58 protein-coding genes, 1 tRNA gene and 1 pseudogene (2 of these 60 cut by a window edge) are annotated in these 57,671 nt (G+C 36.3%); 30 read left to right on the forward strand and 30 right to left on the reverse strand.

Features of this window, described 5'->3' with window-relative positions; translation table 11 throughout:
• Together FW754_RS11210 and FW754_RS11215 are read right to left on the reverse strand one after the other, a co-directional pair.
• A protein-coding gene (locus FW754_RS11210; RefSeq protein WP_409510476.1) for an Rrf2 family transcriptional regulator crosses the window boundary here: on the reverse strand, positions 1-183 show its 5' end (the start). 294 nt of this gene lie to the left of the window's left edge; only the first 183 of its 477 coding nucleotides appear in the window; it begins with the start codon at positions 181-183; the stop codon falls past the left edge of the window.
• Between the two features lie 139 nt (positions 184-322).
• Positions 323-973 (reverse strand): hypothetical protein, encoded by a 651-nt coding sequence (locus tag FW754_RS11215; RefSeq protein WP_446324680.1) that lies wholly within the window; start codon positions 971-973, stop codon positions 323-325.
• A 212-nt stretch (positions 974-1,185) separates the two neighbouring features.
• On the opposite strand from FW754_RS11215, the gene FW754_RS11220 reads away from it, so the two are divergent.
• From FW754_RS11220 to FW754_RS11230, 3 genes are all read left to right on the forward strand, one after another.
• Positions 1,186-1,674 (forward strand): phasin family protein, encoded by a 489-nt coding sequence (locus tag FW754_RS11220; protein WP_409510474.1) that lies wholly within the window; start codon positions 1,186-1,188, stop codon positions 1,672-1,674.
• Between the two features lie 159 nt (positions 1,675-1,833).
• On the forward strand, positions 1,834-2,106 hold the full coding sequence (locus tag FW754_RS11225) for an HU family DNA-binding protein (RefSeq protein WP_409510473.1): 273 nt from the start codon (positions 1,834-1,836) through the stop codon (positions 2,104-2,106).
• A 131-nt stretch (positions 2,107-2,237) separates the two neighbouring features.
• On the forward strand, positions 2,238-4,106 hold the full coding sequence (locus FW754_RS11230; protein ID WP_446324681.1) for a SurA N-terminal domain-containing protein: 1,869 nt from the start codon (positions 2,238-2,240) through the stop codon (positions 4,104-4,106).
• An 81-nt stretch (positions 4,107-4,187) separates the two neighbouring features.
• On the opposite strand, the gene FW754_RS11235 is transcribed toward FW754_RS11230, so the two are convergent.
• The gene (locus FW754_RS11235; RefSeq protein ID WP_409510471.1) at positions 4,188-5,126 is read right to left on the reverse strand and encodes an AraC family transcriptional regulator; all 939 of its coding nucleotides are present in this window, start codon (positions 5,124-5,126) and stop codon (positions 4,188-4,190) included.
• 215 nt (positions 5,127-5,341) lie between these two features.
• Between FW754_RS11235 and FW754_RS11240 the strand changes: the two genes are divergently transcribed.
• A complete protein-coding gene (locus FW754_RS11240; RefSeq protein WP_446324682.1) occupies positions 5,342-6,562 on the forward strand; it encodes an alkane 1-monooxygenase in 1,221 nt (406 codons plus the stop codon).
• A 362-nt stretch (positions 6,563-6,924) separates the two neighbouring features.
• Here the strand turns inward: FW754_RS11240 and FW754_RS11245 are convergent, their stop codons facing one another.
• The 12 genes from FW754_RS11245 to FW754_RS11300 form a co-directional block, all read right to left on the reverse strand.
• Positions 6,925-7,125, reverse strand: coding sequence for a hypothetical protein (locus FW754_RS11245; protein ID WP_446324683.1), 201 nt, complete (start codon positions 7,123-7,125; stop codon positions 6,925-6,927).
• Between the two features lie 225 nt (positions 7,126-7,350).
• Positions 7,351-7,842, reverse strand: a complete 492-nt coding sequence (locus tag FW754_RS11250) for a GNAT family N-acetyltransferase (protein ID WP_446324684.1) — start codon at positions 7,840-7,842, stop codon at positions 7,351-7,353.
• Positions 7,843-7,935: 93 nt separating this feature from the next.
• A complete protein-coding gene (locus FW754_RS11255) occupies positions 7,936-9,135 on the reverse strand; it encodes an acyl-CoA dehydrogenase family protein (RefSeq protein ID WP_409510467.1) in 1,200 nt (399 codons plus the stop codon).
• Between the two features lie 37 nt (positions 9,136-9,172).
• Positions 9,173-10,468 carry an acyl-CoA dehydrogenase family protein gene (locus FW754_RS11260; RefSeq protein ID WP_446324685.1) on the reverse strand — a complete coding sequence of 432 codons (1,296 nt, stop codon included), beginning with the start codon at positions 10,466-10,468 and terminating at the stop codon, positions 9,173-9,175.
• 243 nt (positions 10,469-10,711) lie between these two features.
• Positions 10,712-12,097, reverse strand: a complete 1,386-nt coding sequence (locus FW754_RS11265; protein WP_409510465.1) for an ABC1 kinase family protein — start codon at positions 12,095-12,097, stop codon at positions 10,712-10,714.
• A gap of 207 nt (positions 12,098-12,304) precedes the next feature.
• Complete coding sequence (locus FW754_RS11270; RefSeq protein ID WP_409510464.1) at positions 12,305-12,610, reverse strand: hypothetical protein; 306 nt, start codon at positions 12,608-12,610, stop codon at positions 12,305-12,307.
• A 176-nt stretch (positions 12,611-12,786) separates the two neighbouring features.
• Positions 12,787-13,446 (reverse strand): methionine ABC transporter permease, encoded by a 660-nt coding sequence (locus FW754_RS11275; RefSeq protein WP_446324686.1) that lies wholly within the window; start codon positions 13,444-13,446, stop codon positions 12,787-12,789.
• Entirely contained in the window at positions 13,439-14,497 is a 1,059-nt protein-coding gene (locus FW754_RS11280; protein ID WP_446324687.1) for a methionine ABC transporter ATP-binding protein, read from the reverse strand. The genes FW754_RS11275 and FW754_RS11280 overlap by 8 nt, the downstream gene beginning before the upstream one ends.
• Before the next feature lie 37 nt (positions 14,498-14,534).
• The gene (locus FW754_RS11285; RefSeq protein WP_446324688.1) at positions 14,535-15,365 is read right to left on the reverse strand and encodes a MetQ/NlpA family ABC transporter substrate-binding protein; all 831 of its coding nucleotides are present in this window, start codon (positions 15,363-15,365) and stop codon (positions 14,535-14,537) included.
• 87 nt (positions 15,366-15,452) lie between these two features.
• Positions 15,453-16,892 (reverse strand): LLM class flavin-dependent oxidoreductase, encoded by a 1,440-nt coding sequence (locus FW754_RS11290; RefSeq protein WP_446324689.1) that lies wholly within the window; start codon positions 16,890-16,892, stop codon positions 15,453-15,455.
• Entirely contained in the window at positions 16,892-18,115 is a 1,224-nt protein-coding gene (locus FW754_RS11295; protein ID WP_419346762.1) for an SfnB family sulfur acquisition oxidoreductase, read from the reverse strand. Before FW754_RS11295 ends, FW754_RS11290 begins: the two co-directional genes overlap by 1 nt.
• A gap of 11 nt (positions 18,116-18,126) precedes the next feature.
• Positions 18,127-19,329 (reverse strand): SfnB family sulfur acquisition oxidoreductase, encoded by a 1,203-nt coding sequence (locus FW754_RS11300; protein WP_446324690.1) that lies wholly within the window; start codon positions 19,327-19,329, stop codon positions 18,127-18,129.
• A gap of 378 nt (positions 19,330-19,707) precedes the next feature.
• Here FW754_RS11300 and FW754_RS11305 point away from each other — a divergent pair, with 378 nt between their 5' ends.
• Entirely contained in the window at positions 19,708-20,472 is a 765-nt protein-coding gene (locus FW754_RS11305) for a glutathione S-transferase family protein (protein ID WP_446324691.1), read from the forward strand.
• Between the two features lie 142 nt (positions 20,473-20,614).
• Positions 20,615-21,088: an Lrp/AsnC family transcriptional regulator gene (locus FW754_RS11310; protein ID WP_419346768.1), complete on the forward strand. Its 474-nt coding sequence runs from the start codon at positions 20,615-20,617 to the stop codon at positions 21,086-21,088.
• 94 nt (positions 21,089-21,182) lie between these two features.
• Here FW754_RS11310 and FW754_RS11315 read toward each other — a convergent pair whose 3' ends face one another.
• From FW754_RS11315 to FW754_RS11330, 4 genes are all read right to left on the reverse strand, one after another.
• Positions 21,183-21,932, reverse strand: coding sequence for a YebC/PmpR family DNA-binding transcriptional regulator (locus tag FW754_RS11315; protein ID WP_409510456.1), 750 nt, complete (start codon positions 21,930-21,932; stop codon positions 21,183-21,185).
• A gap of 107 nt (positions 21,933-22,039) precedes the next feature.
• Complete coding sequence (locus FW754_RS11320; RefSeq protein WP_409510455.1) at positions 22,040-22,603, reverse strand: 1-acyl-sn-glycerol-3-phosphate acyltransferase; 564 nt, start codon at positions 22,601-22,603, stop codon at positions 22,040-22,042.
• A 741-nt stretch (positions 22,604-23,344) separates the two neighbouring features.
• Entirely contained in the window at positions 23,345-23,707 is a 363-nt protein-coding gene (locus FW754_RS11325) for a hypothetical protein (RefSeq protein ID WP_409510454.1), read from the reverse strand.
• A gap of 685 nt (positions 23,708-24,392) precedes the next feature.
• Positions 24,393-24,746 carry a hypothetical protein gene (locus FW754_RS11330; protein ID WP_409510453.1) on the reverse strand — a complete coding sequence of 118 codons (354 nt, stop codon included), beginning with the start codon at positions 24,744-24,746 and terminating at the stop codon, positions 24,393-24,395.
• A 249-nt stretch (positions 24,747-24,995) separates the two neighbouring features.
• On the opposite strand from FW754_RS11330, the gene FW754_RS11335 reads away from it, so the two are divergent.
• From FW754_RS11335 to FW754_RS11350, 4 genes are all read left to right on the forward strand, one after another.
• Positions 24,996-25,454 (forward strand): DUF2147 domain-containing protein, encoded by a 459-nt coding sequence (locus FW754_RS11335; protein ID WP_446324692.1) that lies wholly within the window; start codon positions 24,996-24,998, stop codon positions 25,452-25,454.
• Between the two features lie 528 nt (positions 25,455-25,982).
• Positions 25,983-26,339, forward strand: coding sequence for a roadblock/LC7 domain-containing protein (locus tag FW754_RS11340; RefSeq protein WP_409510451.1), 357 nt, complete (start codon positions 25,983-25,985; stop codon positions 26,337-26,339).
• Positions 26,340-26,518: 179 nt separating this feature from the next.
• Positions 26,519-26,836 (forward strand): DUF1889 family protein, encoded by a 318-nt coding sequence (locus FW754_RS11345; RefSeq protein WP_409510450.1) that lies wholly within the window; start codon positions 26,519-26,521, stop codon positions 26,834-26,836.
• 295 nt (positions 26,837-27,131) lie between these two features.
• Positions 27,132-27,257, forward strand: coding sequence for a hypothetical protein (locus tag FW754_RS11350; protein WP_409510449.1), 126 nt, complete (start codon positions 27,132-27,134; stop codon positions 27,255-27,257).
• Between the two features lie 311 nt (positions 27,258-27,568).
• Here FW754_RS11350 and FW754_RS11355 read toward each other — a convergent pair.
• Positions 27,569-27,645 (reverse strand) — tRNA-Ile (locus FW754_RS11355).
• A gap of 159 nt (positions 27,646-27,804) precedes the next feature.
• On the opposite strand from FW754_RS11355, the gene FW754_RS11360 reads away from it, so the two are divergent.
• The 3 genes from FW754_RS11360 to FW754_RS11370 all read left to right on the forward strand — a co-directional run bounded on the left by FW754_RS11360 (position 27,805) and on the right by FW754_RS11370 (position 30,510).
• Entirely contained in the window at positions 27,805-28,596 is a 792-nt protein-coding gene (locus tag FW754_RS11360) for an Arm DNA-binding domain-containing protein (RefSeq protein ID WP_446324693.1), read from the forward strand.
• On the forward strand, positions 28,544-29,059 hold the full coding sequence (locus tag FW754_RS11365) for a tyrosine-type recombinase/integrase (RefSeq protein WP_446324694.1): 516 nt from the start codon (positions 28,544-28,546) through the stop codon (positions 29,057-29,059). The genes FW754_RS11360 and FW754_RS11365 overlap by 53 nt, the downstream gene beginning before the upstream one ends.
• A 782-nt stretch (positions 29,060-29,841) precedes the next feature.
• Entirely contained in the window at positions 29,842-30,510 is a 669-nt protein-coding gene (locus FW754_RS11370; protein ID WP_419346817.1) for an epoxyqueuosine reductase QueH, read from the forward strand.
• Here FW754_RS11370 and FW754_RS11375 read toward each other — a convergent pair.
• Positions 30,507-31,898, reverse strand: a complete 1,392-nt coding sequence (locus FW754_RS11375) for a methylenetetrahydrofolate reductase C-terminal domain-containing protein (protein ID WP_446324695.1) — start codon at positions 31,896-31,898, stop codon at positions 30,507-30,509. The two genes, FW754_RS11370 and FW754_RS11375, sit on opposite strands and share 4 nt — an antisense overlap.
• A 745-nt stretch (positions 31,899-32,643) precedes the next feature.
• Here FW754_RS11375 and FW754_RS11380 point away from each other — a divergent pair.
• From FW754_RS11380 to FW754_RS11395, 4 genes and pseudogenes are all read left to right on the forward strand, one after another.
• Positions 32,644-32,988 carry a hypothetical protein gene (locus FW754_RS11380; RefSeq protein WP_446324696.1) on the forward strand — a complete coding sequence of 115 codons (345 nt, stop codon included), beginning with the start codon at positions 32,644-32,646 and terminating at the stop codon, positions 32,986-32,988.
• Positions 32,989-32,990: 2 nt separating this feature from the next.
• A complete protein-coding gene (locus FW754_RS11385) occupies positions 32,991-33,794 on the forward strand; it encodes a hypothetical protein (RefSeq protein ID WP_446324697.1) in 804 nt (267 codons plus the stop codon).
• A 439-nt stretch (positions 33,795-34,233) separates the two neighbouring features.
• Positions 34,234-34,586: pseudogene (locus tag FW754_RS11390) on the forward strand (hypothetical protein).
• A 208-nt stretch (positions 34,587-34,794) separates the two neighbouring features.
• Positions 34,795-35,148 carry a hypothetical protein gene (locus FW754_RS11395; RefSeq protein WP_446324698.1) on the forward strand — a complete coding sequence of 118 codons (354 nt, stop codon included), beginning with the start codon at positions 34,795-34,797 and terminating at the stop codon, positions 35,146-35,148.
• A 725-nt stretch (positions 35,149-35,873) separates the two neighbouring features.
• On the opposite strand, the gene FW754_RS11400 is transcribed toward FW754_RS11395, so the two are convergent.
• The gene (locus FW754_RS11400; protein ID WP_409510428.1) at positions 35,874-36,470 is read right to left on the reverse strand and encodes a carbonic anhydrase; all 597 of its coding nucleotides are present in this window, start codon (positions 36,468-36,470) and stop codon (positions 35,874-35,876) included.
• 587 nt (positions 36,471-37,057) lie between these two features.
• Between FW754_RS11400 and FW754_RS11405 the strand changes: the two genes are divergently transcribed.
• From FW754_RS11405 to FW754_RS11450, 10 genes are all read left to right on the forward strand, one after another.
• On the forward strand, positions 37,058-37,723 hold the full coding sequence (locus tag FW754_RS11405; protein WP_446324699.1) for a 2'-5' RNA ligase family protein: 666 nt from the start codon (positions 37,058-37,060) through the stop codon (positions 37,721-37,723).
• 33 nt (positions 37,724-37,756) lie between these two features.
• Positions 37,757-38,299: a bifunctional adenosylcobinamide kinase/adenosylcobinamide-phosphate guanylyltransferase gene (cobU, locus tag FW754_RS11410; protein WP_446324700.1), complete on the forward strand. Its 543-nt coding sequence runs from the start codon at positions 37,757-37,759 to the stop codon at positions 38,297-38,299.
• Positions 38,300-38,310: 11 nt separating this feature from the next.
• Complete coding sequence (gene cobT / locus FW754_RS11415) at positions 38,311-39,381, forward strand: nicotinate-nucleotide--dimethylbenzimidazole phosphoribosyltransferase (protein ID WP_446324701.1); 1,071 nt, start codon at positions 38,311-38,313, stop codon at positions 39,379-39,381.
• 34 nt (positions 39,382-39,415) lie between these two features.
• The gene (locus FW754_RS11420) at positions 39,416-40,060 is read left to right on the forward strand and encodes a histidine phosphatase family protein (protein WP_409510424.1); all 645 of its coding nucleotides are present in this window, start codon (positions 39,416-39,418) and stop codon (positions 40,058-40,060) included.
• Positions 40,057-40,797, forward strand: a complete 741-nt coding sequence (locus FW754_RS11425; RefSeq protein WP_446324702.1) for an adenosylcobinamide-GDP ribazoletransferase — start codon at positions 40,057-40,059, stop codon at positions 40,795-40,797. The genes FW754_RS11420 and FW754_RS11425 overlap by 4 nt, the downstream gene beginning before the upstream one ends.
• A 108-nt stretch (positions 40,798-40,905) precedes the next feature.
• A complete protein-coding gene (locus FW754_RS11430) occupies positions 40,906-41,193 on the forward strand; it encodes a hypothetical protein (protein ID WP_446324703.1) in 288 nt (95 codons plus the stop codon).
• 3 nt (positions 41,194-41,196) lie between these two features.
• Positions 41,197-41,940 (forward strand): zeta toxin, encoded by a 744-nt coding sequence (locus FW754_RS11435; protein ID WP_446324704.1) that lies wholly within the window; start codon positions 41,197-41,199, stop codon positions 41,938-41,940.
• A 126-nt stretch (positions 41,941-42,066) separates the two neighbouring features.
• On the forward strand, positions 42,067-42,486 hold the full coding sequence (locus tag FW754_RS11440) for a YeeE/YedE family protein (protein ID WP_446324705.1): 420 nt from the start codon (positions 42,067-42,069) through the stop codon (positions 42,484-42,486).
• On the forward strand, positions 42,483-42,896 hold the full coding sequence (locus FW754_RS11445; protein ID WP_446324706.1) for a DUF6691 family protein: 414 nt from the start codon (positions 42,483-42,485) through the stop codon (positions 42,894-42,896). The genes FW754_RS11440 and FW754_RS11445 overlap by 4 nt, the downstream gene beginning before the upstream one ends.
• On the forward strand, positions 42,893-43,759 hold the full coding sequence (locus FW754_RS11450) for an MBL fold metallo-hydrolase (protein WP_446324707.1): 867 nt from the start codon (positions 42,893-42,895) through the stop codon (positions 43,757-43,759). Before FW754_RS11445 ends, FW754_RS11450 begins: the two co-directional genes overlap by 4 nt.
• A 163-nt stretch (positions 43,760-43,922) precedes the next feature.
• On the opposite strand, the gene dsbG is transcribed toward FW754_RS11450, so the two are convergent.
• The 8 genes from dsbG to FW754_RS11490 form a co-directional block, all read right to left on the reverse strand.
• A complete protein-coding gene (gene dsbG, locus FW754_RS11455) occupies positions 43,923-44,672 on the reverse strand; it encodes a thiol:disulfide interchange protein DsbG (protein ID WP_419346895.1) in 750 nt (249 codons plus the stop codon).
• A gap of 10 nt (positions 44,673-44,682) precedes the next feature.
• Entirely contained in the window at positions 44,683-45,528 is an 846-nt protein-coding gene (locus tag FW754_RS11460; protein WP_446324708.1) for a prolipoprotein diacylglyceryl transferase family protein, read from the reverse strand.
• Entirely contained in the window at positions 45,525-47,522 is a 1,998-nt protein-coding gene (gene dsbD, locus FW754_RS11465) for a protein-disulfide reductase DsbD (RefSeq protein WP_446324709.1), read from the reverse strand. Before dsbD ends, FW754_RS11460 begins: the two co-directional genes overlap by 4 nt.
• A gap of 228 nt (positions 47,523-47,750) precedes the next feature.
• Positions 47,751-48,668, reverse strand: coding sequence for a hydroxymethylglutaryl-CoA lyase (locus FW754_RS11470; RefSeq protein ID WP_446324710.1), 918 nt, complete (start codon positions 48,666-48,668; stop codon positions 47,751-47,753).
• Positions 48,665-50,677, reverse strand: a complete 2,013-nt coding sequence (locus FW754_RS11475; RefSeq protein WP_446324711.1) for an ATP-binding protein — start codon at positions 50,675-50,677, stop codon at positions 48,665-48,667. The genes FW754_RS11470 and FW754_RS11475 overlap by 4 nt, the downstream gene beginning before the upstream one ends.
• Before the next feature lie 10 nt (positions 50,678-50,687).
• On the reverse strand, positions 50,688-51,491 hold the full coding sequence (locus tag FW754_RS11480) for an enoyl-CoA hydratase/isomerase family protein (RefSeq protein ID WP_446324725.1): 804 nt from the start codon (positions 51,489-51,491) through the stop codon (positions 50,688-50,690).
• Positions 51,492-51,516: 25 nt separating this feature from the next.
• Entirely contained in the window at positions 51,517-53,118 is a 1,602-nt protein-coding gene (locus FW754_RS11485) for a carboxyl transferase domain-containing protein (protein WP_409510413.1), read from the reverse strand.
• 66 nt (positions 53,119-53,184) lie between these two features.
• Positions 53,185-54,357, reverse strand: coding sequence for an isovaleryl-CoA dehydrogenase (locus FW754_RS11490; protein WP_446324712.1), 1,173 nt, complete (start codon positions 54,355-54,357; stop codon positions 53,185-53,187).
• A gap of 145 nt (positions 54,358-54,502) precedes the next feature.
• Between FW754_RS11490 and FW754_RS11495 the strand changes: the two genes are divergently transcribed.
• The 3 genes from FW754_RS11495 to FW754_RS11505 form a co-directional block, all read left to right on the forward strand.
• Positions 54,503-55,129 (forward strand): TetR/AcrR family transcriptional regulator, encoded by a 627-nt coding sequence (locus tag FW754_RS11495; protein WP_409510411.1) that lies wholly within the window; start codon positions 54,503-54,505, stop codon positions 55,127-55,129.
• 152 nt (positions 55,130-55,281) lie between these two features.
• Entirely contained in the window at positions 55,282-56,985 is a 1,704-nt protein-coding gene (locus FW754_RS11500) for an AMP-binding protein (RefSeq protein ID WP_446324713.1), read from the forward strand.
• A 264-nt stretch (positions 56,986-57,249) separates the two neighbouring features.
• On the forward strand, positions 57,250-57,671 hold the 5' portion of the coding sequence (locus FW754_RS11505; RefSeq protein WP_446324714.1) for a class I SAM-dependent methyltransferase. 283 nt of this gene lie beyond the right edge of the window; 422 of the gene's 705 nt are visible here — the first part of the coding sequence; the start codon lies at positions 57,250-57,252; the stop codon falls past the right edge of the window.

The raw sequence follows: 57,671 nt of genomic DNA on the forward strand, positions 1-57,671 counted from the left end.
TGCTCCACGAACGCTAGATACCAAGCCATGGCGCTTCAATTTTGCAAATAATTGCTCAAGATAAGCGACAGAAATAGTTTGGCGTGCTGCAATTTCTGCAAGCGTAATCGTTTGTTCAGTTGGCTGCAAAGCTAGGTCTAGAAGAGCAGTCACTGCGTAGCGACCGCGAGTGGTTAAGCGCATGATCCGATACACGTGTTTAGACTAGATGTATGAATTTTATGAATCCTGACTAAAATAGTCAAGTATTTTGAAGATAATTCCTACTAAATTTGTCAGGATTTATTGCTAAGTTGGGAAAATAGGTGAGGAAAATTTTTTATTAAAATAATTGCGACAAATTATACACAATTAACATAAAAAATAGAATGCCTATTACACAAAAAGCTGAATTAATCCTTTTTTGTCGTGCCTGTAATTTTTTTATGCGATTTTGATATTGCTTCACTTCAACTTGTAAAGTGTTAATTTTAGAGCGTTGTGTATCAATTTTTTCAAGTAAAGGTGCAATACGTTTGCTTGATGCTGTTGTAAGTTGATCATCATCTGGATTGGTGAGCCATTTTTTCCAATCAGACAATAGCTTTGGTGCAGTCAAATGAACCAGTAAGTCTTTAAACTCATCTTTTAAGAGTTGATCACCTTCTATGCGTAATTTTTTCATACTACGCTTGTTTGCAAAGGCAAAAATTTGAACTAAGTCCAATAACGTACTACTCACGGAGAGTTCAGGTGCTTGTTCAGGTTCTTTTAAGTCAAACAGAATCCCTTTGTCTGTAAATTGAACATAAAAATCAAAGTAGGGAATGTAGCTATTTATTTTTATGGTCGTTTGCTGATCTACAAATTTCTTTGCTTGTAAGCGAACAACACGATCGTGTTTGAGGACGAAAGAATATATTGTCTCTAAAACAATCATGACAACATTGAGCAACAAACGGCTTTGTCGGCTTTTCTGTTGCGATTCACTCATACGAATTTCCTATACAGATCTGGAGCATCCACTCTCATATTATTTAAAAAATTGTGATTTAATGTGAGTTGACCCACAATAAATGAAACAATAACTTTGCTTTGTAGAACAGTTTTGCAAAACGTTCAAGTATTTTATTTGTTATGATGCGTATATTTTATGAGATAGTTGACTGATTGATCACAGTCGTAATAAATGAAGGGGAATTTCGAATGGCGGAGCAGGATAGTAATGCGGAAAACATTGCTCAGGTAAAACAAGAACAAGAGGATGACCAAATTCAAGATCAGCCCAAACGTAGCAAAGGTTCAAGGAAGTCAGCACTCGATTTTAGAAAATATACCAAACAAATTTGGCTTGCAGGTTTAGGTGCATTTTCACGTGCGGAAGAAGAGGGTAATAAACTTTTTGATTCATTAGTCGAAGTTGGACAAGAGCTTGAATCTAGAACCGTAGATGCAACAGATCATGCGGTCAATAAGGTCGCAGATAAAACTCGAGAATCCGTTACAGAAACTAAGGATAAGGTCGAAAAATTACTAGATCAAGGGGTGAATCATTCGTTGAATCGTATTGGTTTGGTGACAGCTAAAGATTTACAGCATCTTGAATCATTGATTTTACAACTACATACTAAAGTTGACGATTTGGTTGAAGAAAATAGAAAATTGACAATGCAATTACAAAAAATAGAAAAATAACGAACAAAATACGATCTCATGGGGGTTTTGATGATTTTTTTTATAAAATGCGTTCAGGCAGTCTTGCTTTATCCCCCAAAGCATTGCTATAAAGACCGCATGGCCTTTTTAACTACAGCCTTAGATTTTAAACAAACGATATAAGAGGACGTAATCTTCATGAATAAATCAGAATTAATCGATGCGATTGCAGAGAAAGGGGGATTGTCTAAGTCTGATGCTGGGAAAGCATTGGATGCGACTATTGCTTCGATCGGTGAAGCGCTTAAAAATGGCGACACAGTAACTTTGGTTGGTTTTGGTACTTTTAGCGTTAAAGAACGTGCTGCACGTACTGGTCGTAATCCAAAAACTGGCGAAGAGCTTCAAATTAAAGCAAGTAAAGTTCCAAGCTTTAAAGCGGGTAAAGGCTTAAAAGATTCTGTTGCATAATTTGCTCAGAAATCTACAAACGCGCCATTTGGCGCGTTTTTTATGAATAATCCAAAATATTAATACATTGCGCATTCATTCATATTTGAATATCAGTTAGAATCCCTGTGAAATAAAATATTGGAATACTTATGGAATCGTTTCGTAAAGTCATAAGGGGTTGGTTGGGCAAAGTCTTGCTCATATTGTTTTTGACCCCGTTGGCGCTGGTTGGGATTGAGGGTTATTTCAGTGGTGGAAATAATGCAGATGTTGCCAAAACTGTAAATGGTCAGGCAATTTCAAAAAAAGATCTGGAAGCACAGACAAAAAGTTTTAAAGATCAATACCTCTCTATGGTTAATGGCGACGAATCTTTATTGAATCAAGCGTTTATTCAAGAGAGTGCTTTGGATAGTTTGGTTTCTCGTGCTTTACTGGTTCAGCAAGCTGAAAAACTGGGTATGAGTTTGAGTGATGCACAGCTTGAGCAGATGATTGCCCAACAACCAAGTTTTCAAGAAAATGGTAAATTTTCAAATACATTATATGGCAATTATTTGCGTTCTATTGGCATGACCAATCAAGGATTGCTTGATAATTTACGTCAAGATCATGCATTGAAAATGTTGATGGGAATGATCACTGATAGTGCGTTGGTGAGCAAATTAGATTTGCAACAGATTTCCAATTTACAGACTGAAAAACGTGATTTATTTCTTGCAAGTGTAAAACTAGACGATTACAAGAAAAATGTTAAAGTCAGTAATCAAGAAATAGCAGATTACTATAACAAACATCAAAGTAAGTTTAAGCAAACAGCTTCTGTTGATGTCGATTATGTTGTATTGACACCTGCTATGGTTGCAGGTCCAAATGCGGAAGTATCGGGTACAGAGCTTGAGCAGGCATATGCAGCTTTTGTTGAAAAAGCCAATAAAGATGTCAAGCGTGATGTACATCATATTTTAATTGGTACAGATACGCGCACCGTAGAAGAAGCACAAAAAATTGCAGCAGAGGTATACGCTAAAATTCAAGGTGGTATGACCTTTGCTCAAGCAGCTGCACAATATTCAGAAGATCCATCTTCAAAAAGCAAGGGTGGTTTACTTGAATCTTATGTTGAAGGCGCTTTTGGTGATGAGTTTGATAAAGCTGTAAATAGCGGAAAAAATGGTCAAGTATCTCAACCTGTAAAAACACAGTATGGTTATCATCTGATTGAGTCTACTTCGGCAAAAACAGAGATACCTACATTTGAGCAGAAAAAAGCTGAATTGACAGCAGAAGTTTTAAAAGCTAAATCTGCGAATGCGTATTCAGATACTGTAAATAGCTTAAATGAAATGATTGTGAGCAGCGATGCGCTTGATCCTGTGACACAAGAAATTAAAACAGCAAAAATTGAATCTGTTAAATCCGTTGCATTAAGCACACAGCACCCTGTGTTATCTGATCCTGCGGTAAAAGTGAAGTTGTTTAATGATGATGTGAAAAATGGTGATCGCAATGCATCAAGCAATATTCAGCTTACTAATGGTGATACTGTTTGGTTGAAAGTACGTAATTATCATCCAGCGGGTGTACAACCACTTGCTCAAGTAACAGCGCAAGTTAAAGCTAAGTTGATTGAACAAAAAGCATATGAAGCTGCAAAAGCTAAAATTGCAACAATGTTAGCTGAGTTTAAAACTCAACCTGCTGAGCAAGTACTTGCAAAGAATCATTTTAGTTTTGAACATGCTGGTGAGTTCATGCGCTCTCAAGGTTTAAAACGTGAAGTTGAACGTGCTGCATTTAGTGTTCCTGCACCGAAAGCAGGACAGTGGTCTGTGACGACTGCAAGTTTACCTGGTGAAATGGTTGTAGTTGCTGTTGCAAATGTCATCAAACCACCTGTAGATGCTTTAGCACCACAGCAAGCACAGGAGTTGACTAAACTGTATCAACAGTTACGTGGTCAGCAAATGCTTGATGATTATTCGCAATATTTAAAAAGTCATGCCAAAATTAAATAATTTTTGATTTTACATGCACAAAAAAAAGCGCTTCGGCGCTTTTTTTACGTTTCGGGTGAGTACATTTTAGAGTGGTTTTATTTAGCGCATGGATATTTGTGCATTTTGTCTATATTGGCTTGGAGTTAATTCAAACTGCTTTTTAAAGGCTTGGCTAAATGCTGTTTCAGAAGAGTAGCCAATTGTATGTGCAATTTGTTGAATTGAAAGTTGCCCTTTGATTAAGTGCTGGCTTGCGAGGCGCAAGCGATGTTGTTGTAAATAGGCAAGTGGTGTTTCTCCCACAATTTGATGAAACAGCCCTGCAAATTTGGAACGTGACATACAGCATTGTTCTGCCAAACTCTCAACAGTCCATGAGTGTTCTGGTTGTCCATGAATGGCAGCGAGTGCATTGGCAAGTTCAGGATGAACGAGTGCACTGAGCCAATTGTTTTCATGGTTGAGTTGCCCAATATAATCACGAACGCATTCAATCATCATAATACTCAGCAGATGATCCATGATTTTATTTTTACCTGCAAGTGTGCGTTGTGTATCGGATGCGACAAAATATAAACCAATACGTAGCCATTCAGGAGCTTGATCACTGAGTGCATTTTGAATATGAATAAAAGGGGGTAAAGCATTGACGAGCGGTTTTGCCATAATGGCATTGAGCTGACAACGCACAGATAAAATAAGCGTTTTGTTGTTTGATGGGCCTTCACCAAATTCAATGGCTTCTTGTTTTAAACCATCAAATAATGGAGCAATATTGAGAGTTTCAATCAAAAAACTGTCTTTTTGGTGGCGAACTTGATGTGCTAAACCTGCGGGAATGAGAAACATATCCCCAGTATTTAGGCTGACATGCGTACCATTGTTAAATTGTAGATGAGCTTCACCAAACAACACAATGTGCGCCATGAGTACAGGCTGTGCAGGACTATGAAATGCCCAATGTCCTGTGGCTTGCAAATATAGATATTCAGAATGATTTAAATGAATATCCTCAAAAATTTTACTTAGTGCATCCATGGGTTTCGTATCATTTTGGTCAAGCTTACTATTTAAAATTACATCTTCTATATGTAGTTAAACATATTTTTATCATTTTACATGTTCGATAAGGTCATTTGCCATGCAGAAAGTGACAAGGACTTCTACATAGCTTTTATGGACGCTTAGAACTGTTTTGATTATACGTTATCGTTAAATATAGAGATAAGAAAAAATCAAGGAAAGAAGCACATATGAACGCACCCGTGAAAATACCTGAGCAGCAAGTCAGTGAAATCGTGGTTAAGTCAGGATTTGCGCTAGATAAAAAACGTTATTTATGGGCAATTAGTCCATCTTTACCTGTCATTGGGATTGGAATTTTAGCAGGATACCAATTTGCACCACGGCCATTGAAAAAAGTTTTTGCTTTGGGTGGACCAATTGTTTTACATATCATTATACCTGCAATTGATACGCTAGTCGGCAAAGACAATAATAATCCATCGAATGAAGATATTAAGCTGTTAGAGCAAGATCCTTATTATGCACGTTTGGTGAAAACCTTTATTCCTTTGCAATATGTTGCCAATGTCTATGCTTGTTGGTTAGCAAGTCGTGAGAGTACCTCTTTACTTGATAAAATATTATTGGGTATTTCGATGGGAGCAATCAATGGTATCGCAATAAATACCGCACATGAGCTAAGTCATAAATCTGAGCGTATTGATCATCTATTGTCACATTTGGCTTTGGTGCCTTCGGGATATAACCATTTCCGCATTGAGCATCCTTACGGACATCATAAACGTGCAGCAACGCCAGAAGATCCTGCATCGTCTAAAATGGGAGAAACATTTTATGAATTTTTCCCTCGTACGGTAATTGGTTCTTTTAAGTCAGCAATTGAAATTGAAAAACAACGTTTAAAACGTAAAGGCTTATCTTTTTGGTCAAAAGACAATGAATTGTTGCAGGGTTGGGGCATGGCTGCAGGATTTCACGGTGCTATGCTGAAAGCTTTTGGAGGTAAAATTTTACCTTATCAACTCACACAAGCAATTTATAGTATAGGTTTGTTTGAAGTCATTAATTATATTGAACATTATGGTTTGTTACGTCAGAAAAATGAAAATGGTAAATATGAACGTACCATGCCTGAGCATAGTTGGAACAATAACAATATTGTGACCAATCTATTTTTGTATCAATTACAACGTCATTCCGATCATCATGCTTATCCGACTCGTCCATTTCAAGCACTGCGTCATTTTGATGAAGCACCTGAACTGCCAAGTGGTTATGCGAGTATGTTGTTGCCTGCATTGATTCCATCAGTGTGGTTCAAAATGATGGATAAACGTGTATTCGATCATTATAAAGGTGATTTAAATCAAGCTAATATCTATCCAAAACGCCGTGCAGCATTATTTAAAAAATTTGGTGTGATTGATCGTCTTTTAAATAAAGATTGATTTGAAATAGAGAAATTTTAGCTAAAAGGGAAGCTGATTCATTATCAGTTTCCCTTTATTGTTGATGTGTTTTTATCAGATTTTTAGGTGCATTTTCTATGATTAAATTTTCTGATTGGGAAAATTAATATAATTTTATTGAGTATATTCAGCTACCGTACCTTGTTGTTCGAGAATCATGAAGCAACATAAAGTTAGGTCAAAGATTGATAACAATGATGAGCAATAAGGGCGAGATGTTTGAGTTGCTCATCATCCATCAGTTCGGGGTGGGTAAAATCTCGAACATAGACTAAATCGGCTTCGAGCAATTGATTTACGGCACGATTGGGTTGATCGAGATAGCTAAAGGGTGAAATAGGTCATTGTTTAACGGCAGTAAAACAATATGGAACAAAACCTTGCGCTCGTAACTCAATTTCACCCCATGCTAGTTGATCTTTATATAAGGTCATGAAGGATATTTTAGTTTGAATGACCACTGCTTTTTTAAGTTTTTCCAGTCCTGATTTAAAAATCAAAAGTTCAGCACCTTGAATATCAATTTTTAAGTGGATCACCATCAATCGGATTGGTACCAATGTCAATAATTTCAGTCAGTCGCTTGGTTTGTAATAGTTTGGCTAATATATTCATATATTCGACAAAGATAATTTTTTAATTTTTATCATGTCATGCTGATCATTATTTTATTGTGTTACGCGTTCCTTTTCAGCTTACTTACTTTGATGGTTTTTAAGTGGCTGAAAAGGGTAAATGTAATGTAGTAATAGGAATATATTTGATAATTAGTGATTAAGTTCTTTTTTCATCCAAATTTCACAAGCATGGCTATGACCAGTGTGACCCATGGGCTGAGATAGGTGTTTGAAGCCTAATTTTTCATAAAGTTTTACAGCTTGCCATAAGTCTTTTGTCGTTTCCAAATAGCATGCATTGAAGCCGTGTTGTTGGGCGAAATCGAAGCCCAATTGTAAAATTCTCTTAGCAAAACCTAAACCACGGACTTCGGAAAGAAAATACATCTTCTGAATTTCTAAAATATCAGTCGCACCCGTGAGCGGTGATAGACCACCACCACCCAAAATTTCGCCGTGTTGATTTTCAACAATCCAATACATAGCGTTGGACTGAGTATAAACGGCATACAGATTATCAAGGATTGGGTCAGCAACAGCAAAGCCTGATTCAGCAGCAAGTCCAAATTCGGCTGATACTTGACGAATAATCTGGGCTAATGCGACATTATCGGTTGCTTGAATAGGGCGTAATGTATACATGTGAAATATGAAAATAAAAAAAGATGGACTTTTATAACAAAAATCCATCGATTAAGGTGAAATCTAGCGCTTTAATTCATTCAATAATTTATATTATTTCAGTTCACTTGATGATTTACCTAGCTCACGGCGGGCAATGATCAATTGCTGAATCTGCTGAGTGCCTTCAAAAATATCAAGAATTTTCGAGTCACGTGCCCATTTTTCCAATAATTCATCTTCGTTGTAGCCTACACTGGCTGCAAGTTCTACACATTTCAGTGTGATTTCATTACAGATTCGACCTGCTTTGGCTTTGGCAATGGATGCTTCTTTTGAGTTTGGTTTGCGATTGTCTGCCATCCACGTTGCGCGCATAGTGAGTAGGCGAGATGCTTCCCATTCTGCTTCCATACGGTAAATTTGTGCGGCGATATTGCTTGACTGTAAATATGGCGTTGCGTAATTGGCATCTATTTGGTCTTTAAAAATTTCCTTAATGCGTTCAAGAGATGCTTTTGCACAACCGACAGCCATGGCTGCAACTAAAGGGCGAGTATTGTCAAAGGTTTCCATAACCCCTGCAAAGCCTTTTGCTACATCAATTTCAGCATTGCCGAGTAAATTTACACCTGCAACACGGCAATCAATGAAACTAATTACGGCAGTATCTGATGCTTTAATGCCAAGCTTGTGCTCTAGGCGTTCAACCTTCATACCCGGTGTACCTTTTTTAACAACAAAGGATTTGATTGCGGCACGTCCAAGCTTTTTATCGAGTGTTGCCCAAACCACGACTGAATCGGCACGTTCACCTGAAGTCACAAATATTTTTTCACCATTTAAAATATAATCATCGCCATCTTTGGTGGCTGTGGTACGAATTGCAGCAGAGTCAGAACCACAACCTGGCTCAGTAATTGCCATTGCCGCCCAAGTACCTTTAAAGCGTTCAAGTTGTTCATCATTAGCAACGGCTGCAATAGCAGAATTCCCTAAACCTTGACGTGGCATTGAAAGAAGTAAGCCTGTATCGCCATAACACATTTCAATGACACCAAGTGCAGTTGACATATTCACGCCATTTTTATTACTTGAATCGGTATCACCACGTTTATTGACTGCTGCGCCAGCATTCATGCCATCACCACCATCATTCATACCATCAAGTAGTGAAGCGAGCATATCGAGTTCTTTGGGGTAGGCATGCTCAGCTTTATCATATTTTCGTGAAATTGGACGTAAAACATTCAGTGCTGTTTCATGTGCTTGATCCAAAAGCATTTGAAATTTTTTAGGATTCTGTAAATTCATGTGATTATTCCTTTCGTATTTCTATTATTCTTATGGATTAGGCATGTAATGCTGATTGTATAATCGCTGTTGCACGTAAGTCGCGATACCAACGCTCGACAGGGTGTTCTTTGGTAAAACCATGACCGCCTAGAAGTTGTACACCATCTGTACCAATTTTCATTGATTTTTCAGCGCACAGTAAGCGTGCTAGATACGCTTCACGGTGGAAAGGTTGACCTGCTTCAGCAAGGCTTGCTGCATTGAGAACGAGCATACGCATCGCATCAATTTCAATTGCCATATCGGCAATCATAAATGCCACACTTTGACGATGAGAAATAGGCTCACCAAAGGCTGTACGTTCATTGGCATATTTGACGCAATAGGTTTTCACGGTTTCACAGGTGCCAATTGCAAGTGCACACCACATTAAATTACCTAAATCTAAAAAAGCAGTGTAATTAAAATCATCATCACCCAAACGTACAGCAGGAGTATTGTCAAATTTTAAAGTGACGGTTTCCGCTGCTTTTAAACCCATTGCCGAAGATTTACGTACAGTAATGCTGTCATGGCGTTGAACAATAAAGACATCAGCTTGACCATTTAATTCAGCACTGACAATAAAAAGATCGGCTGTTTCACCTAAAATGACTAAAGTTTTTTCACCTGTAATGGTATAAGCACCGTTGCTTGCGGTCGCTCTAGTTTGAAGTTTGTAGGGATTAAATGCAGGTGTCGCCTCTTGAATGGCAAAACTTGCTTTAAGTTCTGGGTCATTAGCAAAAGCAGGCAGATAAGTCGACTGCACTTGTACAGAACCCCATTGGGTAATGGCGTTAATTGCACTAAAAGTTGAAAGTAAACCTGCTGTTAATGTGAAATCACCTGTGGCTAAGGTTTCAGCGATTAGAATATTGCTAAGAATGTTTTTTTCAGTTGCAACACCACCAAGTGCTTCAGGCAGAGCATAAAAGTTCAGTCCTAAATCAATACTATGTTGCCATAGTTCTTGTGGGAATGACTCATTGTGATCGGCATTGTGTGCTAAAGGATATAAAACTTCAGATGCAAACTGTTGCATGGCATCCACAGTCATTTGCTGTTCTTCTGTCAGACTGAGATCAAATAAACCTTTTTGTTGATTAGGAAGGCGCTGTTTTGTGACTTTAGCATCCGATTTAAATGCTTTTTGTGTTGCTGATAGTGTTTTAAAACCTGCTTTTGAGCCTTGATACAGTGATTTTTCGACAAATTTACGCAATTTAAGTTGATCAAGTAGATCGCTACCTGCAATTTTAGTCAATATATTTAAGCCCAACCCCTGAGCTTTATTTACCATGTTGGTCATTCCGTAGTGCCTGTTCTTGTATTGGTATGTTCAGTATCGTGCCACGCAAAAATATAAAAAACTATGTCGCATTTGACATGGGAGTTGACCTAAGATAAATGGTAGTAGGTGTGTGTTTTATTGATTTAAATATCTAATTTTTATTATTTATTTATTTACTTGTAAAGTGCTAAATTAAGTTAAATTGACCAAAATGACAAAAAATAAAGATTGTCATTTCGGTCTAAACAATATGAATGAATTTTATTTTTTAGCTTGGACAAATGGTGTAACCATTTTACGGACATTGGTCTTGGCTTCAATGACGGTCATAAAAGTATATGCACCAATAAATTTACGACTAATAAACATAAATTCTTTCGGTGGAATGCTGAAATAACGTGATGTCATTGATTTAGATGCACGTTGCATCACACGGCTATGTAGTTGGCTTTTTTTCCAATCATAACGATGATGTTCATCCATTACACCTGTAGGTAAATCAGGATTATTCAATGGTGTACTAAAAGCTTCAGTAGCAAGTAAAAATACTTTTGCCATATCAGGTTTTATGCTTTGAGGCATATTGTCAAAGAATTCATAACCTGACATTGAACTGACCATATCTTCAGCATTATGATGATAGCCCGCTTTAATCAGGTTGCGCGCAACAGAAAGTAATTGTGTATCAAACTGACGAATGGCACCAAAATCAAGCAAAATAATTTTATCTTGAATATCTGCACCATTACCTAAACGAACCAAATAGTTACCAAAGTTTGGATCGGTTTGCATTTCACCCCATTCAAATAGTTCACGAACGGCAATTTCAAGTGAGGCTTCACCCAATAAGTTACGGCGTTCTTGAGGTAAAGAGAGCATAACGGGACTATTAATGGGTACGCCACGTTCAAAGGTCATACACAAAATTTGATTAGTGCAATATTTATCAATGATGTGTGGCACGACGTAACGCGCATCATCTTTAAGGCGATCAGCAAAGCGTTGCGTGGTTGCTGCTTCGACCTGATAGTTGACTTCACGATGCATCATTTCACGGACTTCATCGAACCATTGATCAAATTCACGTGTTTGTGGCACCATGCGTGTCAGTTTCAGCATGTTTTTAAATAAACTCATATCTGAGTCAATGGCATCTGCCACACCCGGATATTGAACTTTAAGGACAATTTCTAAACCATCAGAATTACGTGTTGCGCGGTGTACTTGTGCGAGTGATGCTGTACCAATCGGTTCGTGATCGATAGTCAAATCGTTTAATTTTGAACCTAATTGAGCTTTCAATTGTTCATGAATAGCAGGCCATGCTAATGCAATCGTTTGATTATTCAGTGTATTAAGTGCTTGAGTGATTTCTTCAGGTAAAAAATGTTCGCCATATAGTGCCATCATTTGCCCGATTTTCACGATCGAGCCTTTGAGTTTACCGATTTCTGATACCAAATATTCGGCTTGTTCCTTCATAACTTTTTTACGCTTTCTCTCTTTTTCTTCTTCACTTGAGAAAATAGAACCTGCACTAGAAGCAGCCCAACGGCTTCCCGCGAGTAATGATGCTTTGGCAATAGATAAGCGACGATCCATAGAGGAGGTCTTTAACTCTTTAAGCTTATCGTTCTGATCTGACATGAAGATGAAATCCTTTGAGAGATGCGCACAGGTAAATTATAGTGAATCTTACCTGTTCTGAATGTATTAAACTAGTTTAATGAGATAGACATGATGCTTTACAATCCGCCTCATCATACGGCATTTTTTGAATATGACAATGCTACTACATATAAAAAATAGTTCATTTTAGTCAGGATTTTAGCCAATAAGTAATTACAAAAAAAATTACATATGATATTGAATTTTAATTGTTTCACGCTTCATTAACTGAGTTTTATTTAGCTGAATATATTGCGTCATCAGTTCTGTCACAGCAGGATGTTGAAATCCTGAAGCATAGCCTTTGACAATGATAATACTTGGCAGGCTAAAAAACAGATAGTGTGCATCTTCAAGCGTTGCAGGACTATAGATGCCTTGCTCGGTTAGTACATGTTGAAGAAATTGTTTTTCAATATGAACAATGTTGGAGTGTTGATCATTCCACCAATTTTGGCGCATTGCCAAGAGGTTATTATGTTTGTAGCTCATAGGAGAGATTTAAATGACTAATCAATACTTTAATATAGTGTGAATAATGAAAGAAATACAAGTGACTTTGTTTGATCTTTTTTTAATAGTTAAGTAAAGCGTTGGATGAATAAAAAGAGGTCTTGTTGATTCGAAAAAATCAAAGACAAGACCATTTAAAGATCAATATTTTATGTTTAAATTTTACGTTTATCTAATTGTTGAGATAAGGTATCACCAATCGCTTGAACACAAATGACTAGAATTACCAATACGACAATAACGGCAAGCATGATCTGCATATCAAAGCGTTGATAGCCATACCTGTAGGCAATGTCACCTAAACCACCTGCACCAATTGCACCTGCAATAGCAGAAGAGTTAATCATAGTGACGATTGTGACAGTAAAGCCAGCCACAATACCAGGTAAAGCTTCAGGCAATAATACATGCCATATAATTTGCTTACGATTACAACCCATTGCTTGAGCAGCTTCAATTAGACCACGATCAACTTCTCTTAAACTTACTTCTGCAATTCGTGCAAAAAAGGGAGTTGCTGCGAGCGTTAGTGGAACGACAGCAGCCCATACGCCATAACTTGTACCAACAATCCATCGCGTGAATGGAATTAAGGCAACCATTAAAATTAAAAAGGGAACAGAACGTGTAATATTGACCACACTGCCTAAAACTTTATTTATCCCTTTTGATGGGTAAATGCCGTGTTGGCTTGTATTGACTAAAATGACTGCCAAAGGCAAGCCCATTAAAAATGCAAAAAATGCCGAAATACCCACCATTAAGACGGTATCAGTTGTACCGCTAATTAATAAATCAATGAGTTGATTAGACATAACCGAGTACCTCTAAATCTGTTATTGCTGGAGCTAATACTTTTTTTAATGCAAAGAGATTGAGTGTTGTATTTGATACTGCAATGATGAGCGAACCAATAAAATGTCCTTGAATGGTATCGATATGACTTCGATATAAATGTACAGGCACATTAAATTGTTCAAAAATAATTTTAAAATCAGGACACTCTAAAAGTGTTGTGGAATATCTTAGTTTTAAAATGGTTTGAGTACGCTCTGGTGTAATATCTTTGTGTAATACCACAGGAAGATCTAATTGTTCAAAGCTCAGTAATTCTTGGGTAATGGCTTGTTGTGGTTCAGAAAATACCGACCACACTTGTCCAGCTTCTACAATTTCACCTTGTTCAATTACAACTACCTGATCACAAATCTCTCGAATGACTTGCATTTCATGGGTAATTAAAACAATGGTGATACCTAATTTCTGATTGATTTCTTTTAAAAGTGAGAGCACGACGGCAGTACTTTCAGGATCAAGTGCCGATGTCGCTTCATCACAAAGTAAAATTTCAGGATGATGAACGAGTGCGCGCGCAATACCCACACGTTGTTTTTGTCCACCAGAGAGTTGTGAAGGATAATTTTCTATTTTTTCACTCAGCCCAACAAGATTAAGCACTTCTTTTACACGAGGCTCAATTTCAGATTTTGAATAACCTGCAATTTTTAATGGCAATGCAACATTTTCATATACTGTTTTTGCAGACATAAGATTGAAATGTTGAAAAATCATGCCTATTTTTTGTCGAAGTTGAATGAGTTCGGCGTGTTCTAATTGAGCTAAATCTTGCTGGTGGATTAAAATTTGCCCTTTACTGATTGATTCAAGTCCATTTAATGTGCGTATTAAAGATGATTTTCCCGCACCACTTTTACCAATAATACCGAAAATTTTACCCTGCGGAATATCTAAGTTGATATTTTTAAGTGCATGTATTTGGGTGTTTTGAATATCATAATATTTATCTAAATTTCGAATTTTAATGTGTGGGACTGTGAAGTCGACCTGTGAACCAAAACTAACCATAATTCTTTCCTTATGCTATGGATGATATTCTGGGAAGTTACTTCCAACCAGGGAACCAAAGTGTAGGACCAAAATCTGCATCTAATGCCTGTTTTACTTTTAGTGAGTTTTGATAAATCTCAACGAATTTTTTGAGCTTATCGTCTTTGTCAACATAGTCATCACGCACTGCAAATAAAATGGCAAAGCGTTTATCTGTATTGGAATCAAAAAGTAAGGCTTTTTCAGGATCAGCGGTTTTCGCCATGCGTAAATAATGTGGATAACCGAATGCGAGATCGACATCATCAATAGCACGTGCTGTTTGAGGACCTTCAACTTCTGTAAATTTCAAGTTTTTGGGATTTGTTGCAATATCATTCAAACTTGCTAAAAAATTATCAGGTTGTTTCAGCGTAATCAGTTTGGCTTGTTGTAATAACTGTAATGCACGTCCCTGATTGACAGGATCATTGGGAATGACCACTGTGGCATTTTGAGGTAGAGCATCAAAGCTATTATATTTTTTGGAATATAAACCAACATGCGTTGCCGCACCGACTGCAAAGCCTTTGATTTTAAAATCTGTTTCTTTTTTTGCATTATCAAGAAAGGGTTGATGTTGAAAGAAATTGGCATCAATATCACCGTGATTGAGGGTAATATTGGGTGTGTTCCAATCGGAAAATTCCACCAATTTGACATTAATACCTTGATTTTTGGCTTCATCTGCAGCCACTTGTAACGGTTTAGCAAAAGATGGACTGATACCAATCACGAGTTCATTAGTTGTCGTTTTTTTATTATAACTCCATACCAAAAGCCCTATGATTAATGTGGCAATGACTACGCCAATGAGCGAAAGTTTAGATTTTGAAGCTTGTCCCATGATTTACCTCTATAATTTTAAGTCGATAATGTGATTACCATTAATGTCATCGTCATCATCGAAAATGTTTTAAAAATGTGGATTGCTTTACGCAGTATGCTTTTGTTGCGTGTTTAGATGATGTTGCACAGAATCTTTATTCTTTGACGTGCTTTTACATCGGAACTGCTGAACTGGGTGTGTTTCTGATAAATAATCACCTTGCTGAAACAGCTTATGACGCAAACTTCCATCTTCATACGCTGTTTTATAACGTCCACGTTGCTGTAATTCAGGAATGACCAAGCGAATAAAATCTTGATGCGATTCAGGTGCAACGGTTCGCGTAAGATTGAAACCATCGACACCCGTTTCATCCAAAAACTGAATCAATTTTTCAGCGACAGTTGCACCGCTACCGACAATGAGGGGATAACGACCGCCCAAAATATGTTGGGCTTTTAAATCATTAATGGTGGTTTGTTGTTCTTTAAATTTCTTGTTTACTGAGGCAATACTATTGGTTGGTTTATAGGGAATCGCTTCATTTGCTGCAAACTGAGAAAGATCAATACCGACAGAGCTTGAAAAATGGGCAAGACCAGCTTCAGGACTTGCATAGTGAATATACTCAGTGAGCTTTTCCTGCGCCAATTCATCAGTTTCAGCCGTTACTACAGTAATCCCGACAAAGAGTTTAATTTCGTCAGGATTTCGACCTTGCTGTTGGGTTTGCGTTCGAATTTTGTCCACTTGTGTTTTTAGTTTTTCAGGACTATCTGCACCAATAAACATAGCTTCAGCGTGTTGCGTTGCAAAAGATAAGCCTTTAGCTGATGCGCCTGCCTGATAAAGAACAGGTGTTCTTTGTTTCGATGGTGAAACTTGAAAAACGCCCTGACTTTGATAAAACTTACCTTGATGTTGAATCTCATGAACTTTATTTGGGTCTGTAAAAATGCGATTGATCTTATCCTTTTGAATTGCATCATTTTCCCAAGAACCTTCCCAAAATTTGTAGCAAAGTTCTAAAAATTCTTCGGCTTGTTCATAGCGTAAATCATGATCTTTCAGCCCTTTATGTCCAATCAGCCGTTCAGCACTATCGAGATATCCTGTAACGATATTCCACCCAATACGACCTTGAGTGAGATGATCAAGACTGGCAAAACGCCGTGCAAATTGGTAAGGAGATTCATAGCTTAAATTGACTGTAATTCCAAAACCAAGATGCTGAGTGACTGCTGCCATCGCTGAAACAAGTGTACTTGGGTCATGACTTGGCAATTGAATCGATTCTTTTAAGGTTAAATCAATATTATGTTGATAAACATCATAAACGCCTGTGATATCAGCAATAAATAGGCCATCAAATAAACCCTTTTCTAAAGTTTCTGCTAGTTCAGTCCAATAACTTAACTCATTAAAACGATTTGATTGATCACGAGGATGTGTCCAAAGTCCATGATTTATGTGACCGACAGAATTCATATCAAATGCATTTAACAAGATTTTTTTAGATTTAGATCTGTTAGTAATATTTGTCATTACAATGTCCCTCTGCGTGGGGGAGAAATGCCGTTTAACACATGATTGGCAATAAAGTAATATTTCCAGCGTGAGGCATCATGTAGTGTATGAACACGGGCATTACGCCAAAAACGGTCAAGCCCATCCTCACGTTGACTACCACGACTACCTGCGAGCTCAATCAGTTTAGATGATGTTTTTAATGCTGTTTCAGTGCTATGTGCACGTGCTTTGGCGACATCTAAAGAGGCTTTGGCAATATTTTCAATCGTTGGATGTGGACGGGCAGCATCAATTGAACGAGCTGCTTGTTTGAGTAAAACCTCACTTGCACGAACATCGGCAATAATGCGACCCAATTCATATCGTGTTAATGGGTCTTCTATTGCAGTTGCCACACCTGAATCGATCCATGGACGAGCTTGGCGAACACGTACAAGCGTTTCTTCAAATGCCGCACGTGCAATACCTGTTTCAATGGCTGCATGCATAATTTGCGCAATTGGTCCAACGAGTGTAGGTTTAGTAAATGCGTTATCAAACGGAATGATGTCTTCAGCAAGTACTGGCACTTGATTGAATTTTACAGTGCCACTACCAGTAGTTCTTTGTCCAAATCCCGACCAATCATCAATCAGCTCAAGTCCTTGACTGTTACGGGGGACAAACGCCAAGAATTCACGTTGATTTTCATCTTTTACCAAGGTTGGAATCCGCTGTGCAAATAAGCTTCCTGTGCAATAAAATTTTTCACCATTGATTTCGAAGTCTTGTGCCATTTGTTTAATTGAGGTTTGTTTTTGGGCTGAATTTTTAGTTTTAAATTCAGCTAAGGCATTACCAAAACGTGCACCTTGTAAAACTTCGGCATACAGTTTCTTTTTTTGTTCGAACGTACCTGTATTACGCAAAACCTCAAGGGCATAAAAATGATTTTGTGGAATTTGTCCAATCGAACCATCTACACCGCTCATGAGTGCAATGATTTGCGCGAGGGTATAACTTGAAACATCTGCTCCACCAAACTCTGTAGGTACTGTAATTGCCCATAGTCCAGATTGACTATAGGCTTCAATTTCATCAAAAGGTAAAATTCGTTCAGCATCACGTTGTACAGCATGGGTTTTAAATTGTTCTGCCAAATGCTGTGCAATTTCTAAAGCTTCCACATCAGATTGAATGATATGTGCATGTGACACTAGCTTGGGTTGAAATGAAACAATATTTTGAAATGAGGTCATGTGGCTTCTCCTTAAATCCAAGCATGTCGAGCAGGCAGAGTATGATTGAGGTAATAATCACCCAAGGCATGTAATTTCCAACGGACAGGATCATGTAAGGTATGAACACGGGCATTACGCCAATGTTGATCTAAATTATGGATACTGAGACTTGAACGACTACCACCAAGTTCAAACAATTTTTCTGAGATGTGTAAGGCAGCATCATTGGCATAGACTTTGGCTTCAGCGACTAAAATAGAGGCTTTCGCTGCTTGTTCATTGGAAACAGTATCTAGAGCATCAAGTTCATCTAAATATTCAGCAGCTTCATCAAGCAATAATATTGCAGCATCTAATAAGACAACTGACTTGCCAACTTCTTGTAATGTGTAATGCTCAAAACTGGCTTTTTCGACTTGTGCATCGACAATTGGGCGAGCTTTTTTGACTGCTGAAAGTGTATCTTCAAGAGCAGCTTCCGCAATTCCTACATCAATTGCAACTTGAATGAGCTGTGAGAATGCACCACGATAATTCGTTTGATTGGAAAGTTTACGCTCATCAAAAATAAGAAGAGGGTTGACTTTTACTTGTGTGAGTTTGACTGTACCACTAGACGTTGTTCGTTGACCAAAACCATTCCAGTTATCGATGACCTCTACACCGTCAGCTTGTCGATCAATAATTGTAAGAACAACATGACCATCAGGGTGAATGGCTTTAATTGCGAGCCAATGTGCGAAAGAACTACCCGTTGAGTAAAATTTTTCTCCATTGACAAATAAACCACCATTTTTTTCAATTAATGTTGTGTTGAGCGTTTTTGTATCTTTAGTATGGCGTTCAGGACCACCGTTGGCTAAACGTTTACCTTTTAAAATTTCATTAAAAACAAAATGTTTTTGTTCATCTGTACCCATAATGTCAATTATGTTAAGTAAAGCAATTTGATTTTGAGGAATCTGTCCGAGGCTGGAATCTGCTTTATTGATGATGCGGAAAACTTGTGCGAGAGTTTTATTTGAAACAAATGCACCACCAAATTTTTTAGGAATACGTATACCGCCTAATCCCTTTTCACTAAAGGCATCGACTTCAGCAAACGGTAGCAGTCGTTGCTGATCACGCTCATTACGTCCTTCCAATGCAAAATCTGCGACTTGATAAGCTGCTTGAATTGCATCGAGATCATTTTCAATAATATGAATATTTTCAAAGATTAACTGAGACATAAAAACACCTATATTTGATGTTTAAAAGCTAACCTTGAAAAGTGGAAAGATTAAGCAATGGATTGTGAATAACTTATAAAAATATAATTTAAAAACAAATTTTGCTATATTTTTCATTTTAATGAATATGCTAAGTGATTGATTAGGATTAGTTTATGGGGTGTGCTTTGGGGGTGAAAAAACCAATTCAGATAGACTTATCTACATTTCAGATATTTTAGACATAAAAATGTATAAATTAAGCTAATTTGATTGATGAGATTTATTAAATATTTGGATAAAAAGCACATTGTAATTCTTAAATACACTCACTAAAGTATCCAACTGAAATCGTAGGTTTTTATAAAGCCGAAATAGAAAAATAAATGTGGAGTATTTATGAGAACTTTATACCAATTTCCTTTATCACACTTTTGTGAAAAAGCGCGTTGGTTGCTAGATCATAAGGAGTTGGACTTTATTGCCCAAAATATGATGCCTGGCGTACATCGTGCATTTGCTCAACTCAAAACAGGGCAAAATAATTTACCCATTTTGAAAGATGGCGAGCGTTGGATTGCAAATTCGACACAAATAGCATTGTATTTAGATGATACCTATCCTGAACATCGATTACTGAGTACAGACACTAAATTAAGAGATAAAATTTTAGGGATTGATCTTATTTGTAATGACTTGGGTACACATGTCCGTCGTTGGGGGTTAGCAGTGACTTTGGCAATTAGTGATGAACCGATTGAAATTATGATTGGTGAAAAAGGGTATTTGCGCCATTTTGAAAAATTTTCCAAACCTTTGTTGAAAAGTCTAGTGGCAAAAAATTATCAACTTGATGAAGTGACGGTTGCAGAATCGAAAGAAGCACTTGATAAAATCATTGATGATTTAAATGTAAGGCTCATTGAAAATGGTTGTCGTTATATGGTTGGAAGCCGCTTAGGACTTGCCGATATTGCAGTCTGTTCAATGCTTGCACCATTACTTGAGCTCGTAGGCACGCCGTGGGAAAATGAGCACTATGAAGATCAATCTGATGCGTTTGTCGATTATAAAAAACAACTACTGAATTTACCACTAGGTCAGTATGTGCAACGTATTTATGCTACAGAACGCAATGCAATGGTCGATTGGCGTGGCGTTTAAGTTTTTATATATTATTTTTCTTAATTTTTCTAAAAGTAGGGAATTAAAAATAATAAATAATTTTATTGTGGGAAATAAATAATTTTTAATGTTAAATTGAAGTAAATATTTTCAATGATTTATCTTTGCACGGGAGTAGGTGATGGAACTTGATCGTTATGATAAACAGATTCTTGAGATTCTGACTCATGAAGACATCAACCTTAATGAATTGTCTGAACGTATTAATCTCTCAGTCAGTTCAGTGCATCGTCGTATTAAAAACTTGATTGAAACAAAGTTGATGACACATTTAAAACGTGATATCAACTATGAAAAATTAGGTTTTAAACTACATATCATTTTACAAGTTTCCTTGAGTAAACATGATACAGATACTTTTGCTAAATTTTTGGAGGAACTAGAAAACATTCCAGAAGTGATCAATGCATTTTTAGTGACAGGGCAAACGGCTGATTTCTTAGTGGAAGTTGTGGCGAAAGATATGGAAAATTATAGTGAAATTTTACTCAAAAGAATTGGGAAAATTGAGCATGTCGTGGCACTGCATTCAAGCTTTGTCATTAAAGAATATAATCATGTTTTCGATTGTAGTCGCTTGCTGAGTCGAGTTTAAGTCAACGTTGATATGCTTTTTGAAATATCTAATTTAACAATGATATTAATTAAGAAACGCACCTTTTAGTGCGTTTCTTTTGCTTCAATTCGACTTAATCGTCTAATTCCGCCATGACTTCTTCTGTGAACTCAACGTTAGTATAAACATTTTGCACATCATCAAGATCTTCAAACATATCAATCATTTTTATGATTTTCTTCGCTTGATCAACATCAGAAATCAACGCTTTTGTTGAAGGGTTCATGGTTACTTCAGCATTATCAGATTTCAAACCTGCAGCGGCTAAAGCATCTTGCACATCACCAAACGATTCAGGGGTAGTGATGACTAAGATTTCATCCTCACTCACTTCAATATCTTCTGCACCCGCTTCTAAAGCTACGTCCATGATTTTATCTTCTAAAGACACATCTTCAAAAGTAATTTCACCACGTTTAGTAAACATATACGCAACAGAACCTGCAGTACCTAAGTTACCATCTGTTTTAGAGAAACAGTGACGAACGTCAGGAACTGTACGGTTCAGGTTATCCGTCATGGTTTCAATGATGACAGCAACACCGCCGACACCATAACCTTCGTAGGTGACTTCTTTTAAATCAGCATTTTCTTCGCCGCCAACACCACGTGCAGTTGCACGGTTGATGGTGTCACGTGTCATGTTTGCAACTAATGCTTTTTCGACAACTGCACGTAAACGTGGATTCGATGCGACATCACCACCGCCTAAGCGAGCAGCGGTTACAATTTCACGAATAAATTTTGTAAATACTTTTGCGCGGCTCGCATCTTGTTTTGCTTTACGATGCTTTGTGTTTGCCCACTTGGAATGACCCGCCATGCGAAATATGCTCCTTGTAGATTGGCTTTATGCCATATCAAATTGATGCAATTCTACCATAAGCACTTTTTTCAGAGAAAGTGCTTATTTTTTGGAAATGCGTCAGATTAATGATTTTTTTCTTCAGGAATGACAATATCTAGACCTGTATGTTCTTTATATAGGCGTTTTATTTCAGCAAGGTCTTGATCTAAATCGGAAGGATATATTTTTCCAAAGATTCCGCCTTGTTTAGTCTTCGAATTAGCATACATCAGCACAATAGGTACACCCGCAGCTTTTGCAATATGCCAAAAACCTGTACGAATAGGTTTACGAGGTTGCCCGCGTTCAGCACGTGTTGCTTCAGGAGCAATAACTAAGTTGAATTTATCATTGGCTTCAAAAAGCTCAACCATCTGGGAAACAATATCTTTATTGGATTTACGATCAACTGGAATACCACCAAGTTTATTTAAAATTGGCTTCATAGGACCTTTGAATAATTCTTTTTTAATCAAAATATGAATTTTCAAATCAAAAATTTGGAAAATAGCCAACGATAAAACCGCATCCATCATGGAAGTGTGCTCAAATCCAATAATAACTTGTTTTTTTTCGAGAACATTGGGTTCAACTCGATACGTCCATCCTGCAAGTTTAAAGGTGAGTTCACCCAACATCTTTTTCATTTTTAGCCTATACAAATGTATAATAATTTAAGGTGTGCATTTTGCGATGAATATTTTAAAAAAACAATATCGATATTGTCAGAACTTTGTGATTGTATGTACCATGATTTATAAGCAATAAAAAACCTAAATAAATATATATTCACTTTTTTAGATCATTAAATATCAGCGACAGATCGTTGAAAATGTAAGTCTCAAAATAGGTAATTTTTATTTCTGAAAATGCGCTCTTAATATACGGCGTAATTCTAAAATTACTTCAGGTGTTTCATGTGTTAATTGCCCACCTTTATCACGGTTTCAGACACAGCACCATCTAAATGTGAACTGGTGTAAGGGACAATCCCATCTAAGTATTCTGGACTTTTATTGTATTGTTTTTTTTACTAATTATCGAATGAAAAGGTACATTGGGTGTTGGCATGATATTGGTCGTGGGGAGTATGAAACGTGATTTTTATTTAAGCCATTTTTCACATATGGCAGTAGGTGTAATTTGCTATTTACTAAATAAATAATTAATAGGTTAACTATGTAAATTTAGCAGAGTATTTAGTGAATGGTCATGTAGATAATAAAAAACCCATCACAAGGATGGGTTAAATGGAGTTTGTTGTGCTAAATCAAAGTCAAAAATATATAGACGAAGCCTTACTCTCATAAGATTTGATCAAAGCAGTTTTAGTACTTACAATAATTCTTATCAACTCGATTACCAATTATGCGACAGAGCATTAAAAATTAATCCATTTCACAATGAATATGTAATTTATCCGTGTAGTAATCTAGGGCTAAGTCTAAATCTCGCAATAACTTCTCAGAAGTGAAGTCATTGGGTGCTGCTTCTAGTAGGGTTGGTACATATTTTTGTATATACAAATTCGGATAATCAATGCATAAAATTTGTTTTTTAATATGTAATTGGGTTTTAGGATTGTCTAATTGATCTAAATATTTATTGATTTGGATATCAACTTCCTCAATATCTTGACTTGATTTAAGTTGTATCTTTTGGGTATCGGATAGATCAACAGGATCAGATTTTTTTTGACAACCTGGAATTGCTAAAATAAATATCAAATAGAATTTAATTTTATTTTTCATAACATGCCCCTAAAAGTAGACCTCTAACCAAATTCTACATTCGTGATCAAGTGACATGCTCCATGCAGCTTCTCGGTGTAGTTTAACAACCACCAACTTAACCCCGATTCCAATGTGAGGTTTGAGGCAGTTTCTAATGTCAGAGGCTTTACCTTTATGTTTAATTATCCATGTAGATTTTAATAACTTTACACAACCATTAGAGATAGAAAGAATTGCATTGGTAATATCCTCAGTATCATAATTTTCTGAGTGGTCGTAACTTATTAAATAGTTCATATCGTGCCCTTTTAGATTATAAAAAAAAGGGGAAGCTTTAATGGCTAAGACAATCTACTAATGTTGTGGAGTAGTAAAATGTTTATCCCCTTGTTCTTTAAGACGTAAATAATATTTCATAAACTGTATTGGTCATTTTTTGTACGACAAATATTTTTACCATGTTTTTGAAGGTATATCTGCTTTTTAGATGTAAATTTTGATCATATTTTTTAATGATTTTAGATGTTTAGAACGGAAATATAATATTTTATTTAAGAATAATTTAACTATTGTTTGTCGATTGCACTATTTTTCTAAATAATATTTTTATGGTTGGTTTTAATATCATCTGTAAGTGAGTTATAACTATCTGTAGATAAAAGAAAAACCCACACGTGGTGGGTTTTTAAAATGTGTAAAATGCTTATTTCTTATATTCAGTAATATTTATAGGTTTATCTTTTACAAACTCAACAATACCTTCACCATTCTTAAAATGTATAGATACACCGTCATTGTTTGCTAAACGAACTCCACTTGCAGATACTGCAGCTTTTAAATGAATAACTCGATCTGAGTTATCAGTCATTATAGCTGTTTCAAAATTATCAGAAGATTTTAGTTGAATAGTTAGATCCATTGGACCAACAAAGTTAATCACCTGAGTTTCAATTGGAATGCTTGGCACATTTTCTACAGGCATAGCTATTTGTGTAGGAGATGAATTACAACCAGCCAATGCTAATGCAATCATTGAAGCGCCAATAAAATATTTCATATTAAAAAGTCTTTAGGTTTAAATATTGGAAATAGCATCTTAACTATCTGAAATGATAGATAAAGGTGTATTAACATTTAGATGACAAAAAATATCCACTACAGTTACTAGGTTAGATTTTAGAAGAAAAATATTAGGTATATATTTAATTTTAATCAATTTTTATCATTATAAAAAATTATTGTTATAATCCTTCACGTTTTATGCACATTTGTGCTTCTTTTTAACTTAACTGTAAATTATTTTTATATGAATTTTAAATTTTTGAGTGCGATTGCACTATTATTGGGACTTACCAATCCATTAAATGCCATGCCTTTTGATCCATTAATTGGTACATGGAAGGTTATAGATGACAGGACTGGATCTTATATTTCAGATATTGTAGTTCGTAAAGATTCGAAAACAGAGCAGTATAGTGCTGTTGTCACTAAGAATTATCCGTTGTTAGGTAAATCAATTTCTGAAACATGTGTTAAATGCCAAGGTGCTCTGAAGGATCAACCCATTTTTGGAATGGAGACGTTAAGAGGACTTGTTGCTGATAGTGATAAACAGCGCTTTCATAAAGGTGTTTGGATTAATACACAGGATGGTCAGGTCTACAATATTGATGCTCGCTTAAGCGTATCAGGAGATCAGCTTAAAGTTCAAGGTAAAGCTAAAAGCAGTAATACTATGAGCAACATGACATGGAAAAAACTTTAAAGATTTTCGTGGTATTAAATTAGGGGGCTTAGAAAGAAAACATATCTAAAATCGCCCAAAGGCGGTATTTATTTATGCAGTATTTATAAGATATATTTTATATACATCTTTAATCGAAGTATATATAATGCGAGCCGCATAACGCAACCTGAATCAGCGCAAATGATTTGGTTGAGCCCACTTAGAAATAGGTGGGCTTTTTAATGCTTAAACTTTATACAAGGTACTTATGAAATGGAAAAAAGTAAATAATACAACAGCGATTATTCTTGTACGATTGTAGGCTAGTGTGTTGGTTCACGGAGAATTGCTGTATAACAAGTTGTGGATAAAACGATATTTAATACGATAAGAAGTGACATGTTTTTCCAAAAGTATAAATTTCACACAAAAAGAAGCCCTTAAAGCGAGGCTTTATTTATTATGATAGTGGATTATTCATGTAATTTAAGCCCCTACATGGTAAAATTGAAATGTATATAAAAGTATAATTTTATATTTCATGAAATTTTTTGCGGGGAATATACAATGGCTAGAATTAGTCTAGAGTCTTTAAACGATATTGATGGTTTTATTGCGGCTGCACTTGTAGATAGTGATAGTGGTTTATCATTAGCAGCAATAGGGAATGGTATTGATTTAGAGCTTGCAGCAGCAGGAAATACGGAAGTTATTCGTGCTAAACGTAAAACTGTTAAGGTATTAAATTTACAAGATCAAATTGAAGATGTTTTAATAACATTGGGTAAGCAGTACCACATTATTCGTCCATTAGAAACAAATGATAATTTATTTCTATACGTAGTTTTAGATCGTTCAAAGTCGAATTTAGCAATGGCTCGTCATGAGTTAAGAGGCTTTGAGAAAGGGCTAGATTTCTCTTAATCGAATTGCTGTAAATTTTAGAGCTCATCGAAAGATGGGCTTTTTATTATATTAAAATAACATATTGTTTAATTTAAGAAATTGAAAATAATAAGTTAATTTAAAAATTTAACTTTTCTTTGAAAAAATATTGAATTTGTGAGAAAGTGCAGTTCTAGTAAAATAATGAGAACTATAAGATGACACCTTTAATTAAAGTAGTCCTAAAAAGAATAAATTTTCGAATGAATACTTCAGTTATTATTGGACATCCAGCTGATGAATCATTTATCAAGTACCTTTTAAAATGGTTACATCAACATAATGAAGTTTTGATTGTTGAAGAGATAACTCAGTGGGCAATTAAAAATAATTGGTCAGAAAGCCATATAGAAGATATTGGATGTTGGGCGAAGAAAATTATAGAGGGTAAGCCAGTTACAACAAGATATGTGCCTTCATTTACAGAAAACTATTTTAGTGATTTATTAGTTGAAGCAAGAAATAGTCAATTATGATTTTATAAACCTTCAATAGGGCGTTTTGCACCTAAATTAATGTATATGTTTTCATTTGATATATTCTTAAAAATAATATGGAGTTGTGGTATGGTGAATTAATAGCAAGTGCTAATACCATGATTCAACTGAAGATCAGCTTGAAAAAATTGTGATAAAGATTGTATTTGTGGTTTTAGATGATTAATGCGGATGGCTAATTGCCTTATTTAAAAAAGTTATAGTTTTCACAAATACAACATTGCCGCAGAAAATATTTGATAACTTTTAGTTCTAACCTTAACGGATGGAAGCTATGAAATATTTTACAATACTTAGCTTGGTCTTATTATTTGGTCTAACTGCTTGTCAAAAGCGGGATACAGATACTAGTCAGCAAGATAAAGCAACATCTCCACACTCCATGGATAAAGATAAATAAAAAATCCCGCACATTGCGGGTTTTTTAATCGATGCAGACGACTACTTTTGGAAAAATAAGAAACGTCCACTGAAAATAAACCCCCGCTCTAAACCATTACCCAAGGTAAAAGAAAAATATTTAGAAGCAGAAGGGGATTTTGAACAATCTTTAAAAGTTCTTAAACTTAAATATGCAAAGAAATTTCAATTTAATTCGTTTAAGCATTAGCATTTTGACTTTCACTTTATTGAATGCTTACATAAGGCTTACATGGAATTCAAATATTAAAAAACCACTTAGGATTAATGCACCTAAGTGGTTGTTTTATTTGGTGGGCCCACACAGACTTGAACTGTGGACCAACGGATTATGAGTCCGCTGCTCTAACCAACTGAGCTATAGGCCCTGCATCAAATTTATTGATTTTAAATCAATAACTTGGAACAAGCGCAATATTAAACATGTTTTTCAAAATGATCAAGTATTTTTTAAAGTAGACGCATAGTAGACTGTAGAAAATAGCGTGATATATTGTTAAATACTGCGAATGATTGCGATTCTATATATGTCAGTACAAAGAGTAAAGCTAACTAAGTCATTTATTGATCAATTAGCATTAGTTCCTGCGATTTATAGAGATAGTGAATTAATCGGTTTTGCTGTGCGTGTAAATAGTAGTTATAAGACATACATAGTGGAAAAAAAGGTCTTAGGTAAATCTGTTCGGTCTACTTTGGGTCTACACGGAAATATAACGTTAGCTCAAGCACGAGAATTGGCTCGTGAAAAACTTTTGCAGATGTCACAGGGTATTAACCCTAATGATGAAAAGAAAAAGAAAGTTTCAGATGAAGATGATCGATTAGCTATTGAAAAACTTAAGCCAACAATGAAAGAAGCTTTTGACAACTATTTATCGATACGAGATTTAAAATCAAGAACTATTAGTGACTATACAATTGTGATTGAAAAATATCTAAGTGATTGGAAATCGATGAAACTAGATGATGTGTCAAGACGCATGATTCAAGATAAGCACTTTGAGCTTTCTAAAAATTCAAAAGCACAAGCAAACTTAGCGATGCGTGTATTTAGAGCAGTCTATAATTTCTCTTTAGAACATTATCTTGATTATAACGATAAGCCACTTCTGTCTGCTTACAATCCAGTTAAAACACTAAGTGCAAGAAAAGCATGGAATAAGATTAAAAGAAGAAAATCTCATATTAACGAGGAGCAGCTACCAGATAGGGTGCGTGCAATTTTTCAGTATGAGGATCGAGGACAGCATTTTGAGACCAATCGTGATTTTTTTACTAACAATAATACTTACAGGTTTACGCAGGGAAGCGTGTGAATCTTTATCTTGGGAAGATATTGATTTAAAGTATGGGTTTATTACATCAATTGATCCTAAAAATGGTGAACCAAATAGATTGCCAATGGGTGATTTTTTATTTGAACTGATGAAAATAAGAAGGAAATATATTCAAAGTATCTGGGTTTTTCCTTCTGCAAAATCAAAATCAGGACATATCGTTAATATCTCTAAAGTTCGATCAAAAATTAATGAGCTATGTGAAATTCAATTCACTTTTCAAGACTTGCGTAGAACTTTTGGCTCGATAGCTGAAAGCTTGGATTATGGTCACTATACAATTAAGAGACTTCTAGATCATAAAAAAGATGATGACACTAATGTCACAGCTGGACTTATTCAAGTCAGTGATAACCGTTTACGTGAAGCGATGAATGAAATAGAAAATATTGTTTTGCAGGGTTATAAAAAAGAATACATCCATAAATTTAAATCACAGTAAAAACCCACCGAAGCGAGTGGGTTTCATTAAATAGGGGGAGTGGGTATGAGGATATCTATCCCTGGGGTTTGATATATTCTTTAGGGTGGTCAATCGTTGAATATAGAAAGTTTTTTAAATTTTTTTATTGTTAACAATTGAGGTGAGTAATTTTAGTAAGCTATTTATTATTGATGAATTTAATATTTTTATAATGATTTGTTGGTTGATTTTAAGTATTGTCATTTTTTATTTTGTAAAAAATATAGATTTTTCTAAATTTCATTCATTAATAAAGTAAATCATTCCATAATGAGTTTTTTAGCTTAGTGTATATATTATCAATGTGAATAAAATTAGCATTGAAAGCTAAAAGAAAAACGCTTTAACGTTCCCTAAAATCAAGATAATACAACTTATGCGAAATACTTGAACTTAATTATTAATCATCAATATCTTATATGAAACCATGATTGAGTTCAGTGCACTAAAATATTTATTGTGACGATTTACGTTTGTGATTTGATCAACAGAATTAAAGCTGTTGGAGAAAGCCCTTTAGTGTGCTTTTGTATAATTTCAATTATTTTAAATTGAGTCGTAAATTTTAGGTAAACTTAATTTTGGAATGTTATATATTTCTTAATTTGACAGAACAGCTATTCGTTATTTTAATTTTTTGAGTGTAATTTAACCATAAATAAATGAATTTCATGTTGTGTTGAAAAAATATCAATTTTTATGACTATTTAAAGGTTATTGAACTCGATAAAATATCGTATTTAGAATTCTTGTATTTTATTATGTCAAGCAAACTCGAACGTAAAAAAATAAGTCTCCCAGAAGGTCATAACAAACTTCTTCTACATTCATGCTGTGCGCCATGTTCAGGTGAAGTTATGGAAACATTAATTGAATCGGATATCGACTTTTCAATCTTTTTCTATAATCCAAATATCCATCCTGTAAAAGAGTATGAAATTCGTAAAGAAGAAAATATTCGCTTCGCTGAAAAGCATAATATCCCTTTCATTGATTGTGATTATGATACTGATAATTGGTTTGTACGTGCAAAAGGCATGGAAAATGAACCTGAAAAAGGCATTCGCTGCACAATGTGCTTCGATATGCGCTTCGAGCGTACAGCCCTTTATGCCGCTGAAAATGGCTTTAACTTAATCAGTAGCTCATTGGGTATCTCTCGTTGGAAAGATATGAAACAGATTAATGATTGTGGACTTCGCTCAGCATCAAATTATGAAGGAATCACTTACTGGGATTACAATTGGCGTAAAAATGGTGGTGCAGTACGTATGCTTGAAATCAGTAAGAATGAAGAGTTTTATCAACAAGAATATTGTGGATGTGTTTATTCATTACGTGATACTAATCGCTGGCGTATGAGCCAAGGTCGTGACCGAATCAAATTAGGTGTTAAGTTCTATTCCAATGCCATGGATGACGAATGCTAAGCCTCATTCGCTAAATACCAGTTTTTCCAAGAACTGGTTCCACGTACTTCAATAGGTACGGTTGGGATCAGCTTATTTTTTAAAACTTCTGTTTGATTTACAGCTTTTGCCAAACGAGCTTTTATTGAATGAATACATTCACGATCACCAAACTCACAACGATCTAAAAATGTGCCACCGCATGGGCCATTTGCTAAGCCTTTAGGGCAGGTTTCAGGGCAAATATAGAGTGTTTCACCTAAGCGACATTGACCACAACTTTCACATCCTAAAACTGAATGCTTACTGAGTAATTCTGTTTTTAATAATACTTTTGAAACAAGTTTTTTACTCCAAAAAGAATGTTGGAATATCCATCTGCCTGCACCAAATCCTACACGAGATTTAAACATCACTTCATGCATAAAATGTAGATGATGATATTTCAAAATTTCAGTGGGTTGTGCAGGTTTTGAAAAATTGGATAATGCAGGGATAAATTCATGACCTGTCTTAATTTCCCACAACTCCGTCCAAATTTTTAGGTAAGCTTCCAAATCTAAATTTCGATATTGGTCAATATAATTCGCTAAGAGAGCTTGCTCTTCTGGTTTATGACACGCTGAAAGATGTATACCTGCAAAACCCAAATGTTGGCATATCAAAATTTGTATAGCACAGCGCAAATATATGTTCTCAGTACATCCATGCTGTTTCTCATGCTCAAGTACATTGAGCATATGTGGTGTAATCACAATTCCTGCCACTTGATGTTTCACTATATACTTTGCACGAGCCAAACTTAGTGGCATTACACAGGCTAAAACTTTTTGCTGGTATTGATGTTGACTCAGAAAATGTATTACTTGTTTTAAAGCATCAAGGTCATAACCCAATTGGGTAATAATAAAATCTGCACCGGCATGAAGTTTTTTATGTAATTTGAAATACTGTGCATCACGTTCAGCTTCATTATATTTAAAAGGATTAAATGCCGTACCAATACAAAATCCACCTTTCTGCTTAGCTTGTATAATCGCATTTACAGACTCCAAATAACGGGTTCGCTCATACTTTGCTATGCCATTTTCATGCAGTTTTAATTTATCACCTGTCAGTAATAATAAATTTTGTATGCCTTGTTGTTGTGTTTGATCTAAAAATTTCTCGAAATCTTTAATGTCTCGATTTTTACCAGCAAAATGCAGTACTTTTTCCACGTTTTTTGGGTAAAGTGCTGCTGCTTCTAATGGTGCAAGATCATCATCTGAGTGAACACGATCTGCAAAAGTAGCTAATGTAGGAAATCCAGCAATATTTTTTGCCATTGGATAAATATTATTCGTGCCAAGATATTCAACGAGTACACAAAATTGATGTTGAGAAAAATAATTGCAGAGTTTAGACATAGTTATGCTAGAAAAATGATCATAGAATTGAATTTGGAGCAGATTTAAGGTTCTGTCGCATTAATAAATTAAGTTTTCCTAAAATGAATATAATACACCTTATGCGAAATACTTGAACTTTATATTAATAATTAAAATCTTAAATGAGACTATGATGGGGTTCAGTGCATCATGGTTCTTTGTGATTAATTCACGTTCCACGACTATATTTATAAATTCTCTTAATCACAGGTAAGAGCTTGTAAATAGACAAACTGTAGAGCGAAAGTTGTTTGGGCAACACCTTTAGGGGGCTTCGTATAAGCGCCATTATGTTAATAGAGTTGTGCGCCATGCTCGCTGTAGCTCGAACATAGTAGCTTAGTGTTTTCGACTTGGAAGTAGTCTATTTCTAGTTCTCTGATTTATCTTGATATATCTAAACATGAGGCAGTTTGTGTATGTCTGAATCAGCTAAAGTATTTAATATTTTAATAGATCTTTTAATGACATAGCCTTCATCTGTACCTGTGATGATTCCTTTGTCCCAAGAGTGAATTTTAGTGGTCTGTTCAGTATCAAATTAAATCTCGCCATTTTCTTTTAAAACAACTTTCTTATTGTCTGCTGTGATAATTATGCTATCATTTAGTTAATTAAAGGTGATTTATATCACTGTTTCATTAAAAAATAAGAAATAATTTGCATTAATTTTATGCCAAATTCAGGTTCAAATCTTATAAATTTATAAAAAAAAGGTAAATCAATGGCTGGTGGCTCTCAAATTATTATTAATGAAAATGGTATTATCATATTTACGCCCGCGAAGTTTGAGGCTAAAGCTGAACAGCATCTTTTTGAAGGTGGTGAGCATGTATTAAGTGCACTACCTAAGCTACCTGTTTTAGGTGATAAAAATGACTATAATTTACGCTATCTCTTAAAAGATAAAGATATTATATCCAATCAAAAATATATTGCATTTCTTCCCAATGGTGAATCAGTCGAAGGCACTACAAATGAGCACGGCTATACAGAACTATTTAAGACAATACAGCCAGAAGATATTTCGATCCATTTATATAATAATGAACAGCTAGATATTGATTAAATATGACTATTTTCTACCCGTATGCATTGCTTGAAACAAACTTGAAGACTCGATTACTTAAATATAAATTATATATTTATAACACTGTAACAAACACAATCAAATCTCCGATCATGCTTACTGATATCGCTTTTAAAAAAGTTGGAGACAGTTTGTATCAAACTAAATGTATTCAGGTTGACAGTACAAAAATTGGATTAGAAAGTCTTAGGGATTGTGTAATCATTTTAGATTTATATCGTGTAACGGCTTCTGGTAAAGAAGTTCTTGTGATGAACCGTCACATTATTCCAGATAAAATTGAATCTTATATTTATCCAGATCATGCAAAAAATAAGAATATTCCGATCACAAAATACAAGGAAGCGACTTCATTTACGAAAATCGTCAAAGATGAAAAATCCCCAAATACTTTAGAGTTATCCTTAAACCGAAATCGAATTTTTCAGTGTATAGACCCTGGATGCAAGCCTGGAGAATCTAAAGATCCTTTTTCTAAGGCTCAAATTGAAGCAGGTTTGCAGGCAAGATTAAATGAACCATTTCCAAATCAAGATTCCACTTCATTATGTGGACCAGCAGCATACTTTTTTTGTTTAATTAATTTAAGTCCTGCTAAATATAAACTAGCAGTTAAACAATTGTGGGAGATAGGTCAAGCCCAAATTGGACAACTTGAAATTAAACCATCTCTGAATGGATGTAAGCGTGTAAAGAATTTTTATTTGAAGAATGGTGATCCCAAAATTCCTCCTATTGATTGGATTACACTTGCCAGTTTACGTGAATCTGAAAATATTAAGTAAGCGCTTAAAGATCCCTCCCAAGAGGTAGCAGGAATTACGACATGGGGAGAAGTCGATAATTGGTTTAAGAAGTCTGGTTTTAAAGGCGTAAAAAATATCCTTTTTACCTCAATGGTTACAATCCAAGTCTAATTAGTGAAATTAATCAATATGCTGGTGCAGATTATTATGTAATTACGCTAATATCAGCTAGTCTTCTTAGCAGTGGTAATAGTTCTGGAACGCAAAGCTTTCCAGACCATTGGATTGTTTGGACAGATAAATTAAGAGATACAAAAGGGCAGCCTATAACAAGTGCTTCAGATCCATATAAAACAGAAGTTAGACTAAACATGTTTACTTGGGGGGAAAATACTCAAAGATTAGGCAAAGGAATAACGTTGTATAATTTTGAAAAGAAAATATTTTTTGCATTAATTGTTAAAAAGGAAAAATTCTAATGAAAATTAAACTTGTCTTTATTTTTTCAATCTTATTAATATTTACTGGCTGTGGTAAAAAATATACGATTACTCCAGATATATTACCTACTGCTTATGTTAATCAAGAATATAAAAAATAGTTAGAATATCAGGGGGTAAGGTTATAGATCATTATGCTAAATTAGAAACTAATATTCCTGAAGATTTAGGAGTAACGGTTCAGCCCGTTGATGAGCTAGATGGTTATAACATTATAGAGATTAAGGGGAGCCCTAAATACAAAGGTGAATTTAAAATTCACATTTGGGCTGGATTTTATGCAGGGGGCGATGCAGAGATTGATAAAACATATACGTTTAAAGTTGAATAATAAAAAACCATAGTTAAATCGTTTAGTTACCGATACAAATACAAAATAAGAATTAGACCTCTTGCGTTAGTTAAAATTTAAACAGTGATGATCTTTGATTCATAAGGTATTGCATAAGTAAAAAATGACTAAAAACTATATTTACGCAAGAAGTATAATTTTGAAAAGAAAATATTTTTGAATTAATTGTTAAAAAGGAAAATTTCTAATGAAAATTAAACTTATCTTTATTTTTTCAATCTTATTGATATTTACTGGCTGTGGTAAAAAATATTCAATCACTCCAGATCGCTTACCTACTGCTTATGTTAATCAAGAATATGAGCAAACTATTAAAATATCTGGGAGTAAAGTTGTTGATCAATATGCTAAATTAGATACAAATATACCAAAAGATTTAGGAATTGTAGTTCAACCTATTAATAATTTAGATGGATATAATATTTTAGAAGTAAAAGGTACTCCGATATATAAGGGAAAATATACTATAACGATAAAAGCTGATTTTTTTGGTGGTGGGGGTGCTAACATTAATAAGACGTATACGTTTAAAGTTGAATAAAAAGTTTTTTGATATCTTTAAATTAAGAATTTCTAAAATCAACATAAAACAATTTATAGCAAGTAATTGAAATTTATATTAATAATTTGAATTTCAAATGAGAGCCATGATGGGGTTCAGCGCATCATTAATCTTTGTGATTAATTCACGTTTCACGAAGAATGCTTAATCAAATTCATAAAAACAAAACCGTAGAGCTAATGAGTAAAACTAAAGCAATAATTGTTAGATAGCTAGCTAGTTTATTTAATCTTTCGCCTTCTTTTTCTTTACTGAAAATTTTTGACAGCGGGTAATTCTTAATGGGTAGTTGACACCAAGGATACCAAAAGCATAAAAAACCCAAAGTTCGTAGGATGCTTTGTAAATTCACAGATTCAAATAAAGCTATCAAGCTAGTTCCAACGCAAAACAACCCTAGAAAAAATCCAAACCAAGATTTGATGAAGCGGTTGTCGTTAAAGTTTGTTGATAAATCGGTCATATTGTATTTTATAAAATGTTATTGAGAATCATTATTAATAATATCAGATTAACTATATTTTTGAAAAATAATTATTATCTAGATAGTTTAGGCATTTTATTATATCTCCTGTAATGCTCGTTTGTATGAATTCTCACTTAAACTTCAGCAACTCGTCATTAAGAAACTGGTTCAGGATTTCTTATAAGTGAAGCGCCGTGAGGTGCTTTATTTGTTTTCTATAGGCTAAATCGTGTAGCGCTTATTGAGAGAATAAGTATGGTGTAGCGATTATATCTTCTTCTAAATCCATCCAAGATATATAACCACTGGCAATGTCATATACCGCAGGAATCACTCGAGCATCTTGTTCAATTTTAGCCTGATGTTTTTCTAACGCGGCATTTAGCGATCTTGCTGTAGCTAGAGTGTGATTTTTAATAGAATCCTCTACGTTTCCATTGAGTACAAGATTATCATCAATTTGTGTGATGAGATCCTTTAAAGGGCCTTTCATTTTCTTGTTTTGGTGAGCGGCTGTTACAGCTCCACAGCAAGTATGGCCAAGTACAATAATCAAAGGTGTCTTTAGATGCTGTATCGCATATTGAATGCTTCCAAGAACCGATGTATCACTGACATTACCGGCATTTTGAATCACAAATAAATTTCCAAGACTTTGATCGAAAATAATATCAGGGGATACTCTCGAATCTGAGCAGCATAGAATCACAGCATACGGATCTTGGGCTTCAGACAATGTTTGTAAGTCGTGGTGTAAAACGTTATTCATTTTGTTTTGAATAAAGCGCCCATTTCCATCTTTTAAAATAGTGAGTGATTCTTGCCAAGTTTTCAATTGGTAAACCTCTTATGCCATTTAAATGCTGTCTGTAATAATTTTGGATATTTAAATTTATTGTTGATACCGTAACATATCATTTTTATTGTAATTATTTAAGGGTTAGAAAAATACGAGCACGTTATTATTTTTTCTTCGGGCATTTTGTGCCGTTTCCACCTGGTAAGCAATTTTTACACGTTTTTCTGACACGTTTCACTGTAGATCTAACAATATGCAATATATCAGCAGAGGTTACATCATTCACTTTTTTATCACCAATATGGCAGATCCAAAGGTTGCTGAGCTTTAAACAGGTTATGTCGGTAGTAATAATCCAAATTGGTCAAGTAAAGCATTTAAAAACAATGATTGATGCCCCTTTAAAAGCAATAAATTAAGATGTTTATGAGTGGGGAGAGTGTGGTTTTGATTTTGGGTTAAGACCACAAAATTTATCTGAAATATTGTCTGCTAGGTTCGTTGATATTTTAATAAAAAATCTGAAATTAATTTATATATAATGAATAAATATCAGATATTTTTTAATTTTACACACTCCAAGCATGTTTTAATATGCTTGTTCTTTTGATGTTGTTTATATCGTGTTTTTACGCCCAAAAAGTCTGACAGTCCCAACTTTAGCGCATGATTATCCTGAATGGCATAAGGGGCGGGAAAATTACGCCTTATGGTATATTGAAATTGAACATCCTGAATTAGTTGAATATTTAAATAAACTCAGAGTAATCTTTGAGTCTGATTTATTTCAACCCAATATTCGTCAGTTTCATATTACTTTATTTGTGTGCGGTTTTTTAAAAAAAGAGGCTGACACAATATTATCTCATCAGAAGAATACAGTAATATACAATGATGATTTTAGTATTGAGCAATTTCAGCAGCAGTATATGCAATTAAAAGCATTGAATTTAAAGCCGATTCAATTGAAAATAGGTAAAATTGATAGTTTCGATAGCGCACTTTTTGTTGAGGTTTTAGACACTGAAAATAGCCTAAGCAATATTAGACATCTTCTTTCACAACAAACCTTTGAACCTGCCGCTTTACATTATTGTCCCCATATTACCTTAGGTTTATATCGTTGCGAATTTCAAAGCGAATATCTGTACGAAAAAATTAGCCAGATTCCACAACAAAGTTTTAATATTGAAATTGAACATTTAACTTTTGGTTCTTATCAGGCAAAAGTTTTACAAGGGGAATTGTATCCCAATCAACATATTCAATTGGAATTAGGTCGTGAATAAACCTCAATACTTCATTTATCACAGGGATTTGTCATGTTGCAATTGATTTTGGGCGGTGCGCGTTCAGGAAAAAGCCGCTTAGCGGAGCAGACAGCAAAAGCATCTTTACAGTCTGTGATCTATATTGCGACAGCACAAGCGCGTGATGCTGAGATGGAAGAACGAATCGTGCATCATCAGGCACAACGTCCAAGTGAATGGCAGGTCATTGAAGAACCTTTATATTTAGCTGAATGTTTAAAGAAATACGATCAAGAAGGACAGCTTTTTTTAGTCGATTGTCTTACTTTATGGATAAGTAATTTATTGATTAATGAAGATAAAAATATACAGTTTGCACAATGCCAACAGTTATTGGCAGTTTTATTGACCTTAAAATCTGATGTGATTTTAGTCAGCAATGAAACAGGACTCGGTGTCGTACCGCTCGGTGAATTAACCCGAAAATTTGTCGATGAATCAGGGCGTTTGCATCAAGAGATTGGAAAAATTGCGAATAAAGTCAGTTTCTGTGTTGCAGGATTTTCCATGACTTTAAAAGATGAAATGAATTTTAAAAATGATCGATCAATGTAAAAGGAAAAATTTTGACAGCGTTAAATACAGTATATTGGTGGAATGAGGCTTGTGCGGTACCAAATCAAGCAATCAAACAACAAGCGGAAGATCGACAAGGACAATTAACTAAACCGACAGGCTCACTGTCTATTCTGGAACGTGTTGCAGTGCAGCTTGCAAGTTTACAAGCCAATGCAAAGCCAAATGTTGACCAGCCTTGGATTACCATTTTTGCAGGTGATCATGGGGTGATGGCGGAAAATATTTCGGCTTATCCGCAAGCAGTGACTCGCCAAATGTTACAAAATTTTGCTACAGGTGGGGCATGTATTAGCGTGATTGCTCGTGAATATGCAGCAAATTTACAAGTGATTGATTGTGGTTCTGTAGGTGAAGTTTATGATTATGTTGGTGTTGAGCGCCATTGCATTGTTGAAGGAACAGCAAATTTTGTAAAACAAGTTGCTATGACCGAAGCGCAATGTCTGCAAGCAATGGCTTTAGGCTCTGATAGTGCAAATCAAGCCTTTGCACAAAAAGCATCGGTTTATATTGCAGGGGAAATGGGCATTGGAAATACTTGCTCTGCATCAGCTGTTGCATGTTTCTTATTAAACGAACCTGCTGAGCAGTTGACGGGTGTGGGTACGGGTATCCGTGAAGAACAATTGATTCATAAGAAAAATATCATCAATCAAGCCATTCAGCTTCATCAAGATTATGTGCAACAGAATGCTTTTAAAGCCCTTTGCGCTGTCGGTGGATTGGAAATTGCAGCAATGACAGGCGCATATATCCGCTCTGCACAGTTAGGATTGCCAATTATTGTCGATGGTTTTATTAGTACAGTTTCAGCGTTACTTGCAGTACGTTTAAACCCTGAAGTGCGCCAATGGATGTTGTTTGGACATCAATCTGCCGAGTATGGTCATCGTAGATTATTACAAGAATTAGATGCCGATCCATTACTTAAACTCGATTTACGTTTGGGTGAAGGTAGTGGCGCAGGTGCATCATTAGGTCTGATCAAATTGGCATGTAGTTTACATAATCAAATGGCAACTTTTGCGGAAGCGGCTGTGATTGGTGAAAAAGTTTAATTTGCATATTGATCAATAAAGGCATTGAAACAGCATGAAACTTCGAATTGATCTGCTCAGACATGGCGAAACAACCTTAAGTCATACTTTACGAGGTTCAACAGATGATGCGTTAACGGCATTGGGATGGCAACAAATGCAACAGACCATCGATCAAGCGGTGCAACGTGCAGGCTCTATGCCTTGGCGACTATTATTTTCATCACCTTTACAACGCTGTGCAAAATTCACAGAGGCTCTAGTTGAACAGTTTGATTTATCGATGACACTCAATGCAGATTTGCAAGAAATGCATTTTGGTGATTGGGAAGGTACATCAACAGCACAAATCTATGCAGATGAACCTGAGCTCTTGGCAAATTTTTGGCAATATCCAACACAGTACAATGCACCCAATGGAGAGACATTAGCGCACTTTCAAGCACGTATTTTAAGTGGTTTAGCACAAATTTATCAGCAAATGAAAGTTCAACAGGCTGAACATGCATTAATTGTGACGCATGGTGGTGTAATTAAGTTGTTGAAATGTTTAGCGCTACAACAACCGTTAGATGACTTATTAAAAATGACCGCAGAACTTGGACAACTTAGTTGTTTTGAAGTTGATGTAGAGACTTTACAATTACAATTAATTGAAGCGGAACTTGTGCAAATGGCTAGTGAGGAGCAACTTCAATGATGCCATTTTGGATTGCAATGCAATTTTTAACGGTGTTCCCGATTCAGTTGAAGCAGATGCCATCGAAACAACAAAATGGTCAGTCTTTATTGTTTTATCCTGTAATTGGTTTAGGCATTGGACTTGTACTTTATACAATTGCACTTGGGTTGTCTGCTTTGCCATCTATGCTACTCAGTAGTTTAATTCTGGTGATTTGGATTTGGCTGACAGGTGGCTTACACCTTGATGGTTTAGCCGATACTGCGGATGCTTGGGTTGGTGGTTTTGCTGATAAAGAACGCACATTGAAAATCATGAAAGATCCCGCTTGTGGTCCTATTGGTGTGCTGAGTTTAATTATTGTCTGTATTTTAAAATGGTCAGCAATTTATGTATTGCTTGAGAAGCAATATGTACAGGCATTGATTTTATTTCCAATGCTTGGACGCCTTGTTCCATTATTCTTATTTTTAACAACAGATTATGTGCGTGAGAAAGGACTTGGCTCTTCTATTGCCAATTATATACCAAAAATGATATCAATCATTGTTGCTTGTTTGAGTTTAAGCTTGTTTACTTATTTTTCATGGCTTGGTCTGGGCTGCATAATTATCAGTATTCTCATCCTGCTGTATTTAAGACAGCAATTTATTCGTAGAATTGATGGGATTACTGGAGATACGGTTGGAGCGAGTATTGAACTTGTCGAAATGGCTGCTATTCTAAGTTTTGTTGTATTGAGTTTTTATATTTGAGCCTATTGAAGATAGAAAACTCATCTTTTTGATTGAAAAATAGACATCATATTTAGATATGTTAGAATTATGCTATTAATCAAAGTTGCTTTAGACAATGGAGTCAATATGACGACATTTACCACATACCCAAGCCATGCAAAACAACAGGATTTGGATAAAGTGCTTAATCCAAATTGTCGTGCAGTGCCTGACGTTGCTGTTTTAGCATTTTCTGATGCATTTAATACAGCTATTCACTCAGGTGAGAAGGTTTGTTACGTTAAAGATGGAATGTTGATTGAACAACAAAATCAGCATACTCATGTTGTTAAAAATGTATCTGATGCTTATGTTGTACCACAATTAAAGCATAGTGTATTTAAACGTAAGAAAAAACATGAGGTTGGCGTCTAGTTCATGCACCAACCCCGTATACGTATGTTTGCAGGTCCAAACGGTTCTGGAAAAAGTACAATTAAGGATTATTTGACAGTTCAGCAAATTGGTGCGTATTTAAATGCGGATGAATTAGAAAAAGTTTTATTTCGTACACATATTTTAGATTTAAAAGAATATCATCCTGATTTATGTGCTGTTGCACTTGTCGATTTTTTATATCAAAAAAGTAAGAAAAAAGACCATCAAGTTGTTCCATTATTAGAACGTAACCCCACAATCAAAGGGCAGAGTATTATCTTTCAAAGGCAAGAAGTTGATTCTTATCTTGCAGCAAGAATCATTGATTTCATTCGTCATGAATTTTTAAGGCTAAAAATAAGTTTTACTTTTGAAACGGTGATGTCTCATATCAGCAAAGTTGAGTTTTTGCATGATGCGAAACGCCATGGATTCAAAACTTATTTATATTATGTTGCGACAGTAGATCCTGAGATTAATATCGGGCGGGTACATTATCGTGTGAAAATGGGTGGTCACCCCGTACCTGAACAGAAAATTAGAGAGCGATATTACCGCAGTTTAGATTTATTAATGCAAGCTGTTGATCATACAGACCGTGCATATATTTTTGATAATTCAAGTCATGGTGAAAAAGCATCATTTCTTGCAGAAATTGAACATGCAGAAGTCTTGAAACTTAATCCAATCGTGGAACGCTTTCCGAAATGGTTTGTAGATCGGGTTCTGACAGAATTTACTTGATTTGATATTTCTGAATGTTTCCTCAACATAACATGTGTTTAGGTGAAATATTCAGGTTTTAAATGAGCTTTATTTAATATCTAAAATAATATATTATAAAAACATATATTGTGTCGAGTGTAGAACATGCACGATTTTTTAATCGCATTTTTTGGTGGATTGCTCTTAGGTGTGGCTGTAATTGGCTATCTTTTTGTGAATGGTCGTATCACAGGTATTAGTGGCATGGTGGCTCAGATTTTAAGCTTTAAATCGTTAAGCCAAAACCCTGCAACTTGGTTTATTTTAGGGCTGATTGTGACACCATTTATCTATGGACTATTTATACAGCCTGACATCATTATGAGCTCTAATCCGTGGTTACTGATCATTGCAGGGCTATTGGTCGGTTTTGGTACTCGTTTAGGTTCAGGTTGTACAAGTGGGCATGGGATTTGTGGTATGAGTCGTTTATCGGTACGCTCAATTGTTGCAACGTGTACGTTCATGCTTGCAGGCTTTATCACAGTATATGTGATGCGCCATGTGTTAGGAGCAATGTCATGAAAAATGTATTTGCTTTTATTTTCGGTTCGATTTTTTCTGTAGGATTAATGCTTTCAGGTATGTCGAATCCTGAAAAAGTCTTGAGCTTTTTAGATTTATTTGGTCATTGGGATCCAAGTCTTGCTTTTGTAATGATGGGTGCTATTGTCGTGGCTTTTATTCCATTTCAAAAAGCCATCAAAAAACCTGTAACATTGTTTAATGAGCCAATGGATTTACCTGTCAGTACTCAAATCGACCGTCGTCTAGTTATAGGTGCATTTATTTTTGGAATGGGATGGGGTATTGCAGGGATCTGTCCTGCACCTGCATTCACCTTAATCGGTTTAGGTCATTACGACGGATTGTATTTTATTATATCGATGTTTATGGGTATGCTTATTTACCGTAAAGGGCAGAGTCAATCATGAATCCACAGGTTAAGTCATTTTTTGATGAAAATACCCATACTTTTAGTTATGTCGTGGCTGATCCAATCAGCCACCATTGTGCGATTATTGATAGTGTATTGGATTATGATGCAGCTTCAGCAACGACCAAGACGCACCACGCGGAAGCCATAATTGCATATATTCAACAACAGCAACTGAATGTGCAATGGATTCTAGAAACGCATGTACACGCAGACCATCTCACAGCATCGCAATATTTAAAACAACAACTTGGTGGAACAATTGCTATTAGTGACAAAATTAAAGGTGTTCAACAAACATTTGCTGATATTTATCAACTTGATTTGAAGTTGATCAATGCCCATCAGGCTTTTGATCATTTTTTTCAAGATGGTGAACATTTTAATATTGGTGAAATGGATGCCTATAATATTGCCACGCCGGGTCATACACCTGCATGTTTGAGCTATGTGATCGGTGATGCTGTATTTGTCGGGGATACCTTATTTATGCCTGATTATGGCACTGCACGCTGTGATTTCCCAAAAGGGAGTGCTTCGCAATTATTTGATTCAGTTCAGAAGTTATATGAACTGCCGAATGAAACACGGGTTTTTTTGTGTCACGACTATTTACCTGAAAGCCGCAAGCAGTATATTGAGCAGACCGATATTCAAACGCAAAAATCGGAAAATATTCACATTCGTCAGGGAGTAAATAAAGCTAATTTTGTCAGCATGCGTGAGGAACGTGATGGGACATTATCAATGCCTAAATTGATTTTACCTGCCATTCAAATCAATATGAATGCAGGGCGATTTCCTGAAGCTGAAAGTAATGGGATTCGCTATTTAAAATTGCCATTGAATTATTTTAAATAATTGCTTTTAAATCGTTCTATTGGTCTTGAAGAAGCGACAAAAAGAGATAAGTAGTACTGCTAAATAATTAAGACGTTATTATTTAAAATCCCTTCATTCCAGCCTTCTCCCTTGTTGGGAGAAGGGGCTTTTACGCTTAGTTTGAATGTTGAAAAAACCAAGCTTACTCAAGGAGTTTATTGATATCTTTAGGGAGTCCTTGCATGCTTTCAATTTCACCTTTATTGTTTTTCCATACCAAAGCGGGTGTTGCATAGAATCCGTATTTATCAAGTAAGGCAGTATTGGCATCCAATTGATCAGACAAATTTTTCGGAATATTGGTCATTTCTTTAATTTTATTTTTGCCATTCGATTGGTTAAATAGCTTAAATGTTTCAACAGGATTGGCACTTTGCAATAAAGTCGCCGCTTGTCCTTTACTGCTCGGACGAATGACACCGACCATGATATGACGTAATTGAACTTTACCTGACTCGACCAATGGGCGAGCTTTTTGCCACATAGTATGACAATACGGACAGTTGGCATCATTAAATACATAAACAATTTTTTCTGCATTGTCTTGACCGTCTTGAATCCATGTCGATTTTTCTAAAGACTTCCAAATTTCATCAAGAACTGCACCTTTGACATGGGTGTTGATGGCTTCTTCACTCAAATTTTTACCTGTAGAATTGTAAAGATCGCCGACTACATAATATTTTTGATCTTTAGAAATAAACACAGTCGATGGATATTCATCTTTATAACCCGTCCAACCAATCAAGCCCTCAGGTGCATCTATTTGTTTAACAAAGGTATAACCTTCTTTGGTGAGGCGTTCTTTAATAGGGTTGGCATCAACAGCAAAGCTCATTTGTGCCGCAGAAAATGCCATTGCACTTAGGCAAAGCATTTTGATTTTGGTCATCAACATAGCGTCATTCTTCCTTTATATTCACTCGGATTTGTTTAATCTTTTGATTCAGCGATGCGTGCGTGAGCTCACCCATATGTGAGGCAATCAGTTTGCCTTGAGCATCAAAAAATAAGGTTGAGGGCAAACCAAACATTCCCGTTTTTTCGGCAGTTTGACCTTGAGGATCAAGTAAGACATTACTTAAGCCTTGGGCATGATTTTGTAAATATTTTTCTATTGTAGTTGCATCTTCACCTTGATTAATCAAGACAAATTCAACATCAGGATGATTTTTCTGAGCCTCTAATAGCACTGGCATTTCACGTCGACACGGCGGACACCATGTTGCCCATAAATTAATCACGGTCGGCTTTCCAGTAAATTGACTCAGTGCAATCGGCTGCTGATTCAACGTTTGTAGATTGAAATCAGGGTATTGTTGATATTTCATTTGGACTTGATCTAAAAGTGCAAACCCACCGAGATTGAGCATGCTGAAACTGAGCAGTAAAATGGCGAGAAATTTTTTGGATAAGGGTTTATTTTTCCAAATGATCCATGCAAAAGCTACAACTATGCCAGTATAGAGATGAAAGCCTTTGTCTTGGATTTTAATTATTTCCATTGGATGAGCAAGATAGCTGTCGAGATGAAATAAGATAAAACTAACTCTTGCTGACAAAAGTGCAATTAAAACAGCATTCCAAATGCTATCTTTAAACTCTTGCCATTGTGCAGTTGTGATTTTAAATTTTGGGAATAAAAATTTCCCTAGCAGTAAACTGAGCACTAATGCGATGATGGGGATAGCAAGTCCCCAAGGAAACATGATCGGTCCTAAATGGATTTCCTGTACAGTCAACATCATTTTTTTTGTGCCGACTGTAACTGTTTGATTAATTGTGTTGCACTGAATGTCCCTGTCAAACGTAAAGCACGTTGCTCAGTACCATTGGCTTGTAAAATAAGCAACGTTGGAGGTCCTAAGATTTCCCATTCTTTTAAAATCAAGTCTTGTGACTCGTTGTAGTTGGTCAAATCGAGTTTGATGAGGGTGAAATCCTTGAGTGCAAATTGTACATCAGTACGAGGAAAGACTTCTTTTTCAATAGGTTGACATGCCACACACCAATCGGCATAAGTGTCAATAATGATCGGTCGGTTAAGTTCAGAAGCATGCACAAGTGCTTGTTTTAACTCGGCTTGAGTGGTGACTTTTGTCCATTCTAAGTGCATTGCATCACTATGTTGAACTTGGTATGCCTGAATACTTTCTCGGATATTCCATCCTGAAGCAAGTAAACAGATCGCAACGATAGCTAAAAGTAAAAATTTATGAGTTGCTTGAATGACTTGACGTAAATTGACGATTAAATAACTACAAAGTGCTAAGCAGAGCACAGCCAATAGCGCAAAATATGCAGTAGATGGCAACATTGGACGAATGAAATAGACCGCGAGCATCAGCATCAAAAAGCCGAAAGCAACTTTGACTCTATCCATCCACATACCTGGTTTAGGCAACCAACGAGAACCAAAAACACTTGCAACAAACAGCGGTAAGCCAATACCTAACCCTAAAATAAATAAGTACAGCCCGCCGAGGAAAGCATTGTGTGATTGAGAAACAAACAGGAGTGCACCTGCAAGTGGGGCACTCATACATGGGCCGACAATGAGTGCAGATAATGCACCCATAATTCCTGCGCCAATAATCGTGCCGCCTTGTTGTTTATCTTGTAGTTTGCCAAGTTTATTCATTAAACCTTGCGGTAAATTGATTTGATATAAACCAAATAAATTCAATGCCAGAGCGACAAACATAATAGCGAAAATTGAAATGATAATTGGGCTTTGGAAAATGCGTTGGAAACTATAACCAATTTCAGCAACCACAATACCCATGATGCTGTATACCAATGCCATGCTAATCACAAAACTCAGGGCAATGGCAATGGTTTTATAACCTGTTGCTCGTTGTACTAAAATACCCGATAGAATTGGAATGAGAGGCAGTGAACAAGGTAAAAATGCCAATAAAATACCGAGTAAGAAAAAGACTAATAAATTTAAAAATAAAGAATCTTGCGATAAAAGCTTTAAAAACGATTGATCGTCATTCAATTGTAATGACGTTGTAGGCTCATTGTGAGTGAATTTTGGATTCAACTCAGTTGTAATGACAGTGCTTGCAGCATTGACTGTAGAACTTTGTATTGCATCGTTAATGCCTGAATTGACTGCTGTTTCATCAACTTGAGTCGTTATATTGACTTCTGATGCTACTGAGTCTTGTACAGGTATTTCAGATTTTAATAGCTTCTTTTGATCAGGCTTTTTTTCCGTTACTGTGACAGCATCATCTTGCGCTGTTGTAGGTGCCGTGATGAGTTTTTTATCAGTCGATTGATTTAGGCTCAGTAACCCACCACGTTGTGAAGTAGCCTGTTGTGGAAATAACCCATCTGCATCACTTTTAATAGTCTTATGTTGTAAAGGATAGCAAAGTCCATCTTCTGAACACCCTTGCCAAGACACTTTATAGTTCGCATTAGGCTTGACTGCAATTTGAGTGAGCACTTGATTGTAGTGAACATTGGTCACGCCAAAAGTGGGATCATCTTTTTCATGCCCTGCAGGCAATTTTAGTTTTATGGGAGTATTATTGACAGTTACTTTGAATTGATCGTGGTACAGATAATAGTGTGGTGCAATGCTCCATTTTAGCTGTGCACTTTGACCGTCGATTGATTCTGCTGAAAATTGAAAAGCCTGATCAGGTGGTAAAAAGCTTTCATTGGCAAATACAGACGTATTCAAACTCAGAATAGAAAATAGACACAGATTTAAAAATACACGCAAAGCATTATTCCCAACAGTTTCACTTTTAATATTATGATCAATGCAACTCGAGATTAGAACCATATAAACAGTTTTGTTTGTAATATTATGTAGATAGATAAAAAATGTATTGATAGATATGGACTTAAATCTATTCAGAGTACCGTAACACGCTGAATAGATACGCTTATCTTAAAATATAGGTGAGGGGGAAGGATTAACTCCTAAATGATCAATCCTTTGTCATATTTAAGCGCAGTGTTGTTGCCAATACGCATTGGCATAATTTGATGGATTATGTCGCTCTAAAATTTGCCCAACATTGTGGCTCGCTTGCATTAATGCAGATAGATCAATACCTGTTTTATAACCCATTTTCGATAGTAAATAATATAAGTCTTCCGTTGATATATTCCCTGATGCACCTTTGGCATAAGGGCAACCGCCAAGACCTGCAATGGAAGAATCAAAAATACGAATGCCTTGTTGTAAAGACTGATAAATATTGGCAATCGCCATACCATAAGTATTGTGGAAATGTCCTGCAAATACAGAAACATCCATTTCAGCAAAGCAAGCATCCCAAACCGCTTTTACACGGTCAGGTGTTGCTGTTCCAATGGTTTCACCTAGGGAAATTTCATAACAACCTAAATCGAGCAAGCGTTTGGATACAATAGCAACTTCTTTAGGGGCAATTGCACCCTCATAAGGGCAATCGACCATACACGATACATAACCACGTACTTTTACGCCGTGTGCTTTGGCTGCGCTCATTAGATCTGCAAATTTTTCAAAGCTTTCATCAATACTGCAATTGATATTTTTTTGCGTAAAGCTTTCAGACGCTGCGGTAAAAACAGCAACTTCCTTGCAACCTACGGCGAGTGCAGACTCAAAACCTTTCAAATTTGGTGTTAATAAACTAAAACTCACATCAGTATCTTTTGAGAGTTGGGCAAATAGTTCATCACTATGCGCCATTTGCGGTACCCATTTTGCTGAGACACATGAGCCGACTTCAATATTTTTAAGACCTGTTTTGACTAAATCTAAAATCAGATTTTTGCGATCATTAAGCGTGAGTGGTGTTTTTTCATTTTGCAGACCATCTCGTGGGCCAACTTCAACAATTTTGACAAACTCATTTGTTCTCAGATCACTCATGCCACTTCCTCCGTAAGCGCTTGAAACTCGACAAGCTCATCGCCCGCTTTGACTTGGTCACCGACTTGGAAGTAACTACTGATGACCATACCATCTTGTGGTGCACGAATGGCATATTCCATTTTCATTGCTTCAAGTGTTAGTAAAACGTCATTCTTTTTCACTTGAGCGTTGGCATTGACCAAAACTTGAGTAATTACACCTGGCATTGGTGCAATTAAATTGGCATCGTTACTTTCTTGATCATCCGCATTAAAATTTTGTTGTGGATAAGCAAATTTAAAACTTTGACCCTTTTGGAAGATCGTCAAAGCTGTAGCACTAGGGCTGAATGCAATTTTATTTTGTTTTCCATCAATATTGATGTATAAGGTATTTTTGTCTAAAAGCTGTCCTGAAACAGAAAATTGTTGTCCATTTAAATGGGCAGTAAAACTAGCTTGATGAGGACTCACGCTGACTCTTGGACTAAAACTGGTCGTATGTAACTGTTCATTGCGTTGAAGTTTAACGGGATAGCTTGTATTGACATTTAAACGCCATAAAGACTGCGTTTGCCATACTGGATTATTCGCCATTTGGTTTTTTGAAAAGCGGGTTAATAGCTCGATGAATGTTGCCGAAATAATCAGTTCGGGTGTTGTTTCAATTTTGGGTTTGAGTAAAATGGCTTCTTCACGCTGAATGAGATTGGTATCTAACTGCGCATTTTTAAAGGAATCGCATAAAATAATACGGTCTAAAAAGGCAATATTATTGCCTAAACCATCTACGTGGAATTGACCGAGTGCATGATGCATTTGCACCAATGCTGCTTCACGGTTTTCGCCCCAAACAATCAGTTTTGCAATCATTGGGTCATAGTAAGTGGTGATTTCATCACCCTCAATAATGCCACTATCGACACGGACATATTGATTTTGCTCAGGATAATGTAAATAGTTGATTTGACCAATTGCGGGTAAAAAGCCTTTTTCAGGTTCTTCAGCATAAACACGAGCCTCAATAGCATGACCGTGAATTTTTAATTCGTGTTGTTGTTTTGGTAAAGTTTCACCATATGCGACACGAAGTTGCCATTCGACTAAATCTTGCCCAGTGATCATTTCCGTCACAGGATGTTCAACTTGTAGTCGAGTATTCATTTCCATGAAATATGCGGTACCGTCCTGTTCTACAATGAATTCGACGGTGCCTGCACCGACATAATCAACTGCTCGCGCCGCATCAATCGCAGCCTGACGCATTGCCTCAAGTTTTACTTCTAACATTAGTGGTGCAGGGGCTTCTTCTAACACTTTTTGATGGCGACGTTGTACCGAGCAATCACGTTCAAATAAATGCACATAGTTACCATGTGTATCGCCAAAAACTTGCACTTCAATATGACGCGGCTGTATTACGTAGCGTTCAACCAAAACATCATCATTACCAAAGCTCGAATTTGCTTCACTTTTACATGATGCCAAAAGGCTCAAGAAGTCATCAGTATGTTCAACCAAACGCATACCTTTACCACCACCACCTGCACTCGCTTTAATTAAAACAGGGTAGCCTATACAATCGGCCTGTTGTTTTAAAAATACAGGGTCTTGATTTGTACCATGATAGCCTGGAGTTAATGGTACACCTGCTTTTTCCATTAGTGCTTTAGAAGTGGCTTTCAAACCCATTGCTAAAATAGCCGCAACAGGTGGACCAATAAATGTAATGTTATTGTCTAAACAGCTTTGAGCAAATTGATCATTTTCAGATAAAAAACCATAACCAGGATGAATTGCTTGAGCACCTGTGGACAGTGCAGCCTGAATAATACGATCTGCTTGTAAATAACTTTGCGTTGCAGGTGATTCACCAATATAAATGGCTTCATCGGCAAGCTTGACATGCTGTGATTGTGCATCAGCATCTGAATATACCGCCACTGTCGCAATACCAAGTTTTTTTGCAGTACGAATTACACGACATGCAATTTCACCACGGTTAGCAATTAAAATCTTTTCAAACATATTCTTGTCCTTATTCTTGTGTTGCTAATGTCTTAATCCATGACGGGCTGTGTTTATTTAAAAATGCGTTTAGGCCATCTTTGGCTTCTGAGCCTTGACGAACATGAGCAATATGCTGAGCCGTTTGTTGTAACAAATCTTCATTCTGTTCTTGCCGCTCGACCATTTGAATCAGTTGTTTTGACGATGCCTGAGCCTGTGGCCCACCCAGTAAAAGTGCTTGTGTAATTTCATTAACTTTTACATCAAGTTGATCTGCCGTAACCACCTCATGTGCAAGTCCAATATTTAAGGCTTGTTGCGCTGAAATACGTTCTGCGGTCAAAAAGTAACGTGAAGCTTGATGTGTGCCAATCGCACGAATGACATAAGGACTAATAGTAGAGGGGGCTAAGCCAAGTCGCACTTCCGAAGTGGCAAATTTAGCTTCCTCACTTGCCACACAAATATCACATGCTGAAGCTAAACCCATGCCACCACCAAAGGCAATACCGTGTACACGGGCAATGGTGGGTTGTTTCAGTGTTGCAAGGGCTTGTAACATTTTTGCAAGCTTTAAAGCATCTGCTTGGTTGTCTGACGCTGATGCTTCACTTTGCGCTTTCATCCAATTGAGGTCTGCACCTGCAGAGAAACTTTTGCCTCGTCCTGCCAAAATTACTACACGAATATCATCACGCACATTGAGTGCATCAAAAGTTGCATGCAGTTCTGCAATGACTTGAGTATTGAACGCATTATGTAATTCGGCACGATTAATCCACACGGTTGCAATCTGATCATGTTGTTCAATTTCAATAAATTGATGGTTCATGGTTTGATAACTCATTGTTTGCCCCTTACATACGGAATACGCCAAATTTGGTTTCTTTGATGGGTGCATTCATGGCAGCCGAAAGACTTAAGCCAAGAACTTGACGAGATTGAGCTGGGTCAATGACACCGTCATCCCAAAGTCGAGCAGAGGCATAATAAGGATGACCTTGTTTTTCAAATTGATCACGGAAAGGTTGTTTAAATTGATCTTCTTGTTCCGTAGACCACTGTTCACCTTTTGCCTCAATTTGATCACGTTTTAATGTAGACAATACACTTGCCGCTTGTTCACCACCCATGACTGAAATTCTTGAATTCGGCCAAGTCCATAAAAAACGTGGTGAATATGCACGACCACACATACCATAGTTACCTGCGCCAAAAGAACCGCCAATCACTAAGGTCAATTTGGGTACATTCGCTGTGGCAACTGCCATGACCAGTTTGGCGCCATTTTTAGCAATGCCTTCATTTTCGTACTGACGACCGACCATAAAGCCAGTGATATTCTGTAGAAAAAGCAGGGGAATATTTCGCTGTGCACACAGTTCAATAAAATGTGCGCCTTTTTGTGATGATTCTGAAAATAAAATACCGTTATTGGCAATAATACCGACAGGCATACCATACAGTTTGGCAAAACCTGTAATAAGGGTTGTGCCGAAACGAGCTTTAAATTCATCAAAGCGTGAACCATCGACAATACGGGCAATGACTTCACGAATATCAAAGGGTTTACGTGAGTCGCTTGGCACAACGCCATACAATTCTTGTGCATCGAACAACGGTTCTTCAATATTATGATTCGCTTGATGCGGTGTCTTATTTAAATTGGCAACAATATTACGGGCAATGGCAATTGCATGTTCATCATTTTCAGCCAAATGATCGGCTACACCTGAAAGGCGAGTATGGACATCACCACCACCCAAATCTTCGGCTGTGACAACTTCACCTGTGGCCGCTTTAACAAGGGGTGGCCCACCTAAGAAAATAGTCCCTTGATTACGAACAATAATGGTTTCATCTGACATAGCAGGGACATAAGCGCCGCCTGCGGTACAGCTACCCATGACTACTGCAATTTGAGCAATGCCCATGCTAGACATACGCGCTTGATTGTAAAAAATACGCCCAAAATGGTCACGGTCAGGAAAGACCTCATCTTGCATTGGTAAATAAGCACCGCCTGAATCGACCATATAAATACACGGTAAATGGTTTTGTTCAGCAATTTCTTGTGCACGTAAATGTTTTTTCACAGTCAAAGGGTAGTATGTTCCACCTTTGACCGTTGCATCATTCGCTACGATCATACAAGTAATGCCATTGATCTGACCAATCCCCGCAACAACACCGGCAGCAGGAACGTCATCTGTATAGACGTTATAAGCCGCTAATTGTCCAATTTCTAAAAAGGCCGTTCCTGCATCGACCAATTGATCAATTCGATCACGTGCTAAGAGCTTGCCACGTGAGAGGTGTTTTTGACGGGCACTTTCACCACCACCAAGGGCAATATGTTGTGCTTTTTGTTTTAAATCATCGACCAATTGTTGCATCGCTATTTGATTAATTTTGAAGTCTTCACTTCGAATATTGATTTTACTGTGTAGTTGGTTCATACAAAACATCCCTGTCATTCTGCGTTTTGATGTGCTTTGTCACTATTTTTTACATTAATTTTAGATTTATCGAGTTTCATTAAACAGTTCACGACCAATCAACATACGACGAATCTCTGAAGTTCCTGCGCCAATTTCATATAATTTAGCATCACGCCAAAAACGCCCTGTGTCATATTCATTGATATAGCCATTACCACCTAGGGCTTGAATGGCTTCACCTGCCATCCATGTTGCTTTTTCTGCAGAATATAAAATGGCGCTCGCTGCATCTTTACGTAAACTGCGTACATGATTGCCTTTGTCACAGGCTGCACCTACGGCATAGACTAAGGCTTTACATGCCAACCAAGTCGAATACATATCTGCAACTTTGCCTTGCATCAGTTGGAATTCACCCAATGATTGTCCAAATTGTTTACGGTCATGAATGTAAGGAATGACGACATCTAAACAGGCATCCATAATGCCTAAAGGACCTGCACTTAAAACAGCACGTTCATAATCGAGTCCACTCATAAGGACTTTTGTACCATTACCTACACCACCTAATACGTTTTCCTTTGGTACTTTTACGTTATCAAAAAACAACGGGTAGGTATTTGAACCACGCATACCGAGTTTGTCGAGGTGAGAACCATGACTAAACCCAGCCATGTCTTTTTCAATTAAAAATGCAGTCATGCCTTGAGCACCTGCGGTTAAATCAGTTTTAGCGTAGACCACCAGAACATCTGCATCACCACCATTGGTAATCCACATTTTTGAGCCGTTGAGAATAAAATGATTGCCGTGATCATCGGCATGAAGTTTCATGCTGACCACATCTGAGCCTGCGTTCGGTTCAGACATTGCCAATGCTCCGACAAATTCACCTGAAATTAGTTTTGGTAAAAAACGTTGTTTTTGTTCTTCGTTACCGTTGCGGTTAATCTGATTGACACACAAATTTGAATGAGCACCATAAGACAAGCCAATGGCAGCAGATGCTCGTGAAATTTCTTGCATGACTATGATATGCGCCAAATAGCCCATATTGGTGCCGCCATACTGTTCGCTGACGGTCATGCCTAATAAACCCATATTGCCAAATTTTTGCCAAAGCTGTTTTGGAAAGAAATTGTCTTGTTCGACTTGGCGTGCAATTGGTAAAATTTCTTTACTACAAAAATTTGCAACTGAATCACGCAGTGCAATTAGTGTATCATCTAGTCCAAAATCAATACTTTGTAGATTCATTTATACTTCATCCTTGAGTTTATATTTGTTGTTTCATGCACGTTTTTTGTTGTGCTTGAAACTACCATACCGATATTTTTCAAAAAAGTGAATAGAAATTCAAAAATTGATTTACAATTCATTTTAATTGTTTGAGAATGCAAATATGAGTTATAAACGATCAACCTTGATGCAAGAGCGCATGCAACAAAATCGCCAAACGATTTTGTTATCGGCACGAGAGCTGATTGCTCAAGGTGGTTTTAAAGATGCACAAATCCAAGCCATTGCAGATCGAGCAGGTGTGTCGAGTGGTTTGGTTTATCGGTACTTTGACAGTAAAAGTCAGGTGTTAGTTGAAGTATTGTCTGCGGCAATTTTGCTTGAAGTGGAGATTTTAAATCACATTGCAGCAGGGTCGCTCAGTCCCGTACAGAAGCTACATAAGGCGGTTACGACTTTTGTAAAGCGTGCAATGAATAGCCCACAGCTTGCGTATTCGCTGATGTTTGAACCTGTAGATCCATCGATTGAACATGAGCGATTTCGTAGTAAGCAACTGATTAAACAAAGCATTAAAGAAATTTTAGCCGAAGGAAAGGTAAGTGGTGAGTTTGGTTTTGAAGATTTAAATACAGCGGCATTGTGTGTTGTTGGTGCTATGACGTTTGTTGTGATTGAACCTTTAAATCCCTCACGTAATGTAATGTTTGATGAGGCTTATAAAGATTATTTTGTGAAACAGATTGCTGATTTTTGTCTTAATGCGGTCAAAACTGAGGAGGGAAAATAATTAGTTAAATGAAGTAAAGACCGTTTTAGCAGTTTGGATGCGTTAAATATAAACGAGTGAAACAAAGTAATCGCGAAAAAATACGGAAAGTGAAACAACAATTATATTGAAGTGAACAATCAGAATTACAAAGAATCAAGGAGTATGATTCAATGTCGCAATTACGGTTAAGCTATGCCTATGGTGCAAGCAGTCAGCCTCTTGTTGGTATGACAATTGGCGCAAAATTTGATGAAGCCTGTCAGCAATATGCTGAACAAGATGCAGTGGTGAGTCTGCATCAAAATATACGACTGAATTATCGGGAGTTACAGGCACAAGTCAATGCCTTTGCTTGTAACTTATTAAAATTAGGTCTGAAAAAAGGAGACCGTTTAGCAATTTGGTCTCCTAATTGTGTGGAGTGGACGATCACCCAATTTGCTGCATTCAAAGCAGGCATTATTTTAGTCAATTTAAATCCAGCTTATAAAAGCAATGAACTTGAATACGTTTTAAATAAAGTATCGTGTAAAGCTCTAGTGATTGCATCAACCTTTAAAACCACCGATTATCAAGAAATTCTCTATAAAATTGACCCCGAACTTACTAAAAATAGCTCATCTAAAGTACTCAATTCAGTGCGTTTACCACATTTAAAATGTGTGATTAAAATTGATGAGCACGTTCAAAATGGCATGCATCGATTTAGTGATTTACTCACAACACCGACAGTACAACAATTGGCTGAATTACAAAGGATTTCTACAAGTTTACAGTTTGATGAAACCATTAATATCCAATTTACTTCAGGCACAACGGGTAGCCCCAAAGGCACAATGCTGACCCACAATAACATTTTAAATAATGGTTATTTTGTCGGTGAAGCAATGCACTTAACCTCGAAAGACCGAGTGTGCATTTCTGTGCCATTGTTTCATTGTTTTGGCATGGTTATGGGCAATTTAGCCTGTATTACACATGGTTCAGTGATGATTTATCCTGCGGCAGTTTTTAATCCTCTAGCGAGTTTAAAAGCGATTGAGCAGGAAAAATGTACAGCAGCCTATGGTGTTCCAACAATGTTTATTGCCATGCTTGAGCAAGAAGAATTTGATTCCTTTGATTTAAGCAGTTTACGTACAGGCATTATGGCGGGCAGCCCGTGTCCAAAAGAAATTATGCAACGTGTGATTGATCGTATGCATATGCATGAAATTACCATTTGCTATGGAATGACCGAAACAGCGCCTGTGAGTGCACAAAGTTCAACAGAAGACCCTGTCGATTGTCGTGTGGGTACAGTTGGGCGAGTACATCCACATTTAGAAATCAAAATTGTCGATGAAGAAGGTAAGGTTGTACCCCGTGGAAAGCTTGGTGAACTGTGTGTGCGCGGTTACTCGGTCATGCTCGGCTATTGGGAAGATGAGGATAAAACCCGTGAAGTGATTGATATTGCCAAATGGATGCATACGGGTGACATTGCTGAAATGGATGATGAGGGTTTTATTAAAATTAAAGGACGCATCAAAGATGTAGTGATTCGGGGTGGTGAAAATCTTTTCCCGAAAGAAATTGAAGATTTCCTCTATACTCATCCCGATGTATCAGACGTACAAGTGATTGGCTTGCCCGATGCACGTTATGGCGAGGAGTTGTGTGCGTGTATTATTTTACATGAACATTCGAGCGACCAACTTCAGGTAATTGAGGACAGTATTCGCCAATATTGTAAAGCGCATATTTCACATAATAAAGTGCCACGTTATGTACGCTTCTTTGCAGAATTTCCAATGACGGCTTCAGGTAAAGCGCAAAAGTTTAAACTACAACAATTGATGCGTGATGAATTAAATTTATCTGAAATTGCTTAGTCATGAATTAGCAATTAGGTATAGATAAATTTTAACTATAAGTTAGATAAATTTTAAATATAAGTTCTCTCTCCTTGCAGAGATTTACGCAGTAAATTTCTCAGAGAGAATTTATTTGAAAGCACTTCATTTTCTTGCGTAGCTTCGCTATTCATCCCAAAGGGATAAAGAAGATTTAAATTTAAAGAATCAAAAGCGTTTTGTTGTGATTTTTACAAGAAATGTATAGTTTTAAAGCTACTGTTCCACCATATGGATATCAAAATGGCAAAAGATTTTAATCAACCTTTCATTGTCGATGGTTATGATGAGCATATTCGTAAGTTGATACCTGGTTATGAGTTGGTACATTTACAAATTAGTGCCTTACTCAAGACATATTTACCTGAACAAGCAAATATTTTGGTGGTTGGTTGTGGTACAGGCTATGAGTTACGCTATTTGACGCAACAATTTCCAGAGTGGCATTTTACTGCAATTGATCCTGCAGAAAATATGCTTCATAAAGCCAAACAATTATTACAAGAATCAGGTGCCGCAGATCGAGTCAATTTTATTTTAGGAGATACGTCAGTATTGATTGAAATACAGTCGAATAGTCAATCTAATTGTCAGCCTGTGCAATTTGATGCAGCATTGTCTATTTTAGTTTCACATTTTATTGATAAACCGAACAAGATACATTT

The organism is Acinetobacter sp. 1207_04, assembly GCF_052850415.1.

Coding starts and splice junctions, on each gene's coding strand:
- FW754_RS11215 (WP_446324680.1), bottom strand. CDS start 973: ATGAGTGAATCGCAACAGAAAAGCCGACAAAGCCGTTTGTTGCTCAAT.
- FW754_RS11220 (WP_409510474.1), top strand. CDS start 1,186: ATGGCGGAGCAGGATAGTAATGCGGAAAACATTGCTCAGGTAAAACAA.
- FW754_RS11225 (WP_409510473.1), top strand. CDS start 1,834: ATGAATAAATCAGAATTAATCGATGCGATTGCAGAGAAAGGGGGATTG.
- FW754_RS11230 (WP_446324681.1), top strand. CDS start 2,238: ATGGAATCGTTTCGTAAAGTCATAAGGGGTTGGTTGGGCAAAGTCTTG.
- FW754_RS11235 (WP_409510471.1), bottom strand. CDS start 5,126: ATGGATGCACTAAGTAAAATTTTTGAGGATATTCATTTAAATCATTCT.
- FW754_RS11240 (WP_446324682.1), top strand. CDS start 5,342: ATGAACGCACCCGTGAAAATACCTGAGCAGCAAGTCAGTGAAATCGTG.
- FW754_RS11245 (WP_446324683.1), bottom strand. CDS start 7,125: ATGGTGATCCACTTAAAAATTGATATTCAAGGTGCTGAACTTTTGATT.
- FW754_RS11250 (WP_446324684.1), bottom strand. CDS start 7,842: ATGTATACATTACGCCCTATTCAAGCAACCGATAATGTCGCATTAGCC.
- FW754_RS11255 (WP_409510467.1), bottom strand. CDS start 9,135: ATGAATTTACAGAATCCTAAAAAATTTCAAATGCTTTTGGATCAAGCA.
- FW754_RS11260 (WP_446324685.1), bottom strand. CDS start 10,468: ATGACCAACATGGTAAATAAAGCTCAGGGGTTGGGCTTAAATATATTG.
- FW754_RS11265 (WP_409510465.1), bottom strand. CDS start 12,097: ATGTCAGATCAGAACGATAAGCTTAAAGAGTTAAAGACCTCCTCTATG.
- FW754_RS11270 (WP_409510464.1), bottom strand. CDS start 12,610: ATGAGCTACAAACATAATAACCTCTTGGCAATGCGCCAAAATTGGTGG.
- FW754_RS11275 (WP_446324686.1), bottom strand. CDS start 13,446: ATGTCTAATCAACTCATTGATTTATTAATTAGCGGTACAACTGATACC.
- FW754_RS11280 (WP_446324687.1), bottom strand. CDS start 14,497: ATGGTTAGTTTTGGTTCACAGGTCGACTTCACAGTCCCACACATTAAA.
- FW754_RS11285 (WP_446324688.1), bottom strand. CDS start 15,365: ATGGGACAAGCTTCAAAATCTAAACTTTCGCTCATTGGCGTAGTCATT.
- FW754_RS11290 (WP_446324689.1), bottom strand. CDS start 16,892: ATGACAAATATTACTAACAGATCTAAATCTAAAAAAATCTTGTTAAAT.
- FW754_RS11295 (WP_419346762.1), bottom strand. CDS start 18,115: ATGACCTCATTTCAAAATATTGTTTCATTTCAACCCAAGCTAGTGTCA.
- FW754_RS11300 (WP_446324690.1), bottom strand. CDS start 19,329: ATGTCTCAGTTAATCTTTGAAAATATTCATATTATTGAAAATGATCTC.
- FW754_RS11305 (WP_446324691.1), top strand. CDS start 19,708: ATGAGAACTTTATACCAATTTCCTTTATCACACTTTTGTGAAAAAGCG.
- FW754_RS11310 (WP_419346768.1), top strand. CDS start 20,615: ATGGAACTTGATCGTTATGATAAACAGATTCTTGAGATTCTGACTCAT.
- FW754_RS11315 (WP_409510456.1), bottom strand. CDS start 21,932: ATGGCGGGTCATTCCAAGTGGGCAAACACAAAGCATCGTAAAGCAAAA.
- FW754_RS11320 (WP_409510455.1), bottom strand. CDS start 22,603: ATGAAAAAGATGTTGGGTGAACTCACCTTTAAACTTGCAGGATGGACG.
- FW754_RS11325 (WP_409510454.1), bottom strand. CDS start 23,707: ATGAAAAATAAAATTAAATTCTATTTGATATTTATTTTAGCAATTCCA.
- FW754_RS11330 (WP_409510453.1), bottom strand. CDS start 24,746: ATGAAATATTTTATTGGCGCTTCAATGATTGCATTAGCATTGGCTGGT.
- FW754_RS11335 (WP_446324692.1), top strand. CDS start 24,996: ATGAATTTTAAATTTTTGAGTGCGATTGCACTATTATTGGGACTTACC.
- FW754_RS11340 (WP_409510451.1), top strand. CDS start 25,983: ATGGCTAGAATTAGTCTAGAGTCTTTAAACGATATTGATGGTTTTATT.
- FW754_RS11345 (WP_409510450.1), top strand. CDS start 26,519: ATGACACCTTTAATTAAAGTAGTCCTAAAAAGAATAAATTTTCGAATG.
- FW754_RS11350 (WP_409510449.1), top strand. CDS start 27,132: ATGAAATATTTTACAATACTTAGCTTGGTCTTATTATTTGGTCTAACT.
- FW754_RS11360 (WP_446324693.1), top strand. CDS start 27,805: ATGTCAGTACAAAGAGTAAAGCTAACTAAGTCATTTATTGATCAATTA.
- FW754_RS11370 (WP_419346817.1), top strand. CDS start 29,842: ATGTCAAGCAAACTCGAACGTAAAAAAATAAGTCTCCCAGAAGGTCAT.
- FW754_RS11375 (WP_446324695.1), bottom strand. CDS start 31,898: ATGTCTAAACTCTGCAATTATTTTTCTCAACATCAATTTTGTGTACTC.
- FW754_RS11380 (WP_446324696.1), top strand. CDS start 32,644: ATGGCTGGTGGCTCTCAAATTATTATTAATGAAAATGGTATTATCATA.
- FW754_RS11385 (WP_446324697.1), top strand. CDS start 32,991: ATGACTATTTTCTACCCGTATGCATTGCTTGAAACAAACTTGAAGACT.
- FW754_RS11395 (WP_446324698.1), top strand. CDS start 34,795: ATGAAAATTAAACTTATCTTTATTTTTTCAATCTTATTGATATTTACT.
- cobU (WP_446324700.1), top strand. CDS start 37,757: ATGTTGCAATTGATTTTGGGCGGTGCGCGTTCAGGAAAAAGCCGCTTA.
- FW754_RS11420 (WP_409510424.1), top strand. CDS start 39,416: ATGAAACTTCGAATTGATCTGCTCAGACATGGCGAAACAACCTTAAGT.
- FW754_RS11425 (WP_446324702.1), top strand. CDS start 40,057: ATGATGCCATTTTGGATTGCAATGCAATTTTTAACGGTGTTCCCGATT.
- FW754_RS11430 (WP_446324703.1), top strand. CDS start 40,906: ATGACGACATTTACCACATACCCAAGCCATGCAAAACAACAGGATTTG.
- FW754_RS11435 (WP_446324704.1), top strand. CDS start 41,197: ATGCACCAACCCCGTATACGTATGTTTGCAGGTCCAAACGGTTCTGGA.
- FW754_RS11440 (WP_446324705.1), top strand. CDS start 42,067: ATGCACGATTTTTTAATCGCATTTTTTGGTGGATTGCTCTTAGGTGTG.
- FW754_RS11445 (WP_446324706.1), top strand. CDS start 42,483: ATGAAAAATGTATTTGCTTTTATTTTCGGTTCGATTTTTTCTGTAGGA.
- FW754_RS11450 (WP_446324707.1), top strand. CDS start 42,893: ATGAATCCACAGGTTAAGTCATTTTTTGATGAAAATACCCATACTTTT.
- dsbG (WP_419346895.1), bottom strand. CDS start 44,672: ATGACCAAAATCAAAATGCTTTGCCTAAGTGCAATGGCATTTTCTGCG.
- FW754_RS11460 (WP_446324708.1), bottom strand. CDS start 45,528: ATGATGTTGACTGTACAGGAAATCCATTTAGGACCGATCATGTTTCCT.
- FW754_RS11470 (WP_446324710.1), bottom strand. CDS start 48,668: ATGAGTGATCTGAGAACAAATGAGTTTGTCAAAATTGTTGAAGTTGGC.
- FW754_RS11475 (WP_446324711.1), bottom strand. CDS start 50,677: ATGTTTGAAAAGATTTTAATTGCTAACCGTGGTGAAATTGCATGTCGT.
- FW754_RS11480 (WP_446324725.1), bottom strand. CDS start 51,491: ATGAACCATCAATTTATTGAAATTGAACAACATGATCAGATTGCAACC.
- FW754_RS11485 (WP_409510413.1), bottom strand. CDS start 53,118: ATGAACCAACTACACAGTAAAATCAATATTCGAAGTGAAGACTTCAAA.
- FW754_RS11490 (WP_446324712.1), bottom strand. CDS start 54,357: ATGAATCTACAAAGTATTGATTTTGGACTAGATGATACACTAATTGCA.
- FW754_RS11495 (WP_409510411.1), top strand. CDS start 54,503: ATGAGTTATAAACGATCAACCTTGATGCAAGAGCGCATGCAACAAAAT.
- FW754_RS11500 (WP_446324713.1), top strand. CDS start 55,282: ATGTCGCAATTACGGTTAAGCTATGCCTATGGTGCAAGCAGTCAGCCT.